Annotated in this window: 54 protein-coding genes, 3 tRNA genes and 1 other RNA gene (2 of these 58 running past the window's edge); 44 read left to right on the top strand and 14 right to left on the bottom strand. The window is 43.0% G+C overall.

Annotated features, from left to right (window positions below; all coding sequences use genetic code 11):
- From serS to DL796_RS11175, 3 genes are all read left to right on the top strand, one after another.
- On the top strand, window positions 1-233 hold the final stretch of the coding sequence (gene serS / locus DL796_RS11185) for a serine--tRNA ligase (protein WP_110201775.1). 1,036 nt of this gene lie to the left of the window's left edge; only the last 233 of its 1,269 coding nucleotides appear in the window; its start codon lies off the left edge, out of view; it ends in the stop codon at window positions 231-233.
- Window positions 234-415: 182 nt separating this feature from the next.
- Complete coding sequence (locus DL796_RS11180; RefSeq protein WP_110201774.1) at window positions 416-2,689, top strand: mechanosensitive ion channel domain-containing protein; 2,274 nt, start codon at window positions 416-418, stop codon at window positions 2,687-2,689.
- 44 nt (window positions 2,690-2,733) lie between these two features.
- Window positions 2,734-4,128, top strand: a complete 1,395-nt coding sequence (locus DL796_RS11175) for an amidohydrolase family protein (RefSeq protein WP_170114258.1) — start codon at window positions 2,734-2,736, stop codon at window positions 4,126-4,128.
- 53 nt (window positions 4,129-4,181) lie between these two features.
- On the opposite strand, the gene DL796_RS11170 is transcribed toward DL796_RS11175, so the two are convergent.
- Complete coding sequence (locus tag DL796_RS11170; RefSeq protein WP_320158222.1) at window positions 4,182-5,210, bottom strand: 3-deoxy-7-phosphoheptulonate synthase; 1,029 nt, start codon at window positions 5,208-5,210, stop codon at window positions 4,182-4,184.
- Window positions 5,211-5,218: 8 nt separating this feature from the next.
- On the bottom strand, window positions 5,219-6,481 hold the full coding sequence (pheA, locus tag DL796_RS11165; protein ID WP_227593068.1) for a prephenate dehydratase: 1,263 nt from the start codon (window positions 6,479-6,481) through the stop codon (window positions 5,219-5,221).
- 232 nt (window positions 6,482-6,713) lie between these two features.
- Here pheA and DL796_RS11160 point away from each other — a divergent pair, with 232 nt between their 5' ends.
- The gene (locus DL796_RS11160) at window positions 6,714-7,259 is read left to right on the top strand and encodes a DUF2489 domain-containing protein (protein ID WP_227593067.1); all 546 of its coding nucleotides are present in this window, start codon (window positions 6,714-6,716) and stop codon (window positions 7,257-7,259) included.
- Between the two features lie 8 nt (window positions 7,260-7,267).
- Here DL796_RS11160 and DL796_RS11155 read toward each other — a convergent pair.
- From DL796_RS11155 to cmoA, 4 genes are all read right to left on the bottom strand, one after another.
- A tRNA-Arg gene (locus tag DL796_RS11155) sits at window positions 7,268-7,344 on the bottom strand.
- Between the two features lie 382 nt (window positions 7,345-7,726).
- The gene (locus DL796_RS11150; RefSeq protein WP_110201771.1) at window positions 7,727-8,401 is read right to left on the bottom strand and encodes a pseudouridine synthase; all 675 of its coding nucleotides are present in this window, start codon (window positions 8,399-8,401) and stop codon (window positions 7,727-7,729) included.
- 1 nt (window position 8,402) lies between these two features.
- Window positions 8,403-9,395: a tRNA 5-methoxyuridine(34)/uridine 5-oxyacetic acid(34) synthase CmoB gene (gene cmoB / locus DL796_RS11145; RefSeq protein WP_110201770.1), complete on the bottom strand. Its 993-nt coding sequence runs from the start codon at window positions 9,393-9,395 to the stop codon at window positions 8,403-8,405.
- Window positions 9,396-9,407: 12 nt separating this feature from the next.
- Window positions 9,408-10,136, bottom strand: coding sequence for a carboxy-S-adenosyl-L-methionine synthase CmoA (gene cmoA, locus DL796_RS11140; protein ID WP_110201769.1), 729 nt, complete (start codon window positions 10,134-10,136; stop codon window positions 9,408-9,410).
- Window positions 10,137-10,232: 96 nt separating this feature from the next.
- Between cmoA and DL796_RS11135 the strand changes: the two genes are divergently transcribed.
- The 3 genes from DL796_RS11135 to DL796_RS11125 all read left to right on the top strand — a co-directional run bounded on the left by DL796_RS11135 (window position 10,233) and on the right by DL796_RS11125 (window position 13,356).
- A complete protein-coding gene (locus tag DL796_RS11135) occupies window positions 10,233-10,496 on the top strand; it encodes a chorismate mutase (RefSeq protein WP_170114256.1) in 264 nt (87 codons plus the stop codon).
- A 281-nt stretch (window positions 10,497-10,777) separates the two neighbouring features.
- Entirely contained in the window at window positions 10,778-12,835 is a 2,058-nt protein-coding gene (locus DL796_RS11130; RefSeq protein WP_110201767.1) for a S9 family peptidase, read from the top strand.
- Between the two features lie 128 nt (window positions 12,836-12,963).
- Window positions 12,964-13,356, top strand: a complete 393-nt coding sequence (locus DL796_RS11125; protein ID WP_110201766.1) for an ACT domain-containing protein — start codon at window positions 12,964-12,966, stop codon at window positions 13,354-13,356.
- Window positions 13,357-13,416: 60 nt separating this feature from the next.
- Here the strand turns inward: DL796_RS11125 and DL796_RS11120 are convergent, their stop codons facing one another.
- On the bottom strand, window positions 13,417-14,076 hold the full coding sequence (locus DL796_RS11120) for an esterase/lipase family protein (protein WP_227593066.1): 660 nt from the start codon (window positions 14,074-14,076) through the stop codon (window positions 13,417-13,419).
- Between the two features lie 181 nt (window positions 14,077-14,257).
- Here DL796_RS11120 and DL796_RS11115 point away from each other — a divergent pair, with 181 nt between their 5' ends.
- Window positions 14,258-14,740, top strand: coding sequence for an Lrp/AsnC family transcriptional regulator (locus DL796_RS11115; protein WP_110201765.1), 483 nt, complete (start codon window positions 14,258-14,260; stop codon window positions 14,738-14,740).
- Between the two features lie 33 nt (window positions 14,741-14,773).
- On the top strand, window positions 14,774-15,982 hold the full coding sequence (gene megL / locus DL796_RS11110; RefSeq protein WP_110201764.1) for a methionine gamma-lyase: 1,209 nt from the start codon (window positions 14,774-14,776) through the stop codon (window positions 15,980-15,982).
- 108 nt (window positions 15,983-16,090) lie between these two features.
- On the opposite strand, the gene DL796_RS11105 is transcribed toward megL, so the two are convergent.
- Window positions 16,091-17,848 (bottom strand): hypothetical protein, encoded by a 1,758-nt coding sequence (locus tag DL796_RS11105; RefSeq protein ID WP_110201763.1) that lies wholly within the window; start codon window positions 17,846-17,848, stop codon window positions 16,091-16,093.
- Window positions 17,849-18,053: 205 nt separating this feature from the next.
- On the opposite strand from DL796_RS11105, the gene DL796_RS11100 reads away from it, so the two are divergent.
- The 6 genes from DL796_RS11100 (at window position 18,054) to arsJ (ending at window position 25,123) form a co-directional block, all read left to right on the top strand.
- Entirely contained in the window at window positions 18,054-18,338 is a 285-nt protein-coding gene (locus DL796_RS11100; RefSeq protein WP_170114254.1) for a DUF4404 family protein, read from the top strand.
- Window positions 18,339-18,503: 165 nt separating this feature from the next.
- Entirely contained in the window at window positions 18,504-19,292 is a 789-nt protein-coding gene (locus DL796_RS11095; protein ID WP_110201761.1) for a DUF2884 family protein, read from the top strand.
- An 881-nt stretch (window positions 19,293-20,173) separates the two neighbouring features.
- Window positions 20,174-22,342, top strand: a complete 2,169-nt coding sequence (locus DL796_RS11090; protein ID WP_110201759.1) for an amidohydrolase family protein — start codon at window positions 20,174-20,176, stop codon at window positions 22,340-22,342.
- A gap of 160 nt (window positions 22,343-22,502) precedes the next feature.
- On the top strand, window positions 22,503-22,841 hold the full coding sequence (locus DL796_RS11085) for a metalloregulator ArsR/SmtB family transcription factor (protein WP_110201758.1): 339 nt from the start codon (window positions 22,503-22,505) through the stop codon (window positions 22,839-22,841).
- A gap of 23 nt (window positions 22,842-22,864) precedes the next feature.
- Window positions 22,865-23,875, top strand: coding sequence for an ArsJ-associated glyceraldehyde-3-phosphate dehydrogenase (locus DL796_RS11080; protein ID WP_110201757.1), 1,011 nt, complete (start codon window positions 22,865-22,867; stop codon window positions 23,873-23,875).
- Between the two features lie 3 nt (window positions 23,876-23,878).
- Window positions 23,879-25,123: an organoarsenical effux MFS transporter ArsJ gene (arsJ, locus tag DL796_RS11075; RefSeq protein ID WP_110201756.1), complete on the top strand. Its 1,245-nt coding sequence runs from the start codon at window positions 23,879-23,881 to the stop codon at window positions 25,121-25,123.
- Window positions 25,124-25,189: 66 nt separating this feature from the next.
- Here arsJ and fdxA read toward each other — a convergent pair whose 3' ends face one another.
- Together fdxA and mutS are read right to left on the bottom strand one after the other, a co-directional pair.
- On the bottom strand, window positions 25,190-25,513 hold the full coding sequence (gene fdxA, locus DL796_RS11070; protein ID WP_110201755.1) for a ferredoxin FdxA: 324 nt from the start codon (window positions 25,511-25,513) through the stop codon (window positions 25,190-25,192).
- A 60-nt stretch (window positions 25,514-25,573) separates the two neighbouring features.
- Window positions 25,574-28,183, bottom strand: coding sequence for a DNA mismatch repair protein MutS (gene mutS, locus DL796_RS11065; RefSeq protein ID WP_110201754.1), 2,610 nt, complete (start codon window positions 28,181-28,183; stop codon window positions 25,574-25,576).
- Between the two features lie 294 nt (window positions 28,184-28,477).
- Between mutS and DL796_RS11060 the strand changes: the two genes are divergently transcribed.
- Together DL796_RS11060 and DL796_RS11055 are read left to right on the top strand one after the other, a co-directional pair.
- A complete protein-coding gene (locus DL796_RS11060) occupies window positions 28,478-28,993 on the top strand; it encodes a CinA family protein (RefSeq protein WP_110201753.1) in 516 nt (171 codons plus the stop codon).
- Window positions 28,994-29,106: 113 nt separating this feature from the next.
- A complete protein-coding gene (locus DL796_RS11055) occupies window positions 29,107-29,553 on the top strand; it encodes a hypothetical protein (RefSeq protein WP_110201752.1) in 447 nt (148 codons plus the stop codon).
- A gap of 114 nt (window positions 29,554-29,667) precedes the next feature.
- Here DL796_RS11055 and DL796_RS11050 read toward each other — a convergent pair whose 3' ends face one another.
- Window positions 29,668-30,051, bottom strand: coding sequence for a MerR family transcriptional regulator (locus tag DL796_RS11050; protein WP_110201751.1), 384 nt, complete (start codon window positions 30,049-30,051; stop codon window positions 29,668-29,670).
- Between the two features lie 157 nt (window positions 30,052-30,208).
- Between DL796_RS11050 and DL796_RS11045 the strand changes: the two genes are divergently transcribed.
- The 12 genes from DL796_RS11045 to DL796_RS10990 all read left to right on the top strand — a co-directional run bounded on the left by DL796_RS11045 (window position 30,209) and on the right by DL796_RS10990 (window position 40,295).
- Entirely contained in the window at window positions 30,209-30,961 is a 753-nt protein-coding gene (locus DL796_RS11045; protein ID WP_110201750.1) for a glutaredoxin family protein, read from the top strand.
- A 119-nt stretch (window positions 30,962-31,080) separates the two neighbouring features.
- Window positions 31,081-31,680 (top strand): YhgN family NAAT transporter, encoded by a 600-nt coding sequence (locus tag DL796_RS11040; protein ID WP_110201749.1) that lies wholly within the window; start codon window positions 31,081-31,083, stop codon window positions 31,678-31,680.
- A gap of 83 nt (window positions 31,681-31,763) precedes the next feature.
- Window positions 31,764-32,123: a VOC family protein gene (locus DL796_RS11035; protein WP_227593065.1), complete on the top strand. Its 360-nt coding sequence runs from the start codon at window positions 31,764-31,766 to the stop codon at window positions 32,121-32,123.
- A 184-nt stretch (window positions 32,124-32,307) separates the two neighbouring features.
- Entirely contained in the window at window positions 32,308-33,342 is a 1,035-nt protein-coding gene (gene recA / locus DL796_RS11030) for a recombinase RecA (protein WP_110201747.1), read from the top strand.
- 34 nt (window positions 33,343-33,376) lie between these two features.
- Complete coding sequence (gene recX / locus DL796_RS11025; RefSeq protein ID WP_110201746.1) at window positions 33,377-33,880, top strand: recombination regulator RecX; 504 nt, start codon at window positions 33,377-33,379, stop codon at window positions 33,878-33,880.
- Between the two features lie 80 nt (window positions 33,881-33,960).
- A complete protein-coding gene (gene alaS / locus DL796_RS11020) occupies window positions 33,961-36,579 on the top strand; it encodes an alanine--tRNA ligase (protein WP_110201745.1) in 2,619 nt (872 codons plus the stop codon).
- Window positions 36,580-36,864: 285 nt separating this feature from the next.
- Window positions 36,865-37,092 (top strand): carbon storage regulator CsrA, encoded by a 228-nt coding sequence (gene csrA, locus DL796_RS11015; protein WP_046561223.1) that lies wholly within the window; start codon window positions 36,865-36,867, stop codon window positions 37,090-37,092.
- A gap of 63 nt (window positions 37,093-37,155) precedes the next feature.
- Window positions 37,156-37,246, top strand: a tRNA-Ser gene (locus DL796_RS11010).
- A gap of 67 nt (window positions 37,247-37,313) precedes the next feature.
- A non-coding RNA gene (locus DL796_RS11005) (RtT sRNA) lies at window positions 37,314-37,448 on the top strand.
- A 416-nt stretch (window positions 37,449-37,864) separates the two neighbouring features.
- Complete coding sequence (locus DL796_RS11000) at window positions 37,865-39,211, top strand: diguanylate cyclase domain-containing protein (protein WP_110201744.1); 1,347 nt, start codon at window positions 37,865-37,867, stop codon at window positions 39,209-39,211.
- A 195-nt stretch (window positions 39,212-39,406) separates the two neighbouring features.
- Window positions 39,407-39,483 (top strand) — tRNA-Arg (locus DL796_RS10995).
- A 335-nt stretch (window positions 39,484-39,818) separates the two neighbouring features.
- Complete coding sequence (locus DL796_RS10990) at window positions 39,819-40,295, top strand: hypothetical protein (RefSeq protein WP_196598002.1); 477 nt, start codon at window positions 39,819-39,821, stop codon at window positions 40,293-40,295.
- A gap of 127 nt (window positions 40,296-40,422) precedes the next feature.
- On the opposite strand, the gene DL796_RS10985 is transcribed toward DL796_RS10990, so the two are convergent.
- The gene (locus DL796_RS10985; protein WP_110201828.1) at window positions 40,423-40,851 is read right to left on the bottom strand and encodes an organic hydroperoxide resistance protein; all 429 of its coding nucleotides are present in this window, start codon (window positions 40,849-40,851) and stop codon (window positions 40,423-40,425) included.
- A gap of 17 nt (window positions 40,852-40,868) precedes the next feature.
- Complete coding sequence (locus DL796_RS10980; RefSeq protein ID WP_110201742.1) at window positions 40,869-41,909, bottom strand: NAD(P)-dependent alcohol dehydrogenase; 1,041 nt, start codon at window positions 41,907-41,909, stop codon at window positions 40,869-40,871.
- A 310-nt stretch (window positions 41,910-42,219) separates the two neighbouring features.
- Between DL796_RS10980 and DL796_RS10975 the strand changes: the two genes are divergently transcribed.
- The 3 genes from DL796_RS10975 to astE are packed head-to-tail and all read left to right on the top strand — an operon-like array spanning window position 42,220 to window position 45,522.
- Complete coding sequence (locus DL796_RS10975; RefSeq protein WP_110201741.1) at window positions 42,220-43,635, top strand: DNA recombination protein RmuC; 1,416 nt, start codon at window positions 42,220-42,222, stop codon at window positions 43,633-43,635.
- A gap of 17 nt (window positions 43,636-43,652) precedes the next feature.
- The gene (locus DL796_RS10970; RefSeq protein WP_110201740.1) at window positions 43,653-44,483 is read left to right on the top strand and encodes a M23 family metallopeptidase; all 831 of its coding nucleotides are present in this window, start codon (window positions 43,653-43,655) and stop codon (window positions 44,481-44,483) included.
- A gap of 13 nt (window positions 44,484-44,496) precedes the next feature.
- Window positions 44,497-45,522 carry a succinylglutamate desuccinylase gene (gene astE, locus DL796_RS10965; protein ID WP_110201739.1) on the top strand — a complete coding sequence of 342 codons (1,026 nt, stop codon included), beginning with the start codon at window positions 44,497-44,499 and terminating at the stop codon, window positions 45,520-45,522.
- Window positions 45,523-45,850: 328 nt separating this feature from the next.
- Here the strand turns inward: astE and ppsR are convergent, their stop codons facing one another.
- The gene (gene ppsR / locus DL796_RS10960; protein ID WP_110201827.1) at window positions 45,851-46,672 is read right to left on the bottom strand and encodes a posphoenolpyruvate synthetase regulatory kinase/phosphorylase PpsR; all 822 of its coding nucleotides are present in this window, start codon (window positions 46,670-46,672) and stop codon (window positions 45,851-45,853) included.
- Between the two features lie 142 nt (window positions 46,673-46,814).
- Here ppsR and ppsA point away from each other — a divergent pair, with 142 nt between their 5' ends.
- The 12 genes from ppsA to dinB all read left to right on the top strand — a co-directional run.
- On the top strand, window positions 46,815-49,187 hold the full coding sequence (gene ppsA, locus DL796_RS10955) for a phosphoenolpyruvate synthase (RefSeq protein WP_110201738.1): 2,373 nt from the start codon (window positions 46,815-46,817) through the stop codon (window positions 49,185-49,187).
- Window positions 49,188-49,446: 259 nt separating this feature from the next.
- The gene (locus DL796_RS10950; protein WP_110201737.1) at window positions 49,447-49,854 is read left to right on the top strand and encodes a hypothetical protein; all 408 of its coding nucleotides are present in this window, start codon (window positions 49,447-49,449) and stop codon (window positions 49,852-49,854) included.
- Between the two features lie 75 nt (window positions 49,855-49,929).
- Entirely contained in the window at window positions 49,930-50,376 is a 447-nt protein-coding gene (locus DL796_RS10945; protein WP_110201736.1) for a GNAT family N-acetyltransferase, read from the top strand.
- Window positions 50,377-50,415: 39 nt separating this feature from the next.
- The gene (locus tag DL796_RS10940; RefSeq protein ID WP_110201735.1) at window positions 50,416-52,071 is read left to right on the top strand and encodes an AMP-binding protein; all 1,656 of its coding nucleotides are present in this window, start codon (window positions 50,416-50,418) and stop codon (window positions 52,069-52,071) included.
- 128 nt (window positions 52,072-52,199) lie between these two features.
- On the top strand, window positions 52,200-52,454 hold the full coding sequence (locus DL796_RS10935) for a GlsB/YeaQ/YmgE family stress response membrane protein (RefSeq protein ID WP_110201734.1): 255 nt from the start codon (window positions 52,200-52,202) through the stop codon (window positions 52,452-52,454).
- Window positions 52,455-52,565: 111 nt separating this feature from the next.
- Window positions 52,566-53,108: a glycine zipper 2TM domain-containing protein gene (locus DL796_RS10930; protein WP_110201733.1), complete on the top strand. Its 543-nt coding sequence runs from the start codon at window positions 52,566-52,568 to the stop codon at window positions 53,106-53,108.
- 50 nt (window positions 53,109-53,158) lie between these two features.
- Complete coding sequence (locus tag DL796_RS10925) at window positions 53,159-53,452, top strand: PepSY domain-containing protein (RefSeq protein WP_110201732.1); 294 nt, start codon at window positions 53,159-53,161, stop codon at window positions 53,450-53,452.
- Between the two features lie 58 nt (window positions 53,453-53,510).
- Window positions 53,511-54,194 carry a response regulator transcription factor gene (locus DL796_RS10920; RefSeq protein WP_110201731.1) on the top strand — a complete coding sequence of 228 codons (684 nt, stop codon included), beginning with the start codon at window positions 53,511-53,513 and terminating at the stop codon, window positions 54,192-54,194.
- Between the two features lie 19 nt (window positions 54,195-54,213).
- Window positions 54,214-55,599, top strand: coding sequence for an ATP-binding protein (locus DL796_RS10915; protein WP_227593064.1), 1,386 nt, complete (start codon window positions 54,214-54,216; stop codon window positions 55,597-55,599).
- Between the two features lie 140 nt (window positions 55,600-55,739).
- The gene (locus DL796_RS10910; protein WP_110201730.1) at window positions 55,740-56,720 is read left to right on the top strand and encodes a hypothetical protein; all 981 of its coding nucleotides are present in this window, start codon (window positions 55,740-55,742) and stop codon (window positions 56,718-56,720) included.
- Window positions 56,721-56,832: 112 nt separating this feature from the next.
- Entirely contained in the window at window positions 56,833-57,363 is a 531-nt protein-coding gene (locus DL796_RS10905; protein WP_110201729.1) for a cytochrome b, read from the top strand.
- 81 nt (window positions 57,364-57,444) lie between these two features.
- Window positions 57,445-57,671, top strand: the start of a protein-coding gene (dinB, locus tag DL796_RS10900) for a DNA polymerase IV (protein WP_110201728.1). 892 nt of this gene lie beyond the right edge of the window; the window shows 227 of its 1,119 coding nt (coding positions 1-227); the start codon lies at window positions 57,445-57,447; its stop codon lies beyond the right edge, outside the window.

The following is a 57,671-nucleotide window of genomic DNA, read 5'->3' as shown; positions in this document are numbered from 1 at the left end:
CAAGCCAGAATACTTACCGTGAGATATCTTCATGCAGTAATACTGGAGACTTCCAAGCAAGACGTATGCAAGCTCGTTGGAGAAACCCAGAAACTGGCAAGCCAGAACTTCTGCATACACTAAATGGCTCTGGTCTAGCGGTTGGTAGAACATTAGTAGCCGTGTTAGAGAATTACCAGAAAGAAGATGGCTCTATTGATATTCCTGAGGTTCTAAAGCCATACTTAGATTAAAAATAAAAAAGCTGCCTTGTGCAGCTTTTTTTATGACTGTTTATCGTTCCGATATCGCATGGATTTACAAAGTTTTTCGTATTGAGGGAATACTTGTTTAAGACTAGTGGTAGACTGTTTGTATCAAAAAGTTTTTAATAAGACTGTATCGCTGACATTTCACCTTTATAGAATAAGGAATAATGAATACTTTCAACATAGTGTTTCAAAGACTAAGTGCTATTCTAGCTCTGCTGCTTTCCCTTGTTATTGCAGTACCCAACTCTCATGCCGCAAGCTCAAACGATCCTCTGAATTTATTAAACCAACAAAAGAATAGTGAAGAAGAATCTGTTCCTAGCTTCAAAGATATGAGCAACCGTTGGTGGAACCAATATCAGGAGCTAGAAGAAGCGAAGACTTTTGAAAACGAATTTAAACAATTTGTTGATAAGCTAGAAAAAGCCGCTAAAGAAGTTGAGGGAGAAAAACGGGGCGAGTTACTAGAAAGAGTCGCTATCATTCGAAACTTGGCTCAAGAATACAAAAAACTCCGTTATCAAAAGAAAGAAAGTTCGGATATTCCTGGAGAACTGGTTTTAAAAGAATCTTACTCCGTGCAAGAGTATTTAGAGATAAACCAGCTAATCCAGCAGGTGGATTACTTATTAAGCCAGACTCAGGATGAAATCGCTCGTGTCAAAGAAAGTATTGGGCAAACCTCAGAAACGATCGATGTTTTAAAAGTTTCTTATCTAAACAGCGATACTGGAGGTCTTGAGCAACTCGGGATTGTCTTGAACTGGGTCAACAGTCAATTAAGTAAAGTTATTGAAGAAGAGCTGCTAAAAAACCTCGAAGCGAGAGAAGATAAACTTAATAACGAGTTGTTGAGTCTAGAGGAGACGCTAGAGTCTGCTAAACAGAGACTTACGATAGAGCCGTACCCAGAGGATGCTCGTAAAAAGCTAATAGCTGAAAAAGATGAGTTGGACGATGACCTCAAGCAGTTAAACCTAAAGCTCAGTCGTGATATTTCAGAAACCAGTATTGGCTTTACCAGTTATGAAATTCTGAAACTTGATTTAGCTTTGACTCTGCTCGCTTATCATGAGGTCTTGCTTAAACTAGAACGTGCAAATGATCAGGATAAGCTTGCCGAAATTGCAATTTTAGAGTCTCCTGAAGATGCGGATCTTGATGAAGTGAAATTGGCTATTGCTGATTCGGAAGAAGCGGTTCGTTTAGCAGAGGCAGAAGTGGTTAAAGCTGAGACCTTAGCTAGGGATACCTTATTATCGTCTGACATTGCATTGCGTCAGCAGTCCACTAAGGATGTTAAGAAACTACAAAAACTGTCAGATCAAAGACGACAAAAAGCTCAACATATATTACGAGCTATTTCCGATGTTCGTGCAACCATTAGCGATAATCAGTTAATACTAGCAATGCTGACTGATATTGAAGATAAACAGCAGACTGGGCTCAATAAGACATGGGATTCAGTAAAAGAATTTACTGTTGACGCATGGGATGCCACGGTACAGTTTGCCAACAAGCCACTATTTAGTATTAACGAGCGTCCAATCACTTTACTGCCCTTAATCCAATTATTTTTTATCGTTCTTGTTGGTTACTTAGTATCTAAGCTCGTTAGTTTTATTATTCATCGTTTTGAGAAGCGCCATAAGATTAAAAATAGCTCAGGACTGTATTTGCTTCATCGTTTAATCCATTACTTGATTATTTTTATTGCCGCCGTGGCTGGTTTTAGTGCCCTAGGATTAAACTTGAGTAATTTAACACTGATTGCTGGTGCATTATCAGTTGGTATCGGTTTTGGTTTGCAGAACTTAGTAAGTAACTTTGTTTCTGGTTTAACCATCATGTTTGAAAAAACATTAAAGGTTGGTGATTATATCGAGCTAGAAGACGGTACTACTGGACAAGTTAAAGAAATCAAGACACGAAGCACACGAATTAACACCAATGACAATATTGATGTCATTATTCCAAACTCTTACATGGTCACCAATATTGTTACCAACTGGACCTTAAAAGAGTCTACTAGACGCGTAAAAATACCTTTTGGTGTTGCTTATGGAACGGACAAAGATATCGTCAAAAAGGCAGCCATGGAAGCCGCCACTAACGTCCAGTACACCTTACGAAATGTTCCAGGTAAGGAGCCTGAAGTATGGCTTACCGAATTTGGTGATAATAGTATCAACTTCTTGCTATTAGTTTGGGTAGCTCATTTTGGCGTTCGCAGACCGACACGCATTAAAAGTATTTATATGTGGGAACTGGATACCGCTCTTAAAAAATACGGTATTGATATCCCTTTCCCACAACGCGATGTGCACCTAAATATAGTAAAAGATGGCGACAAAGATTCCAGTTCATTGCCGCTACAATCTATTACTGGTGAATCACTACCTACTAAAAATGATAACAACAAAAGTAAAGACGACTAACAACAATTATAACCACTACAAAAGAGCCATAATATGAGGTCATCATGCGTATAAAAATATTATTCCCATTAATTCTAATGCTATTAATGACGTCAGCGTCCAGCGGGGAAGAGCTTAAAGCCTTTGTTGGTGGGATGCTGGTTGATGGTACAGGCGGGAAGGTTATTCATGACAGCGTTATTTTGGTTAAAGGCGAACGTATTGTAGCTGTCGGCACTGAAAAAGAGCTGCCAGTACCGGAAGGTTACCAAACTATTTCGACAGAAGGGATGACTGTTTTACCGGGCTTGTGGGATATGCATGTGCACCTGATGATCAATGGGCACTCCGATTATAAATACTGGGATAAAGCCTATATTAACAAGCTTGGTAACGAAATTATGCCAGCTTCCGCTGAGCAGTTATTGCTAGCGGGGGTAACTAGCGCACGCGATTTAGGTGCGCCCCTTAAAGAGTCGCAACAGATTAAAGAAGCGATTAACAATGGCGAGTTAAGTGGTCCAAGAATGTTTATGTCTGGACCATTCTTACAACACAAGCCATACCCTGGTAAAGAAGCATTCCGCTGGGGCATTTCTAGCGAGCGTGATGCTAGGAACAAAGTTCGTAAACTTAAAGATGCTGGCATGGATGTGGTAAAACTTATTGACCATGATGTTATGTCTTTGTCGCATGCTAAAGCCGTTGTGGATGAAGCGCATAAGTTGGGTATGAAGGTTGTCGGACACTCTCATAAACCTGATGAAATTAGGGTTGGTTTAAAAATTGGGGTCGATAACTTTGAGCATACTGGGCTTACCACGGCTCCAGAGTACCCAGATGATATTATGACAATGCTTAAAGAAAGGACAGCGAAGGGGCGCATCAGTGGTGGGCCTTTGTTCTGGACGCCTACGGTTGAAGGCTTGTGGAATTACGAATATGTAAGAGAGAACTCAGAAGAGCTTGATAATCGATGTTGGACGAGAGGGTTAAGCAAAGAAACAGTTGATGATATTAAGCAATCAATTCTACACCCCGAGCGGCTTAGCTATATGCAGCTAACGCCTAAAAGAAAACCAACCCTAAAGAAAAAATTTAACCAGTTGCGCAACAGTGGAGCTATTTTGTTAGTGGGCACAGACAGTGGTATCCCTATGAAGTTTCATTGTCAGTCCACCTGGCACGAGCTACAGGTTTGGGTAGACGAGTTTAACGTTCCGGTAATGGAGGCAATTCAGGCTGCGACCTATTGGCCTGCGAAGTTCATGGGCGTAGAGCAAGACTTGGGAACAGTTGTTCCAGGTAAGTATGCAGACATTATTGCTGTAAAGGGGGACGCGTTGAAGTATATTAATCTATTGCAACACGTTGACTTAGTCGTGAAGGGCGGGACTATTTATAAAGAAAAGGGGATGCCTAAGGAGGAAAATCTAACTCTAAAATACCCTGATGCATGAGATGAATATTAATACAGCCGGTTAAATACCGGCTTTAACTTTTATGAAGCTAATTATAAGGACCTCAATAAGCACTCCGTTTCCTGCCAGCCAATACAGCTATCGGTAATTGATTGCCCATAAGTTAGATTTTCGGAGAGAGACTGATTCCCTTCGACTAAGTGACCTTCTAACATTATGCCTTTGATTGCTTGATTACCGTTTGAAATTTGCTCCATCACACTCTTGGCTACCATAGGTTGTTTCTTAAAGTCTTTACTAGAGTTACCGTGACTAGCATCAATAATAATGCGTGGAGGAAGATTGGCTTGCTTCAGTTGTTTAATACAAGCTTCTACACTGGCTGAGTCATAGTTCGGCTTTTTGCCACCACGAAGAATAATGTGTGAATAAGGATTACCGGTGGTGTGCAAAAGGGCGGTGTTGCCACCATTATCAATACCAATAAAAGTGTGAGGCGATTGCGCGCTAATAATAGCGTTTACTGCGGCTGATAAAGAACCGTCGGTACTATTTTTAAAGCCAACGGGCATGGATAAGCCAGATGCCATTTCTCGGTGTGTATGAGATTCGGTTGTTCGAGCACCAACAGCTGACCAGCTAATCAAGTCAGCAATATACTGTGGCGTTACTGGATCTAGAGCCTCGGTTGCTGTCGGCAAACCTAATTCCGCAATCCAAGCAAGTAGTTCACGAGCCTTGTATAAACCTAGATTCATATCGTTGCTGCCATCTAAATTTGGATCATTGATTAACCCTTTCCAGCCTACGCTTGTTCTAGGTTTCTCGAAGTAAGCCCTCATCACGATAAACAGCTTGTCTGATAACTCATCGTGAAGCTTTTTCAAGCGATGAGCATATTCCTTAGCGCTGTCTATATCGTGAATGGAGCAAGGGCCAGCGATAATCAAGGTACGTTCGTCTTTACCGTCTAATATCCGCTGGATTGTATTGCGGCCTTGAATGACTGTCTTGGCAGACTTCTCAGTTAATGGGACTTTAATTTTTAATGCTTCTGGAGTTGTCAGCAAATCAAGCCTATGAATATTTTTATTATGAATAGTATTGTTAGGTGTCATCATAAACCCCTCTATAGTTTATTAAGTTGGTTGCTAAGGGCGTGGTGATCAAGCTTAGTCGCTAAAATGTCATGCAGTGGATAAGTACCTAGGACGGTAACCTCCGTAGCAACTGTTTTGAGTTCGCTAATCGCTGTTTTAATATTGATTTCATTAGCATTGCCTTCAAAATCAATATAAAACAATTCTTGCCAGGGCTTTGTAGGAATAGGGCGAGACTCTAGTTTAGTCATATTAATGCCATGACTTTTAAAAACTTGTAGGCAGTCGAGTAAGGCGCCTGGCTGTTGCGATGTTTGTAGCGTCAAAGTAGTCTTTGCGGGTACTGCGTTCGGAACATTAACTTCCTGATTAGCGATTAATAAAAAGCGAGTATAGTTTTCTTGGTAGTTATTAATTGCATAACTCAGTACTTCAAGGCCCGAACTTTCTGCTGCTTGCTCACTGGCTATAGCGGCAATACTTGGATTCTGATATTCAGCAACTAACTTCAGAGCGGAACTAGTGCTACTCCTGAAGTGGCTATTAATGTGAGGGTGCTGATTGAAAAAAGCTTTACACTGAGCAATAGCCTGAGGATGGGAATACACATCCTTAATAGTTTCTAGGCTCGCACCTTTGGGTGCTACTAGGCAGTGTTTTACTTTGAGCTTTTCTTCCCCAACAATTTTGAGCTGGTATTGCAGAAGCAGATCGTACACTTCCGTGATATTGCCTGCCGTTGTATTTTCGATGGGGACTATCCCGATGTCTGCTCTTTTAGCGTCTATCGATTTAAAAATTGATAGGAAATTAGGGCAGAACTCAGGTGTGAAGCGTCGCTTCTTTGTTGCAAAATGTTGTTGCGCTGCTATATGACTGTATGAGTCAGGCTCTCCCAATACAGCAAGTGTTAGGGGCTCAAGCGACTCTTGGGCGCAGTTTTCAAGAAAAAAATCATACTGACTTCTCACAGAGTCTTCTATGATGTTATGAAAAAGGCTTAGCGTCACGCTCGGCTCAATCCCAAGTGCCTGGCCCTTTTTCGTTAGATTGCTGAGAAGATTCTTTTCTTGTGCCTGATCGCGGACTTTTTTTCCCGTGGCTAATTTATTGTTGGCTACTTTTAAGCTGAGCTTTCTTCTTTCGGCAAAGATTCTTAATAAGTCCTCGTCTAACTGACCGATTGATTGACGTAAATCGTTAAGTTGCTCGTAGTAATTATTTGAGTTTTTTTGCGCCTCTTTCATAGTCTGTCCTGTAATCTTTATTGCACCAGTAATTTGTTTAAGCAAAAAAAAAACCTCCCAGTTGGGAGGTTTTTAGCATGACGGTTATCTTTTACTTTCTAGCAGATGAACGCAGCTCCTCCCAAGGGTTTGGAGTAAAAAAGTAAAAGTAATATTGCTTCGCTGTGTTTTTCATGATTTTCATAGTAACCCCAGTAATTAATATAAATCAACATATATATGCAGATATCCTCATAAAAGGACCTATTAATTTTCTAGGGCTGTAAATGGTTAGCGAATGGATGTATCCTTAGCGCATATTGATATCGGCACACATACGCCTGGTGAAACTATGATTTATTTCTATTACATTGCTTCTTTTATTACACTGGTGCTAGCTATTTACGCTTGTTACTTGTTGATAAAGCTTAAGAAACAAAAAGCGTCGTTAGCATCTAGTAAAAGTGATTTTGAGCTGAAGGAGCATGATAAAGTCGCTTCAGTTGTCGATAGCATCAGCTCTATTTCTAAAGCCATGCAACAAGAGCAATGTCCAACGATTGAGGGTTGTATTCGTCTAAAAGTCTTAATTGATCAGTTAAGGTTAGATGATCTTAGTCGCAAGCCTTTTGAAGTTTTCTACACGGTTTATGATAAAACGTCGCATATCCCGACCCATGAAGCATGGGGTAAATTAGAGAAACGTCAAAAAATGGCATATACGCTTGAAATGAATAAGATCGAAGTAGAACACCAGGAAGAGATTAAAAAGGCGGTTGATACAACCGTTGAAAAGTTTTCAAAAGCCAAAGAGCCGTTGTATACAAATATTGGCTCTTCTTAAATAAGAAATGGCGCACCCGACAGGAGTCGAACCTGTGGCCTTCGCCTCCGGAGGGCGACGCTCTATCCAACTGAGCTACGGGTGCGTTTTTTTACTCTATCTAACTATTTAATTTAATACTTGCTTATGGACTCTTGGAGCTTCGCTCCAATCCAACTGTACCCTATCTCCTGCGGAGAAGGGGCAGACCCAGCTACGGGTGCAAAATTGTAATACTATTCTAACTATTTGAGCTACTACTTGCTGGGGAATCCTGGAGCTTAGCTCCAATCCAACTGTACCCTATCTCCTTCAGAGAAGGGGCAGACCCAGCTACGGGTGCTAAATTGTAATACTATTCTAACTATTTCAGCTACGGGTACGTGTTTTAAACCTTACCTGTAACCTGTAATAAGCTTGCTGTGATAGTCTATTATCGCAATTGCTCAAAGCGCGGTATTTTGACAAGTCTTTCTTTCTTAATCAAGCTAAAAAGCGCAGGGTGCCTTTGCTGTTACAGCTTGCCCAGTCTTGGGATCTTTTATGGTTAATGATTCAGCATGCAGTAACAACCGTGGGGCTTTGCTTTCGGAGCCATCTTTCGAATATAAATTACAACCAAGAATAGGATGTCCAAGCTCTAGGCAGTGTAAACGGAGCTGGTGGCTTCGGCCTGTAATTGGCGTTAACTTGAGCTTAGTTTGGTTTTTTTCGACATTTCTTTCAAGAACTTCCCATTCGGTCACTGCTTTTTTACCAACCTCGAAGTCTATTTTTTGCTTCGGTCGGTTTGGCCAATCGGCAATCATCGGTTTATCAATGATGCCGTTGTCCTCGGCTACGATACCGTCTACTACCGCGATGTAATGTTTCTGCGTTTCACGATGTTCGAATTGTCTGCTGATTTCACGGTGAGCCATTTTGCTTAATGCCACAACCATGATGCCCGAAGTTGCCATGTCGAGTCTATGCACCACAGTAGCTGTGTTTGACTTAGGATGTTGCTGTAACCGTGTAATGAGGCAGTCTTTATTTTCTTCATGGCGGCCAGGGATGGTCAATAAACCAGCAGGTTTTGCCACGAATAGAAAGTTTTTATTAGGCTTGATGATCCGAACTGGCGCCGCGCAAAAAGGGACAATATGGTAGTCTTTGTTGGACATGTTATGCCTTTTTCTGCAATGGCTTTCGCGCAACCATGAAGGCGCGCTTTGGAGCTGGATAGCCTTCGATAGTTAAGTTTTTGTCTTGTGGATCGAGATAGTGTTCTAAGGACTGAAAAGTCATCCAATCCGTAGCACGCTGCTCTTCAGTACTGGTAGTGGAGACATTTGCTACTTGAACGTCTTCTAGGCCACATTTCCTCATCCAGTTTTTCAACATTCCAGTAGTTGGAATAAACCACACATTATTCATCTGTGCGTAGCGATCTCGTGGGATTAAACACTGATCATCCTCACCATCAACCACTAGGGTTTCTAGTACTAGCTCGCCACCCGGTTTCAACAGGTTTTTGAGGTGCAAAATATGATCGATAGGGGAGCGTCTGTGGTATAACACGCCCATCGAGAAAATCGTATCAAAGCCTTGTCTATCAAGGTTTTGAGGCATGTACTCTAGGCCAATCGGTAAATAATGCACCGGGTAGTCGGAAAGGTATTTTTGCATGATGGCAAACTGCATTAAGAACAGTTGCGAAGGGTCAATGCCAAGCACCAGTTTCGGGTTTTGGGCCGCCATACGCCAACAGTGATAACCATTACCGCAGCCTACGTCTAATACGATTTTGTCGTCTAGAGGACTAATATGGTTTTTGATGCGATCCCACTTCCAGTCCGAACGCCATTCGGTGTCGATATGCTGGCCGAATAAATGATAGGGACCTTTTCTCCAAGGGTGGAATTGTTTTAGCAAATGCTCTAGCTGTTCAAACTCCGTATCCGACAACTGCGAACGACTACCTATCGAAACCTTATTCGTAATGTCGATTTGATCAGGAGTAATATCAGGCAGCTTCTTTATAAGCTCTATCCACTGGGAAATATTGCCGTGGGTATAGTCAGCCATACGTTTGTGAACGGCTTTTTTAAAACCTTCAACCCAAGGGTGTAGGCGTGTATTGGCTATGGCATCGTAAGTATCATTAAAACTAAACATAAGGGCTCAAATCTATTTTACGGCTATAAAGGAAGCGAAGTTATAATGTTGAAACCAAGTATCGTATTGGCTAAATCCAGACTTTTGGAAACGCGTGTAATGTTGCTCGCGCGTGTCAGGAATTAGAACATTTTCTAAAGCAGCACGCTTTTGGGCAATCTCCATGTCGCTGTAGCCATTTTGCTTCTTAAAATCATGATGAATATCAATAATATGGGCATCCAACTCATCAGAACTCATGGTGAGCTTTTCTGACAATACCAAAACACCGTTTTTGTTGAGCCCTTGGTGGATCTTTTGCAGAAGTTGTAAGCGTTGGCCTCGAGGCAGAAACTGTAAGGTGAAGTTCAGCACAACCAAACTCGCGTTCTCGAATGTGAGATCATTAATGTCAGCCTCAATCACATCTACCCGCATATCAAAGTTATAGCCAGACTGTATCAGTCGGCAACGCTCAATCATGGCGCTGGAGTTATCGACGGCAATTACCTTACAGCTGGAGTCGTTCACTGACTGGCGAATGGCTAATGTCGCTGCCCCTAAGGAGCAGCCGAGATCATAAATATTAGTATTTGGATGGACATATTTTTTGGCGATTTGGCCGATACCATCAATAATAGCAGTATATCCAGGTACCGAGCGCTTTATCATGTCCGGAAAGACTTCGACTACCTTGTGATCAAAGCTAAAAGAACTTACTTCTTCAAGCGGAGTTGCATAGATATTGTCTGATTTACTCATATTCGTCAGCTAGTTGCTTAGTTGCTCTACACCAAAAACGTAATTCTACTATAATAAGAACTAGTTACCATGATTTATTCGAAAGTAAGGCCCACTATGGATTCTATTGAAGCCGTGAGAAAGAAGATCGACCATCTTGATGAGCAAATTGTTCAGCTAATTGAGCAAAGAGCCGATTTAGTCAATTCTTTAATAAAGCTAAAACAGGAGCAGGGCGTAGCCGTTCGGGTTCCGGAACGAGAAAGAGAAGTTGTGGCTCAGTTACACCAACGTCATGGCGACCATTTTACGCTAGAAGAGTTGCAGTCGATTTATCAGCCGATATTCGATGCTTGTGTCCGTATACAGCTAACTGATTGATATACGTAGATAAGATATAAAAAAGCCCCCTAAAAAAGGGGGCTAAAAATTGCGTCTCAAAATGAGAAGGAGATATTTTGAGATGCGAACATACGGTTAGGGGGTAGTTAACCGTTATGCTCATGCGTACTTTAAATCAGGCGAATTTTTTTTGCTAGATGCCAATTGTAACGGTTTGTAACAATCGTGACGTACATTTACCAAATTGATGGATTATCCTAACTAGACCTAAGTCACAATTTTTACTATCCTAGCTTAAATTTTTAACTCAGAGTAATTGTATGAAAAATATACTGTTTTTCATGGGTTTGGCTTTGTTTGCATCAGTTGGGGCTGGCACCAGTCACGCTGCTGAAAACAAAGGTTTAACTCTTGAAGATATTGCAAAGATTGAATCTGTAACTTCGGCCCAAGTTTCACCTGATGGCAAGTGGATTGCTTATACACAAAGTAAAAAGCGTAAGCCCTATGTTGATGATGATGGGCCAGCTTGGTCAGAGTTGTATGTAAAGCCTGTTGGCAAAGAAGCTAAGCCATTTATCGTAGGCGAAGTGAATATTGGATCGGTTCGTTGGTCGAGTGACAGTAGCCATATTTATTACATCGCTATGCGAAATGCGGATACATTTGCTGGTGTTTACAGTATTCCAGTCGATGGTGGTGAGTCGCAAAAGGTTGTTAGCATTAAAAGTAACATCATGAGCTACACCCTAAACAAAGACGGCGACAAGTTAGTATTCATCGCCCGTGATGCAGCTCCAGAACACACTGAAAAGCTCGTTCAAAAAGGCTTCCAAGCGAAAGTATACGAAGAAGATGTTGCTGATGTTAAAGCTTGGTTAGTCAATCTTAATGACAAAGATGCTGAGCCTAAGAAGCTTGATATTGATGGGGCAGTTATTAGTGCAAAGTTTAGTCCAGTCAATGATCAGCTTTTAGTTCAAACGTCACCATCACCGCGTATCGATGATGTTTACATGAAGAAGTCGCTTCAAGTTGTTGATCTAAAAGGTAATGTGGTTGCTAAATTCAAAACTGAAGGTAAGCAAGGCAAAGCCATCTGGTCAACGGATGGTCAGCACATTGCTTTCCTTGGCGCGAATGACTACAACGACCCAACAGCTGGTGCTTTATACGTCGCAAGCGTTAAAGATAAGACTGTTTCTAAGCGCGTGAGTAATGATGAAAGCCACGTCATGGATCTTGCTTGGCACAATGACGATATTATTTATATCGAACACAAAGGCCTAGAAAGTCGTGTGGTTAAAGCAGCGTTCATGCGTCGCATTGCATCGATGCCATTAGTTGATTATGGCAATGGAATTCAGCGCAGCTTGTCGGTAGCAAACAATGGCGCTGTATATGTTTTAGTTGATACAGCGAAGCATCCGCGTGAATTGTTCGCGATTACAGGCGCTGGTATGCAGCGTTTAACAAACACCAATCCTTGGTTAGACGATGTTCAGTTAGCTAAGCAAGAAGGTTTTGAGTACGAAGCTCGTGATGGCCTAAAAATTCAAGGTGTTCTCGTTTACCCATTGAATTATAAAAAAGGTAAGCGTTATCCAATGATTGCCTTTGTTCATGGTGGCCCTGAGTCACACCGCTCAAACGGTTGGAACACGCGCTATGCCGATCCAATTCAAGCTGTTGCGGCTAAAGGCTATTTCGCCTTTATCCCTAACTATCGTGGCAGCACAGGTCGCGGCGACGAATTTGCTCGTCTAGATCAGCACGCTTATGCAGATCCAGAGTTCACAGACATCCTAGACGGTAAACTGGCCTTAGTAGAAAAAGGCATGGTTGATGGCGATAAAGTTGGTATCACGGGCGGTTCATACGGTGGCTATGCTACGGCATGGTCTGCGACTAAGCTTTCTGAGCACTATGCAGCAGGCGTTATGTTCGTTGGTATCTCAAACCAACTGTCTAAGTTTGGTACGACAGACATTCCTAACGAAATGCACGCCGTACACGCTCGCGCATGGCCTTGGGACGATTATCAGTGGATGTTGGAAACAAGCCCGATTTATCACGTGAAAAATGCTAAAACGCCATTATTGATTATGCACGGTGACTCGGATACGCGTGTTCATCCGTCACAATCAATGGAGCTTTACCGTTATATTAAAACTTTAGGTCAAGCGCCGGTTCGCTTAGTTTTATACCCAGGCGAAGGTCACGGTAACCGTAAAGCGGCGGCGCAATACGATTATTCGCTTCGACTCGTTCGTTGGATGGATCATTACTTAAAAGGTGATGGGGGTGAGCCGCCTGCGTATGACTTAAAGCATGAGAAAAAGCTTAAAGAAGAGTCTGAGAAAGAAACTGAGAAGTAAGACATAAGATTTATGTGGCTAATTATTACTAGCCACCTGTCTTAAAGTGTTAATAAACTCCGCAATAGTGTCGTTATGATAGTATTGTGGAGTTTTTTATTGGGCAAATAAAACATGAGCATAGAACTATGGCAATTACGGATTTAAGCACTTTGTTGGAAAACTTGCAGCCAATTTTGGATGAGCAGGACTATGTTTTTTGCACGGTGACTGTTGTTTCAGATGGCCTTAAGCCTCTAGCAACGTTTAGAGAAGGCGAAGGCATCAGTTTAATTTGTCAGAAAGAAGAGGTTGAAGCATCGGGGCTGCCATACGACGGTATTTTTAAAAAGATAACGCTATCAGTGTACTCGAGCCTAGAAGCGGTCGGGCTAACAGCGGCTGTGTCTACAGCTTTAACCGAAGCTAACATTAGCGCCAATGTGGTCGCTGCCTACCATCATGATCATCTGTTTGTTCCTGCCGATAAAGCAGCAGAAGCGATGGGTATTCTTAAAGGGCTGGGTGATAAATCAGCTTAATGCTGATTATAGAGACTTCGATATTCAGAATGATAACCGCTGTCTATTGAGTGGACTTAATTAGACGGCCTTCTTTTGTCGATAGAAGTTGCCGCTGGTTAAAAAGTTTAAAATATATTGCTTAACCTTTCTTTTGTTCATAATAAATGTATGGCCATGGTTCACTGTGATTAGATCCTTCATCTCAGGCAGCTTCGTATTTTCTACAGAAACCTTGCCATCGTGGTCAGACTTAAAAACGTGATTAAACCAAGGATCGGAGGAGCTGGTGCCTGCAATAACACCGACCTCAACAGGTATGGGCTTCAAATTTTCGAGTAGGGGATTGTTGGTTTTATGCAACTGCTGCCCCGGCACTCCTGTTATCCACTTATACCAAAAATGCTCACGATACTTTTCAGCGACGTCTGAACCTTGGTTCGGTGGCGCTAGCATGACAATTCTGCCGAGTTTATTGATAGTATGCCTCGAAAGATAATAACGAACCAGAATTCCGCCTAGACTGTGAGTGACGAAGTGAACCTCCGATACTGAATGAGGGATATTGGCAAGCGCGGAATTGATGTAATGAATTGAAGAGCGTTCGACCTGAGAAACTGTTGATGGGTAGCTTTGGTTATATGTGAAGTAACCTTCAGCCTTGAGAAAACGCTCAAGACTTTTCATCGAGCGACTGCTTCGCCCCATGCCATGAATCAGTATAACCGCTTCTTTTTCCAATAGTTTCAGTCCCTTATCAATACATCTGGTCAGACGTCAGTGTATCAGCTTGGTTTTATTCGTCAAAGCGATAGTAAATCCAATTAAATGTTAACAATATTAATTATATCTCTCTAGTTTCGCCAAAATATTCGTATTCATGCTATTATCGCTGAATATCGTTCAGCTATTAGGTATTTAAATGCTAAAATCATCACCAGATAAGCTAGATGCTATGGATAAAAAAATTCTTAACTTGTTGCAGCAAGAGGGCCGTTTAAGTAACTCCGAGTTAGCTAAGCGGGTTAATCTTTCGCCACCGGCGAGCCATGCGCGAGTTAAGAGATTGGAGCAAGAAGGGTTCATTAGGCAATATGCCGCCTTGGTTGACCGCGAGCGTTTAGGCTTCGACAACCTCTGTTTTGTTGAGTTTAGCCTACAACTGCACAGCTCTGAACAAATCCAAGCCATCTTAGCCACAGTAAAATCTTGGCCTGAGGTACTCGAGTGTCACAACGTTACAGGTGAGTATGACTATCTGTTAAAAGTGGCGGTCGAAAACACTAGGGCTTTAGAAAGTTTTGTTTCGCAGAAGATGATTCCGTTAGAAGGGATCGCTAGGGTTCACACTAGCTTGGTCTTGAAGGAAGTCAAAAATACCAGCGCCATCATTCTCGCGGAATAGCTTTATAAATTACTCTAAGAGGTTTATGAGTCTATGAAGTCGTCGAATAAACAGTTTAAGCATTTAGAAACCCGCGCCATCCACTCTGGACGTGTGGGCGATCCTAGTTTCGGTTCTTTAGCTACGCCTATCCACCAAACATCAACTTTTATATTTGATAATGTTGAGCAGGGTGCGAACCGTTTTGCTGGAGAAGAGCAGGGCTATATCTATAGCCGTTTAGGGAATCCTACGGTAAGAGAGCTTGAGCAAAAAATGGCAGCGCTCGAAAATACCGAGGACGCGGCTGCATTCGGCTCTGGCATGGGGGCGGTTTCAGCGACTTTACTAGCGAATTTAAAGCAAGGAGATCACCTTGTCGCTTCTTCAGCGCTATATGGCTGTAGCTTCGCGCTAATCAATCACAAGTTCCCAGACTTTGGTATTGAGGTAACTTTTGTTGATATCACCGACGAGCAGGAAGTTGAGCAAGCGATCCAAGAAAATACAAAACTGATTTACTTTGAAACACCAATCAACCCAAATTTAGTTTGTGTTGATATGGCCAAAATCAGTGCTATCGCGAAACGTCATAACCTACTTACGATTATGGACAATACCTTTATGTCGCCTGTATTACAGCAACCTAGCGACTTCGGCATGGATTTAATTATTCATAGTGCGACCAAATATTTAAACGGTCATGGTGATGTTATTGGCGGTATTGTTTGTGGTAGCGAAGAGCAGATTGGCCATATAAAAATGACGACTCAAAAAGACATGGGAGCGACAATGAGCCCTAACGATGCTTGGTTGATTACTCGTGGCTTAAAAACCTTGTCGGTTCGTGTAGAGCGTCATTGTGATAACGCCGAGAAGGTTGCCGATTATCTAGCGTCACACTCTGATATCGAACAAGTTTATTACCCAGGCCTTAAAGACCACCCAGCAAATTACTTAATTGGCACTCAGATGAAACGTGCTGGTGGCGTTATTGCGTTTGAAGTTAAGGGCGGTTTTGATGATGCAGTGCGTTTCATGAATCAACTAGATTTGTGTCATATTGCGGTGAGTTTGGGTGACGCAGAAACCTTAATTCAACACCCAGCTTCGATGACACACTCGACTTATACGCCAGAAGAAAGGGCAGACGCTGGTATTAGCGAGACTTTGATCAGAATCTCTGTAGGCCTTGAGCATCCTGAGGATATCATTGCAGATCTTGAGCAGGCGCTCAAAAGAATGAAGATTAAAGCTGCTTAGAGATTTAATATTTATAAAAGCATTGAGCCTTTTACAAAAAATATTGAATAATAAAAAAAGCCCAGCATCAGCTGGGCTTTTTTGTACGTTTTATCTAGCGTTACAAGCTTATTTTGCTTGGAAACTACTGTCGATAACAACGCCTTCGTTATTAATGTCGAAGCTGCTTTTGATTACGCCATCAACATTTTTCATCTCTGAGAAAAGCTCTTTTTGTTGCTCAAGCATTTCTTTCTCACTACCGTAAGAATTATCAGCAGCTGAAGCCATCATTTGCTCAAGTAAGCCCATGTACTTTTTGAAGTCCATAGTGAATGACATGATGCCATTTTTCTCTAGGCTACCGTTGCTTTCAACGTTATCGATTAAACCATCAGTATTACCCATTAGCATTACTAGGTCGTTACCGCGAAGAGCAATTTTAGCGTCAGCGCCCATGCCTGATTGGATTGACTGTGGCTCACCACCGTCTTCAAGCTGTAACTGAGCTAGTTCTGGAGCATACATCCCCATAGACTTAAGCAAGTTCTGTGGCTTTTCAGCAGTAACCGTAATTAACATTTGGCTATCCTGCATAAATGCCATTGGGTTACGATCCATGTTCGCTAAAGCATCTTCTTTCATGTCAACGATGCTGAAACCAACACCTTTGATGCCAGCAAACATACCTGACATCATGCCAAGCATCATTGGGTTAGACTGACGTAAGCCCGCTTGCATTTCTACTAGTGGAGGACAAGTGAAGTCTTCTTTAGTTAAGCTTTCCCAAACAGTAGTGATTGTTGGAACTAGCTGATCCATATCTAGACCAATACCAAAGCTCATCACATAGTCATCTTTAGAAACGTTGTCAGAAATGTGGCCACGCATTTGACCTAATGTGTCTAAAAGATCTGCGTTAGCACCTTTAAGAACCATTTTGTAGCTAGCGTTGCTGCTATCGAACTTAGTATAGCCAGCAGAAAGGATAGGCCAGTTACCAGTTAAAGCTGTGAACTCAGCATTACAAGCTGGAGTCTGGATGTCCTGCATTTCGTTGCCAGCGCCATAAGCTACTTGAAGATCTTGTAAACTTTTACCAAAAGCGTTTGCGCTTGGGTTAGTAAGACCATCAACAATCGCAAGGTTGTCCATCATGAAGATTGAATAACCTAAGTAACCGTTATCAGAAGCTAGCTCATTCAATGCGCCGCCTTCTAAGATATTGGTAGCAGGCTTTTCGCTAAGAGTAACTTGTAAGTCTTTAGCATCTTCTAGCGCAGTGTTAACTGTAATGACGGCTTGGTTGTCGTTAATAGCGATAACCATTGTAGGAACTTGCTCGTCATGGTTGTCGAAGTTGTACTCACGATATTCAACACCATTAACAGTGTTCACTTTAGCGTTTACTGAGTGCTCTTTTTCAAGTGATGAAAGAAGGTTCGCAAAAGTATCAGAACCGTCTAGTTCCATACGCGCAACTGGAAGTACGCCTACAGTGTAGATAGCCATGTTAACTTCGTTGCGAAGGCCAAGCTCTTTCAACGATTTTGTTTTAACCGCAGTTAGGTACTTGTCGTATAGGCCAACCATGATGCGTGCTGCATCAGGAGCATCGCCAAGATCTGCTTTCAGTTCATTGATACCAGAACCCATCATTGCAGAAGTATCAAAGCCCATTTTGCTGCTCATTTCTAATGTTTTAGCAAAATCTAATGGCTCTACGCTCCCTGCAAAGAAAACAGTGTCAGCTGGTACATATTCCAAAACGGCATTTTCGCTAGGTAAAGAATTGCCACCCAGTAGATCGACTTTTCCTCCCTTAAAGAAATATACCCCGGCTGCAATAGCAACGGCTATTACAATAATAATTAGTAGTTTTTTCATGCTAATCCTTCTATGTAGTTGTGTTGGTGGCCTGTTAAAGCTTTGCGATTCGTTCTACCGGTATCAAATTCGACTTGCCACCAAAAGTAAATGGCAAAGCCCATCAGACCAGTGCAAATTATATGCTATGGAGAGTAATTGACCAATGAATTTTATGTGTCTATCACTTAGAATGGGTAATAAAATGTTTCAAAGGTATCAATTTATGAGCAATTCAGAACTTACTAAGACGCAAATTGTTGAAAAAGCGAACGATTTACTCTTACTTATTGAAAATCAAAAGGAATTTACTAAAGAAGAAACGCTAACTTTAGCCAAGCTTGAGTTGATTATAGAGTCTCGATTGTTCCAACAAGATGCCGAAGAGAAGCCAGAAGAGTATCTGATCGAGCGTTTTCAGGAGCGTTTGTATAACTTTGAGCGCGAATATCCGTCTTTAAGCAGCTTTATTCGTCGTATTTCAAACAGTTTAAGTAATATCGGTATCTAATTGATTTTATAAGAAATAGTATGGTTCGCGTTGTTAGAAACAGTGCGAGCCATTTACAATTTGTTACCCTAAAGCGCCTTTTTTCAGATTAATTCGCTAAACCTTTTCACTACTTTGCCTCATCTTAAATAGTGTACGAACCACTTAATTGATGAGGAATTCAGCATGAAACACCTATTAACAACGAGCCTAGTTGGCATTATGTTAACTCTCGGCAGTGCTAGCGGCATGGCACACTCTAATGATTTAGTTTGTGATGCCGACCTTGCTTATAACATTGATGTTAAAAATAACGAGCTAAGTTTTTCCACTCAGGGACAACAGAAGGTTTTAATCTTGGGGAAAGGGTCAACTCCTGCACAAGAACTGTATCTGGATGGTAATAAACAAGCCCTTAACGCCGAGCAGCAAACTTTGCTAAAAGAGTACAACCAACAAATTCGACAACTCTTACCTCAGGCTGCTGCAGTAGCCAACGAGGCAAGCGCGATTGCTGTGGATGCTGTGGCTAGCGTGACCTCGGCTTTGCTACATGACAACCCTGATAAAGCTAAAGAATTCACGGTTAAAGTCGAAAAGCTTTCAGCTGGTTTAAGTCAGCACATTAGCCAGAACCACCTTCGTCCTGAGGGTATTGTGGAATATATTGAAAGCTCAAACTTCGAAGCTGAGTTCGAAGCGCTAGTTGAAAGTGCCGTGGCTGACTTTATGGAAAACAATGTGGGCGAGATTGTTGCGGCAGCTTTAAGTGGTAACGAAGACAAGGTTAAAGCCTTCGAGCAGCGCATGGAGAAGTTTGGTCAGGAAATGGAACAGCAGTTTGAAGCTCGTGGCGAAGCGCTCGAAAAGCAAGCTGAGAAGTTGTGTCAGTTGGTACAAAGCATCGATCTTACGGAAGGTGAGCTAGTCAAAGCATTTGCTAAGTTTGACGAGTATCAGTTAATCACCGAATAACTGATTTCAAGTTTGCTCATTGAAGAGCGAGATCGCCACAGTCGCTATCGCTCCTTCGCGAAGACGAGGTTGGTTATTAGTTCGTCATTGAGAGGTCACGAAGTGGCCGTGGCAATCTCCTGAGATACTTACGAATATAGCTATCGCTACTGAATTGATTTGCGATGACGTGGGAGGGGTAATCACTGTGTAATTGATTGAGGTGGTTTATTGAAGAGCGAGATCGCCGCAGTCGCTATTGCTCCTTGGCGAAGACGAGGGGGATTATTACTTCGTCATTGCGAGGCCACGAAGTGGCCGTGGCAATCACCTGAGTCACATACGAGTTAGCTTTCACGACTGAGTTGTTTTGCGATGACGTAGGAGGGGTTAACCACTGTGTAATTGATTGAGGTGGTTTATTGAAGAGCGAGATCGCCGCAGTCGCTATTGCTCCTTCGCAAAGACGAGGGTTGGTTATTACTTCGTCATTGCGAGGCCACGAAGTGGCCGTGGCAATCTCCTGAGTCACATACGAGTTAGCTTTCACGACTGAGTTGTTTTGCGATGACGTAGGAGGGGTTAACCACTGTGTAATTGATTGAGGTGGTTTATTGAAGAACGAGATCGCCATAGTTGCTATTGGTCCTTCGCGAAGACGAGGGTTAGTTATTACTTCGTCATTGCGAGGCCCGAAGTGGCCGTGGCAATCTCTGTTAGGGGGCTGTGCTAGCACAAAGGACAAGAAGAGCAGGGAAGTTCAATTATCTACTAAAACTCATTATTCAGATAAAGTGCCAGCCAATAGGTTATGTTTAATCGTTAAAAAGATTGATTGAAATATAGACAGCTCATAAAAGCAGTTATAAGCTGTCTACAAACAAAATGACAAGGATTTACTTATGACCTTTATAACGAGCTCTCTTTCTGGGGTAGCGCTGTGTGTTGCTTTGGCGCTTACGGGCTGTGATTCTTCTGATAAAAACGAAGAGGTAAACGGAAGCCCTGTCGTAGAGCAGTCGCAAGCTCAAAGTTCTAGCCAAACTAGCGCGGATGTTTCTGAGGCAAGCAAAGAGCAAACCAATAGCGAGCAAAACGATGCCGTCGTAGAGCCACCTTTAGTCTTTAATATTTATAACAAAGAAGACACAGCGGGAACCTTAACCGTGGAGCAGGAAGGTCAAACCGTTAAGTCTAATCTTGAACTAGGTTGGAATAACAGGCGCGTTAACATTAACGAAACTGTGGTCGTTGGCGAAGATGGCTATGTCATCAGTCAAAATATAGAAGGCATCTCCGCTTTTGGTGCGCCGATCGATGAGAGCTTTACTCTAAAAGATGGTAAAGCCGAGTGGAAAAGCCTTAACGAGCAGGGCAGTGCACAAATTAAAGAGAGTAAATTTTATATTCCAAGTGACGGCACAGGCGTATCCTCAAACTTCTTAGTAAAAGCTTTACTCAATGACGAAGATAATAAAATTGAGCTGTTACCAAGCGGCACTGCGTCGCTAATTGAATTAGACACAGTCACGCTAACCAAAGGCGAAGAGCAAAAGACTGTGCGCTTAATTGGCGTTGTGGGGCTCGGTTTAACGCCTGACTTTGCTTGGTACGATGAAGACAATAACTTCTTTGCCTCCGATGATGGTGGCTGGTTTGGCGTTATCGCAAAAGGCTGGGGACGAAAGAACCTCGAAAAGCTTCAGGCAAGACAAAAAGAAGCTGATAATCAATATCTTAGAGACTTATCCCAGAAACTTACTCATGTTTCAGAAAAACCGATTCTAGTTACCAACGCTAATTATGTTGACGTGGAAAGCGGCACTTTGGTCGAGAATAAAGCCATTGTCGTGGTTGATGGCAAGATCGATAAAATTGTTGAGTCTTATGTGATAAAGCCGAGTGATGAATACACCGTCATTAACGCAACCGGCAAAACATTAATTCCAGGCTTATGGGATATGCACGGTCACTTGAGTAAGGGCGACGGCTTACTAAACATTCCAGCCGGTGTTACCAATGTTCGCGATATGGGCAATACTCATGACAATATTGTGGCCGTTGAGGAGTTAGCCGAAAGCGCAGTAATTATCGGTGGCGATGTTTATCGAGCTGGCTTTATGGATCGCGAAAGTCCTTACGCCATGAAGATGGGAAAAACAGTTTCCTCATTAGAAGAAGCGAAAAAAGCAGTCGATTGGTACGCTGAGCGCGGCTATATTCAGATAAAAACCTACAGCTCTATGGAGCCAGAGTGGGTTAAGCCATTGGCTGAGCATGTTCACAGCAAGGGAATGCGTTTGAGTGGTCACATTCCTGCCTTTATGACGGCGGAAGAAGCGGTCGATGCGGGCTTTGATGAAATCCAACATATCAACATGCTGTTTTTAAACTTCTTAGGTAAAGGTGTCGATACTCGTAAGCGACTACGCTTCTCGATGGTGGGCGAAAAAGCTCATGAGCTGGACCTTGAAAGTAAAGAGGTGAACGACTTTTTAGCCAAGCTTAAAGAAAAAGGCGTCGAAGTCGATCCAACCGTGTCGACTTTTAACAGCCTTTTTAGAAAAGGTGGCGTCATTGATCCTGAGATTGAAGCTGTCTATGAGCACCTACCGGCCAATATCGCGCGTCAGTTTACAAAACCCGTGATGGATATTAGCGCCGAGCAGCGCCCAGCTTACGATGCGTCGATGGAGGCGATGTCAGCAATGGTCAAGAAGCTACACGATAGCGGTGTGACAGTTGTTCCTGGAACTGATGCTATAGCTGGGTTCACGTTGCACCGTGAGCTGGAGCTCTATGCAGATGCAGGCATCTCTAATGCTGATGTTTTAAAACTCGCAACCCTTGGCTCCGCTGAAGTGGTCGGAAACGCTGAGAATGTGGGCTCTATCAAAGAGGGTAAGCAGGCAGACTTGGTGTTTGTCGATGGTAACCCTTTAGAAGATATCAGTAATCTGCGTAATATTTCTTTAGTCATTAAGGTACAGCGAATTTATAAGCCTGATGATATTTATGAAGCGATAGGTATTAAGCCGTTTGCCGATTCGATTGATTTCGAGCTTAACTAGTTACATCTGTTATATATTCAAACACCGGCATTCGCCGGTGTTTTTGTATGTGCGAACTGTGACAATTTTATGAAAGCTATTTACATCAATATGATTCTTATATACGATCATCCATATATTCAAATATAGCGATATTTTAAATCGTTGTTGGTACCAAATTATGATTAAGTCAACTGAGTTGTTTAAATGCCTGTCTGACGAAACGCGCCTAAAGACGTTACTGCTTATACGTCATGAAAAAGAGCTGTGTGTATGTGAGCTGACCGAGGCGCTGCAAGAGTCTCAGCCTAAAGTTTCGCGTCATTTAGCGCAACTGAAAAACCTAGGAGTAGTCGCTACTCGCAGGCAACGTCAATGGATTTATTACCGGCTCAATGAAGAGCTGTCTGACTGGGCATTGTCGGTATTGGACGTGACACTGACTGCTCAGGAAAACATGATTCAAACCTATTTAGACAACTTGGCGGCGATGGAAAATCGTCCCAGTTGTTGTGATTAACCGATTTTTGCGAGGAAAATGAGATGCCAATTAAAGTAGGTATTAATGGCTTTGGCCGTATGGGGCGCTTAACCCTGCGTGCGCTTTGGGGCTCACCAAACATTGATGTTTGCCTCATTAATGATCCGGCAGGAGGTGCTCATACCTTTGCCCACTTGCTCAATTTTGATTCAGTTCATGGTCGCTGGGAATATGAAGCGGAAGAGTCTGAGGGTGATATTGTTATCGGTGACTCTAAGATTGGATTTAGCCAAAACCGCTCGATACAGCAAACCGATTGGTCAACTTGTGATTTAGTGATAGAGGCTTCGGGGAAGTTTAAATCTCAAGAATCATTACAAGAGTATTTAACCCAAGGTGTTAAACGTGTCGTGGTCACGGCACCAGTTAAAGAAGAGGGCGTGCTGAATGTGGTTATGGGGGTTAATGATGACTTATATGACAAGTCAAAATACCCGATTGTTACAGCCGCTTCTTGTACCACAAACTGCTTAGCGCCAGCGGTAAAGGTAATCCATGAAAATCTTGGCATAAAACATGGCAGCATGACCACCATTCATGACATTACCAATACACAAACGATTCTCGATGCGGCGCATAAAGACTTACGTCGTGCGCGAGCCTGCGGTATGAACCTGATTCCGACTACGACAGGCTCAGCCACGGCGATTACGCATATCTTCCCTGAATTGAAAGGGAAGCTAAATGGCCATGCTGTGCGTGTTCCTTTAGCAAACGCATCGATTACAGACTGTGTGTTTGAGGTGGAAAAAGAAACGAGCGCCGAAGAAGTTAACGCCTTATTTAAAAAAGCAGCCGAGGGCGAGTTAAAAGATATTTTAGGTTATGAAGAGCGCCCATTGGTGTCGGTCGACTATAAAACTGATCCACGTTCGAGCATTGTCGATGCGCTGTCGACTATGGTGGTTAACGGTACTCAGGTAAAACTTTACTTGTGGTATGACAACGAGTGGGGCTACGCCAACCGTACGGCTGAGTTAGTAAATTTGGTTATAGAGAAGGGCGTGGCTTAATCGATGAGAACCTTAACCGGTCTGCTACAAAACTTATCGCCACAAGTTCGACAGTACATGGTGATTACTGGTAACTACTGGGCTTTTACCTTAACCGATGGTGCTTTGCGTATGCTGGTGGTGCTACATTTTCACCAGCTAGGTTATAGTCCTCTTCAAATCGCCATGTTGTTTTTGTTGTACGAATTTTTTGGTGTGGTGACAAACTTAATTGGTGGTTGGTTGGGCGCCCGAATTGGTTTGAACAAAACCATGAATATTGGCTTAGGACTGCAAATTTTAGCCCTAGGGTTATTGCTGATTCCTAGTGCCATGCTCACAGTTCCATGGGTTATGACGGCCCAAGCGATTTCCGGAGTCGCCAAAGATCTGAATAAGATGAGCGCTAAAAGTGCTATCAAAACCTTGGTCGCCAAAGATCAAAACAATCAGTTATACCGTTGGGTAGCGTTATTAACCGGCTCTAAAAACACCTTAAAGGGTGTGGGCTTTTTCCTAGGAGGTTTATTGCTGGCGCTAGTGGGCTTTAAAGGCGCCATTTTGGCCATGGTTTTGATGTTATTAACGGTCTGGACTTTCAGCCTAATTAAACTAAAGCAAGACTTGGGACGCAGTAAAGCAAAACCTAAGTTTTCACACATCTTCTCAAAAAGCTCGGCTATAAATTACTTATCAGCAGCGCGACTGTTTTTATTTGGCGCTCGTGATGTTTGGTTCGTGGTCGCTTTGCCAGTGTATTTAACGAGCCAGTTCGACTGGTCACACACTTATGTCGGCGCCTTTCTAGCGCTTTGGATAATCGGCTATGGCGTTATTCAAACCTTGGCACCGAAGATTACATCCCGCCAATCATCCGCGCCACCAACGGGGATGACAGCTTTCAATTGGGCATTAATTTTAGCGGTGACGCCATTATTCATTGCTGCCGCTTTGTATTTCAACTTATCGCCACAACTAGCATTGGTTATCGGCTTACTAATCTTCGGCATCATTTTTGCCATTAATTCATCACTTCACAGCTTTCTCATCGTCCAGATGGCGCGTGAGGACGGTGTATCGCTCGATGTCGGCTTTTATTACATGGCGAACGCCATGGGAAGATTGCTAGGAACGGTTTTATCAGGCTGGATTTATCAAGCGTACGGATTGATTTCATGCCTTATCGTCTCGGCGGCGTTTATTGTAGTGGCCGCCTTGTTGTCGCTACTTATTCCAAAACAATCATCTAACGAGCTTTCTAGCGCTTAAGCAGATAATAGTTGAGACGATCAAAAAAGCCCTCAAGTCGAGGGCTTTTGAATAGTGTCTTGAGGCTTACTTTTCTAGGTATTGAAGCTTGCCTTTTTTACCATCCCACTCTGCGGCATCAGGGAATGGATCTTTTTGTTCAGTAATATTTGGCCACTCTTCAGAGAGTTCAGCGTTTAGCTCGATGAAGTTTTCCATGCCTGCTGGAACATCATCTTCTTCAAAAATCGCTTCGGCAGGACACTCAGGTTCGCATAATGCACAGTCAATACACTCGTCTGGATTAATCACCAAAAAGTTTGGCCCTTCATAAAAACAGTCCACAGGACATACTTCCACGCAGTCGGTGTATTTACATTTAATGCAGTTTTCGGTAACTACGAACGCCATGAGTCTCTCCTAAATTGCGATTCTTGCTGATAACTCGATATCAGAATACCAGTAGCAGCGTTATTTTAGCGATTCTTTTAACTTATACAATAGTTCCAACGCTTCGCGAGGCGATAAATCGTCGGGAGTTATTGATTCTAACAATTCTAGTGCTTCGTTAGAGGCTGGTTCTGGCTCTTCTACATCCAGTAAATCAAGCTGTGGCATAACATCATTGTTTATTGAGCTTGAGGTTTCATGAGTACCGTTTTGCTCAAAATAACTTAGTAGAGCTTTTGCATTATGGATAACCGCTTTAGGTAATCCCGCAAGCTGTGCCACCTGAATACCATAGCTTTGGCTGGCTGGCCCTTCGGCGACTTGGTGTGAGAACACCAGTTTGGTAGCGCCAGTTTGTTTAGATTCGAACTCGCTTGCACCAAAATGCACATTGGCGCAGTCAGCCCATTCTTGGATCTGTTGTGTTAGCTCAAAGTAGTGAGTCGCGAATAATGTCAGCGAATTAAGCTTTTCATGAATATAGCGCATGGTAGCCGAGGCGAGGGCAAGGCCATCGAAGGTGCTAGTGCCACGACCAATTTCGTCGAGCAAAACTAAACTGTTGGCGGTAGCGTTATTCAGAATATTAGCCGTTTCCGACATCTCCACCATAAAGGTCGAGCGACCGCTAGCCAGATCATCCGACGCCCCGATTCGTGTAAAAATCCGATCGATAGGCCCTAGCTCAGCTGATTCTGCTGGCACGAAAGCGCCAGTATAAGCGAGCAGAGTAATTAATGCGGCTTGGCGCATATAGGTTGATTTACCGCCCATGTTCGGGCCCGTAATAATTAACGAGCGACGTTGTGGCGATAATTCTAAGCTATTCGGAATAAACGGCTCTTTGCTGTGGTATTCGACCACAGGGTGTCTACCAGCTGTAATTTTAATACCTGGCTTGTCGCTAAAAGTCGGGCGCGCTAGATTTAAGTTCTCAGCACGTTCGGCGAAACAGGCAAGCACATCGAGCTCGGCAATGGCGGTCGCTGTGTTTTGAATACTCGGCACGAACTCTTGTAACTGCTGAACCAACTCTTCATAAAGACGTTTTTCTAACGTTAGCGCACGCGTTTTACTGCTCAGCACCTTTTCTTCGTACTCTTTAAGCTCTGGTGTAATAAAGCGTTCGGCGTTTTTTAAGGTCTGACGACGAATGTATTCCGCAGGCGCCATATCGCTTTGTGCGCGTGAGATTTCAATATAAAAGCCATGCACACGGTTGTAGCCAACTTTAAGTGTATTAATACCACTGCGTTCTTTTTCACGCTGCTCAAGCTGGAGCATAAAGTCGCTAGCGTCATTGGCGAGATTTCTGAGTTCGTCGAGCTCTTGATGATAACCTTCGGCGATAACACCACCATCACGAATCACCATTGGCGGTTGTTCGATAATGGCTTTGTTCAGTAACTGTTGCACTTCTGGTAAAGGTTCAATCGAGTCGACCAACGACAAAGATACGTTTTGCTGACTTAAATAGTCTTTAATTTCTGCAGATTTGCCGAGTCCAATCTGAAGACGCTTCAAATCGCGAGGATTCGCGCTACCCAGCGCTAAGCGAGTAACGATACGCTCGATATCGGCAATTTCACTAAGGCTTGTTTGCAGTTCGCTATAAATTAAATCTGTTTTTAGCGCGGAAACTGCTTCCTGTCGCTTCTCAACAGAGACGTTTTTACTTAGCGGACTGTGCAACCAGCGCTTTAGTAAACGACCGCCCATCACCGTCTTGGTGCTATTCATGACTTCGAACAGGGTATTGTGCTGTTGGCCTTGGATATTTTCAGTGAGTTCAAGGTTTTTGCGAGTTGCAGGATCGAGTACCAAGTGATCGGTGTCGGAAAGACGCTGCAACATACGAATATGAGGCAGGGCGTTAAGCTGGGTTTTCTTGGCATAATCCAATACCACGCCAGCGGCAGAAACGGCCAAACGGTAATCTTCGCAACCGAATGAGGCTAAGCTTTTAACCTTAAAGTGTTCGAGGAGCTTGGTTAGATTCTGCTCGTAGTCAAACTCCCAGTCGGGTTGCCACTGAATCGAGCTTTTCACTAAATGGCTAAGGTTTTGCTGATTATCCGCTAATAACAGTTCCGCTGGTTTGACGCGATGTAGCTCGGCTTGTAACCCCAGTTCATCTTCAAACTCCGATAGCCAGAAGCGACCACTCGCCATGTCTAAGCAGGCGAGGCCAAAATGATTATTCTTCTTATAAACAGAGGCAAGTATGTTTTCCGATAGCGCGTCCAAAAGGTTTTCATCGTAGAGCGTACCTGGCGTCACAATTCGAACCACTTTACGCTCGACAGGCCCTTTGCTAGTCGCCGGATCGCCTACTTGCTCACAAATCGCCACCGACTCGCCAAGCTTTACGATTCGAGCCAAATAGGAGTCCACTGCATGAAAGGGCACGCCAGCCATAGGGATCGGCTCGCCCGCAGACGAACCACGCTTAGTTAGCGTAATGTCTAATAATTCCGCAGCGCGCTTGGCATCGTCATAAAACAGCTCATAAAAATCGCCCATGCGGTAAAACAACATGTATTCTTTATGATCCTGCTTTAAACGCCAATATTGGCGCATCATTGGGGTGTGGTGTTCGAGGTTCTGTGGTGCGGCTTCTTGTTTTGTCATGCTTGTAAGTTACATCTAAATTCTTATCAAAAGAAGTTGTTGGACTCTATGTGTCACAGCCGCTTTTTGCATAACCCTATATTTGTCATCCCGTGGCTTGACCACGGGATCCAGCGACTCTATTTTTTATTCTTAGAGGCTCTGGATTCCTCGGTCCCCCTAAAGGGATTCTCTTTGATCAAGCCGAGGAATGACGTATATTTATATTAAAGGATGCGTTGGTTTAGGCTGAACAATAAAGTAGTATATTAGCCCATAGCTTAACGGATTTGAGTCAAAAGAGGTAGACGAAGATTGCCTGAATTACAAAAAGAAATACACACATCAGAACTAGAAAGCTTATTAAAAGAACTCTCTAACCTATTAATAAAAAAGGATTTAATGCTCGTAACTGCTGAATCTTGCACTGGTGGACTCATCGCCGCAGCCTGCACAGATATTCCTGGTAGCTCGCAGTGGTTCGATCGCGCTTACATCACTTACAGCAACCAAGCGAAGCACGATATGGTCGATGTGCCAATGAAGCTTATCGAGCAACACGGCGCGGTTTCAAAAGAAGTCGTCGAAGCCATGGCGAGCGGTGCACATAACAAAGCAGGTGGTATAAATCGAATCGCCATATCCGTCAGCGGTATCGCCGGCCCCGACGGCGGAACACCAGGTAATCCCGTCGGCACCGTCTGGATGGGTTATGCCGATGACAAAGGCGTAAACAGTAAATTACTACAGCTTAAGGGATCTAGAGCCGAAATTCGCCACGAAACAGTAAAGCAATCAGTAGGTTTGGCCTTGACCTACCTCAAACGATAAATAGATAAATAATCCGTCATTGCGAGGAGCAGTATTACTGCGACGCGGCAATCTCATAAAGGTTAAGGCAAATTTATCTAGTTACTGTGCGTCACGATAAGGGAGGAAAATATATGACTACATTAATAATTATAGGAATGATTATTCTTTTAATAGCTGTTGTTCGAGCTAAGAACTCAAGTATCTCCAGGCGGCCTAATGCTCATTTGAAAGGGCCTGGAGCTTACGAGTTTGATATTGTAGGAGAGTCAAATTACCAGTCAGAACTTGAAGCGATTTGTGGTGGACGTAAAGAAGAAAGTGCTGAAGAGTATAGGGACGCTGTTTTAGTATTAGAAGATGACAACCCTTTTGACAATAAAGCAGTTCGGGTTGATATTGATGGCGTTACGGTTGGTTATCTCTCTAGAAAGGATGCTAGGTCTTATCGAAAGCAACTATCAGAAAAGGGGGCTACCAATTACATATGTAGCTGTAATGCCTTAATAGCTGGGGGGTGGGCTCGCTCGAAACAAGATCAAGGTCGGTTCGGAGTAAAACTAGACTTGCCAGTGGAATAATTTAGCCCGTCATTGCGAGGAGCTGTATCGCTGCGACGCGGCAATCTCTTTGAGAGATTACTTCGTCGCTTTGCTCCTCGTAATGACGGCTTTTTCTGCTCATTCACAAAACTTCTAAACCTCAAAAGCCTTTAAAATCACGCAGGGTTTATGGGCTCCTCCCGACTCACATTGATGAAACAAGGTCTTGAGACGGTCGCGGGCTTGTTGCATTTCTTCGATTTTTTCATCGAGTTCTTTAATTCTGGCGCTGGCGAGTTGTTGGGCACGTTCGTGATCGTGGCTGGTGTCGAGTGCTAAAAGCTCTTTGATTTCGTTAAGCGTGAAACCTGCTTTTTGGGCTTCTTTGATGAATTTTAGTCGTCGTAAGTCATCTTCGCTGTATTTTCTAAAGCCTTCAGTGTTGTTTGGAACCTTGATTAAGCCTTTGCGCTGATAATAGCGGACGGTTTCGACGCCAATATTCACTTCTCTGGCTAATTTTCCGATTGTTAACATGATTAAGCTCTAAGTTTTACTTAAGTTTAAGCTTTTTATTAAGCTGTATTTGAAACAGAGCGCTTGACTCCGTACCATGGTACAGAGTTTATAATGCGCTTATTGTTTAAATCAAGCTATACGCACAATTCATATTGAATGAAGGAGTACTTAGTTCATGAGTGCCAACGATAAGAAAACTGCAAAACTGTACCGTATGTCGACGGATAAACACACTTGTCCTTTCGGATTAAAATCAAAAGATCTGTTGAAGCGTGAGGGTTTTGAGGTTGAGGACCATATTCTAGCGGATCGTGAACAAACCGATGCTTTTAAAGCTAAGCATGACGTAGAAACTACGCCGCAGACCTTTATTGGTGGTGAGCGCGTTGGTGGTTATGAAGATCTTCGCCGCCATTTGGGAAAGAAGGTGAAAGATCCGAATAAGAAAACTTATCGGCCAGTTATTGTTTTATTCATTATGGCTGCTTTGACGGCGTTAGCGATGAGTTTTGCGAGTTTAGGCGATGCATTTACGATTAAAACAGCTGAATGGTTTGTGAGCTTTGCTATGGTTTTACTGGCGATGTTGAAGCTACAAGACGTCGAAAAGTTCTCCACTATGTTCTTGAACTATGACTTACTGGCCAAGCGCTGGGTGCCTTATGGTTATATTTATCCCTTTGCTGAAGGGGGCGCTGGTGTCTTGATGGTGGCAGGCACCTTAACTTGGTTATCTGCACCAGTAGCCTTGTTTATTGGTACTATCGGTGCGGTGTCAGTGTTTAAGGCTGTTTATATCGACAAGCGCGAGTTGAAGTGTGCTTGTGTTGGTGGTGGTAATAATGTGCCGCTGGGTTTTATCTCCTTGACTGAAAACTTGATGATGATCGCCATGTCGATTTATATGGGCATTAAATACCTCGCTTAAAGTTCCATAAACCGTCGTTAACGCCATGTTTTTATGGGTGTTTACTGAGTCAATGTGTTGCAGGATAGTTCCTTTAAAATTACTATGTAGCACATTGATTTTGTTTTTGGTGGGGAATTATGAATTGGGGTGATATAGCGACCGCTGCGGTTACGCTGTTTTTAATTATGGATCCGTTGGGAAATGTACCGATTTTCAACGCGATCTTGTCAAATATTGAGCCAAAGCGCCGTTCTAAGATCGTCGCCAGAGAATTAGTCATTGCACTAGTTATCTTGTTAGGCTTTCTGTTCGCAGGTAATTCGATCTTATCATTTTTGGGTCTGACTCAATCATCGCTAAATATAGCCGGTGGTGTTCTCTTATTCATTATTTCACTGCGCATGATTTTCCCTGGCCGTCGAGGTTCTGTGGACGATGTGGAAGAAGAAGAGCCGTTTATCGTGCCTCTCGCCATGCCGATGATTGCTGGCCCTTCGACAATTGCGGTGCTTTTGCTCCTGAGTTCAAATCAGCCAGACCAAATTACCGAGTGGAGCATTGCATTATTCCTTTCATGGGTTGTAACCACTATTTTATTAGTGCTATCACCGAGAATCCTGAGTGTTATTGGGCAGAGAGGCTCGCGAGCTCTTGAACGCTTGATGGGTATGATATTGATTATTCTGTCAACCCAGATGTTGCTTAATGGAATTCGTGACTTCATACAGAGTTTATAGCTTCGTCATCATATGAGCATGTAAGCTCAGTTATTAATAGTGGTTTTGACAAGTATCTAAAACATTTAACAAGTGAGTGCTCATTGAAAATAGGACAGATCGCGATAACAGTGGCAAACGTAGAGTCGTCATTGGTTTTTTACCGAGATATTCTTGGATTAGAGTTTTTATTTGCACCAAGTGAAGAACTAGCTTTTCTTCAGTCTGAAGATATAAGGATTATGTTGAGCACACCTCAAGGTGTAGGTGAAGTAGGTAAGAATTCAATTTTGTACTTTAAAGTGAGCGATATCGAAGAGCGATATAAGCAATTAGTTGCTAAAGGTGCAAAAACCGAACGACAGCCTCAACTTGCAGCCCAAATGCCAGATCATGAGCTTTGGATCGGTTTTGTCAAAGATCCTGATGGCAACCTGGTTGGTCTCATGGAAGAAAAGCGTTAGCCTTGATAGCTACACGTTTGTACAAATATTAGCCAGGCATTTCGGATCATCAATAGCTTACCGCTATAAGGGCTATTATCTTAAAGGAGATCGGGAAATCACTGGTTACTTTTCAGGGCCTTTTGTGGAATAATCAGACTAATTTTTACATTCTTATAAACATTTCAGTCAGTAGGTATTTTTGATGGATGACAACAAAAAGAAGGCGCTCGGCGCTGCTTTAGGTCAAATCGAGCGTCAATTCGGTAAAGGTTCAATTATGCGTCTTGGCGACGGTTCTGCCGCCAGAGGTATTGAAGCTATTTCAACCGGTTCATTAGGTTTAGACATTGCGCTTGGTATTGGTGGTTTGCCAAAAGGGCGTATCGCTGAAATCTATGGTCCTGAGTCATCTGGTAAAACAACGTTGGCTTTACAGGCTATCGCAAGCTGCCAAGCTGCCGGCGGTACCGCTGCCTTTGTTGATGCGGAGCACGCATTAGATCCAATTTACGCTGAAAAGCTAGGCGTCAACTTAGACGACCTCATCGTTTCTCAGCCAGACACGGGTGAGCAAGCATTAGAAATTACCGATATGTTAGTGCGCTCTGGCGCGGTCGATATCTTGGTAGTTGACTCAGTTGCGGCTCTAACGCCTAAAGCTGAGATTGAAGGCGAGATGGGTGATTCACACATGGGTCTTCAAGCTCGTTTGATGTCACAAGCGTTGCGTAAGCTAACCGCTAACATCAAGCGCTCGAACACCTTGTGTATCTTCATTAACCAAATCCGTATGAAAATCGGTGTTATGTTTGGTTCGCCAGAAACGACTACTGGTGGTAACGCACTTAAGTTCTACGCATCAGTACGTCTAGATATTCGTAGAATTGGCCAAATCAAGCAGGGCGACGAGATTGTTGGTAACGAAACTCGCGTTAAGGTTGTTAAAAACAAAGTAGCGCCACCGTTCAAACAAGCAGAATTCCAAATCCTTTATGGTGAAGGTTCTTCTTTAGAAGGCGAGATTCTAGATTGGGGCGTAAAAGAAGGTTTAGTTGAAAAGTCGGGTGCTTGGTACTCGTACAACGGCAACAAGATTGGTCAGGGTAAACAGAACGTCATTAAGTTCTTAAAAGAAAACCTTGAAATCAAAGAAGAGATCGAAAGTACTTTACGTAGCAAGTTACTAGTAACGGCTAAACCGGCAGATGACGAAGAAGAAGCTCCTGAAGAGGCTTAATTCTTTAGTCGGTTTATCAATAACGGATTAATCTATGGGCTTTAAAAAGCCGCCACGCGACTATAAAATAATTGCGATGGATTTATTAGCACGCCGGGAACATTCCCGGCGTGAACTTATTGATAAATTAAAACTTCGAGAGTTTGAAGGCGAAGAGGTCGAAGAGTACTTAGATCGCTTAGCCGAACGAGGTCTGCAAAGCGACCAACGATTTGCTGAAAGCTTTATTAGACAACGTTCAACTAATGGTTATGGCCCTTTACGCGTTCGCCAAGAATTACGCAAAAAAGGGATTGAAGATTCGGCCATTAGTCACCATTTCGAAACAATGGGCATTGATTGGTTTCAAGTCGCCGTCAGCGCGTGGCGTAAAAAATACAATCAAGCACCGGGTTCAGACATGAAGCTCAGAGCAAAACAAACCCGATTCTTACAGTATCGAGGGTTTGATTTCGACATGATCAATCATGCAATTGAAACTGGTCCTTTATCGCAAAACGATGATTATAATTTTGACGATGACTTTGGTTTGTCTTAAAAAAATCATTGTTTAACAATGAATTAAACATGAATAGTAAAGTAAAAGGTTAATTAAAAGTGAGCACGACATCTAACCCAATGACGACAAACGACATACGCAAAACCTTTTTAGAGTTCTTCGAACAGAAGGGCCACAAAATAGTGGATAGTGCGCCATTAATTCCGGCCAACGATCCGACTTTATTATTCACTAACGCAGGAATGGTGCCATTTAAAGACTGCTTTTTAGGCATCGATAAGCGTTCTTATACACGCGCCACAAGCTCACAAACCTGCGTCCGTGCCGGTGGTAAACATAACGATTTAGAAAATGTCGGTTATACCGCGCGTCATCATACTTTCTTCGAAATGTTGGGTAATTTCAGCTTCGGCGATTACTTCAAAAAAGAAGCCATTGGCTATTGTTGGGAGCTTCTAACCGAAGTATTCGAGCTACCGAAGGAAAAGCTTTGGGTTACGGTTTACGCAGAAGACGATGAAGCTTATGACATCTGGGCTAAAGACATTGGTTTCCCAGAAGATCGCATTAGTCGTATTGGCGACAATAAAGGCGAACGTTATGCCTCAGATAACTTCTGGGCGATGGGCGACACGGGGCCATGTGGGCCTTGTTCTGAAGTATTCTACGATCACGGTGAGCATATCTGGGGTGGCCCTCCGGGAACGCCAGAAGAAGATGGCGATCGTTTTATCGAAATCTGGAACTTAGTTTTCATGCAATATAACCGTCACAAAGACGGCACTATGGAGCCATTACCGAAGCCATCTGTTGATACGGGCATGGGCTTAGAGCGTATTTCTGCAATATTACAAGGCGTTCACAGTAACTACGAAATCGACACGTTCCAATACCTAATTAAACAAGCCGCTGACTTACTAAAGGTTAAAGATTTAGACAATAAGTCGTTGCGTGTTATCGCTGACCATATCCGCTCGTGCAGTTTCTTAATCCTTGACGGCATAGTGCCAAGCAATGAAGGTCGCGGTTACGTGCTACGCCGTATTACCCGTCGTGCTATTCGTCACGGCCACCAACTTGGTGCCAAGGGAGAGTTCTTCTCAAAGCTGGTTCAAGCCTTGGTGGACACCATGGGCGATGCTTATCCTGCGCTCAAAGCACAGCAGTCTATTATTGAAGGCGTGTTAGCTAAAGAAGAGGCAGCTTTTGCTAAAACTTTAGATAAAGGTATGCAGATCTTAGAAGCTGATATGGCGAATGTTAAAGATAAGACTATTTCGGGTGAAACAGTCTTTAAACTTTACGATACCTACGGCTTCCCGCAGGATTTAACCGCGGATATTGCTCGTGAAAAAGACTTAGAGATTGACTGGGAAGGCTTCGAGAAAGCGATGGAAGAGCAGCGTCAGCGTGCGCGCGCATCGAGCAACTTTGGCGTGGATTACAACGACTCGCTGACACTCGAAGAAGTGTCTAAGTTCACAGGTTATGACTACTTAAGCCAACAGGTTAAAGTGATTAAATTACTTAAAGGCGACCAGGCCGTAGACACTCTGGAAGAAGGCGACAAGGGTATTGTCATCCTTGAGAAGACACCATTCTATGCAGAGTCTGGTGGTCAGGTTGGTGATAAAGGTTATTTATACGGCTGCGGTGCCAACTTTGTGGTCGAAGACACGCAGAATATTGGTGATGCCATCGCGCATATCGGCTATATGGATAAAGGTAGCATCAGCAGTGACTCTGAGTTAAATGCAAATGTGGATGGCGGTTTACGTCAAAGCACCATGAGGAACCACTCTGCGACGCACTTGCTTCATGCAGCACTTCGTGAGGTTTTAGGCTCGCACGTCCAACAGAAGGGCTCTTTGAATGATCCTGAGCGACTTCGCTTTGACTTCTCGAACCCTGAAGCGGTTTCACGAGAAGAATTAGCCACTGTCGAGCGCATGGTAAACGAAAAGATTTTTGAGAATCATCCAGTCGAAGCGGCAGTGATGTCGATGGATGAAGCTAAAGAGCAGGGTGCAATGGCGCTGTTTGGCGAGAAGTATGGTGATGAAGTTCGCGTACTTACCATGTCGCCGTTTTCAGTTGAGCTGTGTGGCGGTACTCACGTTAAACGCACTGGTGACATAGGTCCTTTTAAAATTGTTTCTGAGACAGGCATTGCGGCCGGTATTCGACGCATCGAAGCAATAACGGGTGAACGTGCTGTAGCTTGGATGCAGCAATCAGAAGAAAAGCTGCATAACTTAGGTAAGCTTTTAAAGAGTGAGCCTTCGCAGTCGGTCGAGAAAGTTGAGCAGCTGCTTGATAAGTCAAAGCAACTGGAAAAGCAGATTCAGCAATTACAGAGCAAGCTGGCGTCGAGTCAAGGCAGTGATTTAGCTTCAAACGCAGAAGATATCAATGGTGTGAAACTGTTGGTATCTAAACTCGAAGGAGTAGAGCCGAAAGCTCTGCGCGACTTGCAAGATCAGCTTAAGAATAAGCTCGGCTCTAGTATTGTGGTTCTGGGCATCGCTAGTGACGATAAAGTTAGCTTGATCGCTGGCGTGAGCAAAGACCTAACCTCTAAAGTTAGAGCTGGTGACCTGATTAAAATGGTCGCGGAGCAGGTTGGCGGCAAGGGCGGTGGACGTCCCGATATGGCCCAAGCGGGTGGTAAGGATGCGGACGCACTTCCAAGTGCGTTAAACTCAGTAAAACCATGGGTACTAGAGAAACTTTCTTAAGAAAGTGCGATATACTTATGAAATTGAACAGAGTATTCTTGTAACAGAAAGTATTTTTGTGACAGGAAACACAAAAGTATAGTTTTGGATACAATTTATTGTTAAAATCCGCGACTTCCGATGTAAGTGCCGGCTTTTTATACATGATGTTCATGTTAAATTTGTAGTTAGTATTTGTAGTTTGTAGATTAAATTTGTAGTTAGTAGATTAAATTTGTAGTTAGTAGATAGTTGAGAGCGACTTGGATATAGTCAGGAATGCTCTCCAGGATTGAGGAGATTGGAATGTTAATTTTAACGAGACGTGTCGGCGAAACGCTGATGATTGGTGATGAAATCACTGTTACTGTATTAGGTGTTAAAGGAAATCAGGTTCGCATTGGTATCAATGCACCGAAAGAAGTCGCTGTTCACCGTGAAGAAATCTATTTGCGAATCCAACATGAGAAGCAAATGGAGAATTATCAACCAAATCAACCAGGTAATAATTCAGACGACGATTATAATTATTAAAAAAAAAATGGATTGGAGTGTTGCAATTTATCCTGAATAAGGTAACATTCCGTCCGCGTCAACGGTGAGGTGGCCGAGCGGCTGAAGGCGCTCCCCTGCTAAGGGAGTATACCCTAATCCGGTATCGAGGGTTCGAATCCCTCCCTCACCGCCATTATTCTTTTTTTAGAGAAAGTTGGCGCTAAATTTTAAAACCTGCTTCTAGCAGGTTTTTTTATGCCTGTGTGAAATGTAAGGGGGGGGTGAGAATCCTCGGGTTCGAGCCGAGCAGCTTTAGCTGCGAGACAACATCGGAGCGAAGTGACGATGGCCCAAAGGGCAAGCGCGTAGCGCGCGTAATCCCTCCCTCACCGCCATTATTCTTTTTTTAGAGAAAGTTGGCGCTAAATTTTAAAACCTGCTTCTAGCAGGTTTTTTTATGCCTGTGTGAAATGTAAGGGGAGGGTGAGAAGCCTCGGGTTCGAGCCCAGCAACTTTTGCTTCGAGACAAGCGCCTTGAGCTAGGGGTTAACGATTTTCAGATGATTAATCGAAAAAAGCTTCAGCAGCCCTTATACCATTTTTTTATTCTACCGCTTTCTATATTTCAGAGGGCATAGACTAAGTCTCTAATTTTTTATCTTTTCTTCACAAATGACTCTTTATTATACGCATTAAACAATTTTGAAAGTGGCTTAACCGTGTATAACTAAATGATTTGCTTACACAAAGTTGATTGCAATTAAACCTTCTTTAGGTAATTATAATCGTACAAGCCTAGTCGCGGGGTTCGATGAAAAGTAACTGGAACATCAAAAATACATTTATTTTACTTTGTCTTTTATATGTCGCTATCTGTATCTATATTACTGAAATCTTAGTTGATGCAGTGACATCAGAGCGAAGTGAAGAAGCCAGGTCTGAGCTCTTAAATGAAGCCTCACTGGTGCGGGCTAATATTGAGTCCTCAATTTATTCTGACGTTTATATCGCTAATAGTTTGGCGACAGTTCTTACCGCCGACCAAACCTTGGGCGTTTCTAGATTCGGTTCTATAGCCAGCACCTTAAAATCGAAAGCAAATTACGTTAGAAATATTGCTGTCGCAAAGGACTATACTATTATTTTAGTCTACCCTTATGCCGGCAACGAAAAAGCGAAGGGGTTTGATTACAGAACGTCGCCGTCACAATTCCAAACAGTAGAGCAAGCTCGTGTTGAGCAGGAAGTTGTTTTAGCAGGTCCCTTACCTTTAGTTCAAGGTGGAAATGGGCTTATCGCGCGTTATCCAATTTTTACTGATTACCCAAGTAATGAAGACTACTGGGGGCTCATTAGTGTCGTTTTTGATGTTGACGAACTCTTCAAAGACTCAGGCCTTATCGAATTAAGTGAGCGTTATGATATTGCTATAAAAAGCTCAGCTATTATTAATGATGATGGTGGTTTGTTTTTTGGAGAACCCAGTTTTTTTGAGCAGCCAGATGTTGAATTCTCCTTCGATATTCTTGCGGGTACTTGGCGCTTAGCGGGGAAGTTAAAAGAAAGTAGTGATGCACCTTTATTAACCATACCGGTAGTTATCAGGATTGTTTGCTATCTGACGTCCCTTGCGCTCCTTATATCAGTTGTTTTGCTCTTTAGGGCATATAGAGTGGCTACAAAGATTTCTTATAGAGATGAATTAACAGGCTTAGCAAATAGACGCTATGCTATGGAGATTATTGAAAAATTCATCCATCGGAGAGACCAAGCCCGCTTTAGTTTAGTTTCTGTTGACTTGAACCGGTTTAAATATATTAATGATAATCATGGTCACGAAGCCGGTGACTATGTGTTGCAAGAAATATCGAAAACATTAGTCTCTTGTGTGAGAGGCTCTGATTTTGTCTTTAGGCTGGGAGGGGATGAGTTTTTGATACTTCTTGCAGGACAATACAAAACTGAAAATCTTGATAAAATTATAAAGAAGTTGAAAAACTCTATTGATAGTCGAGTGTTCCATTATAAAGGGCATGACTTAGATGTTAGTTTAAGTGCAGGTTATGCTCGGTTCCCAGCGGACTCAAAAGACTTAGATGAATTGTTAAGCATCTCTGATGTGGCCATGTTTGAAGATAAGAAAGGTCATCAGCGATAAAGAGTCTTTTGTTGTGTATTCTAGCTTAAGCACCAATGAATTTATAAGTTCAAAAAGCGCACTACACGTTCAATCTTTAAGCAACATCTGTATAAATAACAGCCACTTAGAAGTTTTTTTAATAAAATTGATAAAAAATTAAAAAAGGGCGTTGACATATCAGAGTCTGGTGGCATAATACGCCCCACTTATGAAGCGCGTGTAGCTCAGTTGGATAGAGTACCTGGCTACGAACCAGGCGGTCGGAGGTTCGAATCCTTCCACGCGCGCCATTATTCGAAAAAAAGGCTTCCAAGAAATTGGAAGCCTTTTTTTCGTTGTGTGATAGAAAAGACGAGCATCGCTGAGGAGGCTCGTGCGTGCAGCTTTGTCCTGCGACATCATTGGTTTGTTCTGTTAAGAGCCTGCATATGACTAAAGTGCTAGGAACAAAGAGATGCAGTTATACTACTCTAGAGTTTGCTTCTTTCAATTTTGTACTTCCCCAGTTGTGGTGTCATGCAGTGCTGTTATTAAAATTTTGTTTCTTGGCGTTTGCTGAGTTTGAAGCAAATTGATAGTACGTTCCTTCTTAACTATAGTTAAGAGACAAACATAGATACTGTTTGTGCTTTATAAACTTGGAACTACAGTAGGTTATTATATGGACCCCCTCAATTTTTATGACAAACTATATCAAAGCAAAGAGTTTTGTGAGCAGTTAGGTCGTATCCTTCTCGGCTTTAATAAGTTAGAGGTATTCCTAAAAGACTTTTTAAGAAGTAAGTCTTTTCAGGTATCAGAAATGGAAACTTTTGGGCAGCTAATCGGAAAACTAGAAGGTGGTAGGTTTTTGAGTGAGAGCGGGCAAATTCATTTTCAGCAACTACTTAGAGTAAGGAACTACTTAACACACAACTTCTATGCGGGCTTCTGTGGGCAACTTGATAACAAGAAGAAATTATTAGAATCTGATGATTTGAGTGATATGGACGCTGAGGTTTTCGAAAGTAAACTCAAACAGGAAGAAGAGAATATTGAAAGTTATATTGTAGCAGTTAAAAGAGCTCTATTTGATCCGGAAAATTCACTTAAGTTATTATAAATGAGAGATCATTTTTTTGGTCGTCATCCCGCGGCTTGACCGCGGGATCCAGTGACTTACAAATAGATTCTGGATTCCCCAGTTGAACTGGGGAATGACCGAGCTTAGTTACTCTTAGAGTAATTAACTAAACAACTTTGAGCTTGACATCAACACCACCACGGGTTGCGTTTGAATACGGGCAGACCTGGTGGGCTTTATTGACAAGGTCTTCGGCGTCAGCTTTATCCATGCCTGGAATTGAAACCTGTAACTCTACGTCAATGGCGAAGCCGCCGTCAGTAGGGCCGATACCAACAACACCCGTTACTGTTGTGTCTTCTGGCAACTTTACTTTTTGCTGACCAGCAACGTGCTGCATAGCGCCAATAAAGCAGGCTGAGTAGCCGGCAGCAAACATTTGCTCAGGGTTAGTTCCTTCGCCACCAGCGCCGCCGAGTTCTTTTGGCGTTGATAGTTTTACATCAAGCTTTCCATCATCAGATTTAGCTGAGCCTGCACGGCCGCCTGTCGCTGTGGCTTTTGCAGTGTAAGCAATTTCATTTGGCTTTTTCATCATTCGTTCTCCTTTTCCTATAGTGACGTCATATCAATAACGAATCGGTACTTCACGTCGGAGTCCATGACTCGCTTGTACGCTGTGTTAATATCTTTCATGTCTATCATTTCGACATCAGAGACGATGTCGTGTTCCGCACAGAAATCGAGCATCTCTTGTGTCTCGGCGATACCGCCAATAAGTGAGCCTGCGATTCGTTTACGACCTAGAATCAAACCTGCACCGTTTAAGTCCGGTAATGGGTTTAGTGCGCCGACAAGAACCATAGTGGCATCGCGTTTTAGCAGGCTTACATAAGGGTTTAAGTCATGAGAGACAGGGACAGTGTTTAAAATAAAATCAAAGCTACCAGCTTGTGCCTTCATTGCATCTTCGTCTTTAGAGATTAATACTTCACTTGCGCCAAGGCGCTTTGCATCTGCTCCTTTTTCAGGGGAGGTTGTAATCATAACTACTTCAGCGCCCATAGCATTAGCAAGCTTTACGCCCATGTGGCCTAGGCCGCCTAGTCCAACTACGCCGACCTTATCGCCTTTCTTAACGTTCCATTGGCGTAGAGGGGAGTAGGTCGTAATACCGGCGCAAAGCAATGGTGCAACAGCTTTCGTGTCTAGCTTTTCAGAAACAATAAGGACAAATTTTTGATCGACGACTATTAAGTTAGAGTAGCCACCATGAGTGCGACCACCTGAAATTGGGTCGTCGCTACCATAGGTCATGACTGCGCCTTTCTCACAGTATTGCTCTAAATCATCATCGCAAGCACTACAAGACTGACAGGAATCAACCATACAGCCAACGCCGACGAGCTGACCTTCTTTGAATTTTGAAACGTTCGAACCGACCTGAGTAACGCGGCCCACGATTTCGTGACCCGGTACCACTGGGTAAACGGTTCCACCCCAGTCATTGTGAGCGGTATGGATGTCGCTATGACAAACCCCGCAGTATTCGATTGCGATTTGTACGTCGTTCGCTTGGACATCGCGACGCTCGATTTCAATCGGCCCTAAATCGGAGTCTGCGGATTGTGCTGCGTATGCTGCTGTTTTCATTACTGCTCCTTATTGTTTGGAATACAGAGGTAAAAGATTTTTAGTGCTTTGAGGATAACCTTTACAGGGTGAATATGCTGTAAATGGCCACGCAACTTGACTAAATTTTAAATTTGTTGGGGTAGTTCAAAGTAGCAAGCTCTTTGCTATGTGGTCAAACTTTAAAGATTTAAACTTATTATGATTCAGTAGTATTTCGCTATGTTTCTGATTTAACAGTGATTTGTACAATAATCATCCAAAAAATGGCTCTGCTATTTTAGGTAGAGTTTGATAAACTAGGGGCCATAAGCGACTAAAGATAAATTCAATGGATTTCGCCAACTTTTTTCCCAACAACTTGCCACTCCTTGTGATTTTAGGGGTTATCCTAATTCTAGCAATAGTGCTGGTGGTTTTTGTTTTACGCCAGAATAAAGCGATTAGAGCAATAGCTGATACTCATACTGGCGCTCTCGACGCTATTAAAGCGCTAGAGCAAAAGCAGACCATGGCATTTGAGTATGCAAAGTCTGATTTGCACCGAATGACGGAGTTGAGCCAGCGTTCTTCTGAAAACTTTATTGAAAAGCTACAGGGCAACCAAATCAAACTTGGTGAATCATTCCAATCTTTCCAAAGCCAACTACAAAAAGATCTTTCAGGTTTTAAAGACAACCTACAAAAGGATATTTTTAAGCTCAAAGAGCAGATTGAACTCAACCAAAAGGAATCACAGGCGCAGCTTCATGAGCAGTTTAGACGTGGAATCAAAGATGTGCGTGAAGAACTGACACAAAACCTCAAACAGCATGGCGAGACTTTTGAAAAGAACATGAAGGGACTGACTCAGTCTACTGATGATCGATTGAAAGAGATCAGTGGCCAGGTTGAAAAACGTTTGGCTGATGGCTTTGAGAAAACTACCAAGACCTTCCAAGACGTGTTAAAGCGTTTAGCACTAATAGACGATGCTCAGAAGAAAATTACGGAACTATCGAGTAACGTAGTCAGTCTACAGGAAATACTGTCGGACAAACGTTCGCGCGGTGCTTTTGGTGAAGTGCAGTTGGAATCGTTAGTGTCTAACGTGATGCCGACCAGTCACTACAAATTCCAGCATACGTTTAACAATGGCAAGATCGTGGATTGCGCCTTGTTCTTACCAGAGCCGACTGGTGTGATAGGGGTAGATGCTAAATTCCCGCTAGAAAACTACCAGAAGATGGTGGACGTGGAATTGTCGAAGCCAGAGCGTGACGCCTCGCATCGAGCTTTTGTTCAGGATATTAAAAAACACGTTAAAGATATTGCTGGTAAGTACATTATTGATGGTGAAACCGCCACGGGCGCTGTGATGTTTATTCCAGCTGAGGCTGTGTTTGCGGAAATTCATGCGCATCACCCGGAGTTGGTAGAGTTTGCTCAGCAGAACAAAGTTTGGATGGTATCTCCAACCACAATGATGGCGCTTTTAACTACGGCAAGCGCGGTCTTAAAAGATGAAGCGACTCGTAAGCAGGTGCACATTATTCAGGAGCACTTAGGTAAGCTATCAGTTGAATTCGGTCGCTTTAAAGATCGCTGGGGCAAGCTTAATACGCATATTGATCGCCTGACTAAGAGTGCTAAAGACATAGATACGACTGCCGATAAGATCACACGCCGTTTTGATCAAATCGAGCAGGTCGAATTACAAGATGAAGATGATGACGATGATCCAATTGGTATTGGTCATCAATCTTAATAGATTAGGAATTATTGATGTTTAGAAATACTGTTATAGCTTTATTATTAAGTGTTTTTAGCTTGGCGCCTAAAGCCCAAGAGCCGTTATTGCTATCGCTTAAAGGCGACTTAACACAAGGTGGTTTAGTGATTGGTCAAGCTGTAAAAGGCTCTGAAGTGACCTTTGAAGACAAGCAATTAGAACTGACGCCTAATGGCTATTTTGTGTTCGGCTTTCATAGGGATATGCCTGAAACTGCAACCTTAACGGTGCAGAAAGACGATCAAAAAGAAGTCCAGAAACTGTTTGTACGCAAGCGTGACTATAATATTGAGCGTATCGATGGCTTGCCACCTTCAAAAGTGAACCCGATGAAGCCTGAGACCTTAAAGCGTATTCGTAAAGAGGGCGCTTTAGTGTCAAAGGCGCGCGCAAAAACTAGCAAAGACGAATTCTTTATGCAGGACTTTATCTGGCCTGCCAAAGGCCGCTTGAGTGGTTTTTACGGAAGCCAGCGCGTATTAAATGGCGAACCCAAGCGTCCACATTATGGTGTTGATGTTGCAGCACCAACTGGCACAGAAGTCGTAGCGCCAGCTGATGGTATCGTGCGCCTTGCTTATGATGATATGTTTTACTCAGGCGGTACCTTAATCGTTGATCACGGTTATGGCGTATCATCGACATTTATTCATTTGCACTCTATTGATGTGGAAGAAGGTCAGAAAGTTAAGCAGGGACAAAAGATTGCCACTATTGGGGCGACAGGTCGCGCCACAGGACCACATTTGGATTGGCGCATTAACTGGTTTGATTCGCGTTTAGATCCGCAGCTATTAGTTCCTCCATTCGAGCAAGATAATTAAGACAATTGGACCTATGAACACACAAGAATTTTGTAAGACTTTTAATTTATTGGACTTTGTCCGTGAACATTTAGACGGTCACCAGCCTTTCACTATGGCGCTTGAAGACTTCGTGGTGACTTTTCATGATGTCGGCATTTTAGAATTTAAGCCAAAAGCAGAGTCGCAACAATACTTAGTGCTATCGGCAGGTGTGCATGGTAACGAGACTGCTCCGATGGAAATAGTGTCAGATATGGTGCATGACTTGTTAAACGGCAAGCTTGACCTACGTTGTCACTTGCTGGTCTTAATCGGTCATCCAAAAGCCATGCTTGAGGAAAATCGTTTCATCGATTTTAACCTAAACCGTATGTTTAACGGCGAATGGAAAAAGTACTGGGAGCGACGCGACGAAATCTGTGAAGTTGAGCGCGCCAAGCGCTTGGAAGAGGCAGTTAAAGACTTCTTTTCGCAAAGTTGCGCTAATGACACGCGCACTCATTTGGACTTACATACCGCAATTCGCGCTTCTAAATACGAAAAGTTTGCCATTTACCCGTACCTAGATAGTCGTGAGCATAACCCAGCGGTATTCAATGTGATGCAAGACTGCGGTGTTAACACTATTTTGCTCTACCACAAACCCAGTACGGTATTTTCATACCATTCTAGTCATAACTTCAAAGCAGATAGCATTACCGTTGAACTGGGTAAAGTTAAACCTTTTGGTGAAAACAACCGCGAAGATTTTGCCGCCGCCGAGAAAACGCTCCGTCAGCTGGTCGAAGCAAGCTATAACTTTGACCATACCACACGCTATAAAGCGAATGGCCAGCGTTTGTTTAAGGTAAAACGTGAGTTATTACGTGTCAGCGATGATTCGCACCTAAATGTTGACGATGGTCTTGCTAACTTTTCAAGTTTCGAGAAAGGCTTTGAGCTTTTAAGCGATCCAGAAGAGCCGTATATCGTTGAGAACGATGGCGAAGCCATTGTATTCCCTAATAATAATGTACCTATTGGGCAACGTATGGCGTTGGTGGTAGAAGAGGTTTAGAGGCTTTATTTCTTAGCTCCACATAAACCCCATAAAAGTTAGCCTCTCAAGGCAAAATTATAGTGTGAATTGGGCAAGGAGAGCCCAATTCAGCAAAGACGAAACATGGATGTTTCGTTTTGCGACACGTTAAATCATTTTGTTTTGAGAGGGAAGCGCAAAGCGCCTAACTTTTGGGGCGAGTTTTTTGGTTCGTTTTTTGCTCGCCAAAAAATGAACGTATTAAGAATATATCAATATAGGTGATTATAAATCATTGCTATTGGTAACTTAGAGGCTTGACTAGAAGTACTGGATCCCGCGGTTAAACCGCGGGATGACAAAAAAACTAAAAAATCCTTCTCTCTATCCCTGTATCATTCATGATTTTTACCGCTAATTCTTCGACCGAGCGCGAAGTGGTGTTAATAAAGGGTATCTTTTCTTTTCTGTAAAGTGATTCAACTTCACGAGCTTCATACATACATTGCTGGAATGATGAGTATTTGCTGTCTGGACGACGGCCTGTGCGAATTTCATGCAGTCGCATAGGGTCGATGCTGAGGCCATAAAGCTTATGTTTATTTTTGGCTAACCCTTCGTTTAATTTAATATTGGGTAGGTCTTCGTCGGTGAAGGGGTAGTTGGCGGCGAAAATGCCGAATTGCATCGCTAAATAAAGCGACGTTGGTGTTTTACCACAGCGCGATGGGCCAACAAGGATGATATCCGCTTTGTCGTATTGCTTGGTGGTTGCTCCATCGTCGTTATTTAGCGCAAAGTTCACCGCGCTCATACGGGTATCATAGGCTTGCAAGTCGTCTGTCGAGTGCGATTTACCAACACTAAATGAGCTTTTTACTCCTAGCTCTTTTTCTAGAGGGCCAATGTAAGTATGGAAAAAGTCGAGCAGGATTGCTTCTGAACCGAGAATAATTTGACGAATCTCAGGGCGTACAATTGTTTCGAAAACCAAAGGCGCAACACCGTCTCGAATGGCGGTTTGATTGATTCTGGCGACTGCCGCTAGGGCTTTATCTTCATCGTCTACGAAGGGGATGGTGTGGTACATAAATTCCACATCATCTTCGAACTGTGCGGTCAAGGACTGCCCTAATAGCTCTGCGGTAATACCTGTTCGATCTGAAATAAAGAAGACTGTACGTTTCATATTTGTGCAATAACCAGTAAAATGGCGACCTTTAATGACCAATGAGTGTGTGAATTTAAGCATTTACGCCTGTTTTCAGCAAGTAGCCGCTGGGATAGAGGGCGATTTTCTTTAATTTGCAGACCACAACGGGAGAAATACTTTGGATAAGTACGTACTTTGGTATGAAGAGTTAGGCATGGGCGACGTCGAGCGCGTTGGTGGTAAAAACGCGTCTTTAGGCGAGATGATTAGTAACCTAAGCAATATGGGTGTTAGTGTACCTGGCGGCTTCGCCACTACAGCTGATGCTTTTAGAGCTTTCCTTGAGCAAAGCGGCCTAAACGAAAAGATTAATAACGAGCTAGATGGTTTAGACGTTGATGACGTTGAAAAACTGGCTGAAGTTGGTGCGAAGATTCGTGGCTGGATCATGGATACGCCGTTTATCCCAGAAATGGAAATGGCCATCACCGACGCTTATAACAAACTAAAAGGCGATTCGAACGAAGAATTTGCTGTTGCTGTACGCTCTTCAGCTACTGCTGAAGACCTACCTGACGCTTCTTTCGCGGGTCAACAAGAAACGTTCCTAAACGTTCGCGGTTTAGACAATGTGATGAAGGCGCTGAAAGAAGTATTTGCGTCTTTATTTAATGACCGCGCGATTTCGTACCGCGTCCACCAAGGTTTTGAGCACAAGTTAGTGGCTTTGTCTGCCGGCGTTCAGAAAATGGTACGCAGTGACATCGCTTCTAGCGGTGTTATGTTCACTATGGATACGGAGTCTGGTTTTGAAGACGTTGTCTTCATCACAGGAGCTTACGGTCTTGGTGAAACAGTGGTGCAAGGTGCTGTAAACCCTGATGAATTCTATGTTTATAAACCGACCTTAGAGCAGGGACGTCAAGCTATCGTGCGTAAAACATTGGGCGGAAAAGCCATCAAGATGGTTTATACCGATAACAATGAGCATGATAAGAGCATTGAAACGGTTAGCGTTGAGCACAACGAGCGCATGAATTTCTGTATTAACAACGCAGAAGTACAAGAGTTAGCTAAACAAGCCATGATCATCGAGAAGCACTATAAGCGTCCAATGGACATCGAGTGGGCTAAAGATGGTGCGGATGGCAAGTTATATATTGTTCAGGCTCGTCCTGAAACCGTTAAAAGCCGCGCCGATAAAAACGTTATCGAGCGTTATCAGTTAAAGAATAAGTCTGAGCTTGTAGCGACAGGTCGCGCAATCGGCCAGCGTATCGGTAAAGGTAAAGCGCGTGTTGTAAATTCGATTGATGACATGAAAAGCGTGCAAAAAGGTGACGTTCTAGTAACGGATATGACGGATCCAGATTGGGAGCCAGTCATGAAACGCGCAGCAGCTATCGTCACTAACCGTGGTGGCCGTACTTGTCACGCAGCAATTATTGCGCGTGAGCTGGGTATTCCAGCTGTTGTGGGATGTGGTGATGCTACTGATCGCATTAAAGACGGTGTAGAAGTGACTGTCAGTTGTTCAGAAGGCGATACGGGTAATATCTATCAAGGTTTGCTAGATTTTGAAGTCAACAAAAGCTCGGTAAAAGATATGCCTGAGCTTCCGTTCAAAATCATGATGAACGTGGGCAACCCAGATCGTGCTTTCGATTTTGGTCAGTTACCAAACGCAGGCGTGGGTTTAGCGCGTTTAGAATTCATTATTAATCGCATGATTGGTGTGCACCCGAAAGCGTTGTTGAATTATGACAAGCTTGAAGATGATAACCTAAAAAAGACGATTGCGATGCAAATGTCTGGTTACGCTAATCCGAAAGAGTTTTATATCAGTAAGCTCGTCGAAGGTATTTCGACCATTGCTTGTGCTTTTGCACCAGAGAAAGTGATTGTTCGTATGTCTGACTTTAAGTCGAATGAATATGCAAACTTGATTGGTGGTAGTCTTTACGAGCCTCACGAAGAGAACCCAATGATTGGTTTCCGTGGTGCCGCGCGTTATATTTCTGAAGATTTCCGTGACTGCTTTGAGCTAGAGTGTGAAGCAATTAAGCGTGTTCGCAACAAAATGGGCTTCAATAACGTTGAAATCATGATCCCATTCGTGCGTACTCTAGGTGAAGCGAAACGCGTCATTGAGCTGCTTGAAGAAAACGGTCTTAAGCGTGGTGACAATGGTTTACGCGTTATTATGATGTGTGAACTTCCTTCTAACGCGGTGCTTGCGCAAGAGTTCTTGAAGTACTTCGATGGTTTCTCTATCGGCTCTAACGATTTAACACAGCTTTCATTAGGCTTAGATCGTGACTCGGGGATTATTTCGCACTTGTTTGATGAGCGTGACCCAACGGTGAAAGTATTGTTAGCCAACGCTATCAAGGCGTGTAAGAAAGCGAATAAGTATATCGGTATTTGTGGTCAAGGGCCTTCTGATCACCCTGATTTCGCAAAATGGCTTATGGAGCAGGGCATCGACAGTGTTTCATTGAATCCGGATACTGTCTTAGAAACCTGGCTCTTCTTAGGTCAAAAACAGTAATCAATTAAAGCGGTGTTAAATACACCGCTTTTTTTATTCCCTAAACTTTAGCTTCTATGGAGTTAATACCCAGTCTAGAGTTTTACATTTTATTAACTATTTCTCATTCAAATTCCATCTAATGCTTCTATAATTAGCGCTTGGAACATCAATTCCCTAATTCACACTTTAAGGAATTTTACTTTGTGATTATGTAACCGCGTGGCATACTTACAGGCGTGTTACAGGAAAAATCTAAACAAATGAGGAGGTTAGCCCGATGAAAAAATTAGCTATCGCACTTTTGGCTTCGACTTTAATGGTTGCATGTAGTGATGAGAGTCAAGAAGACGTTAAAGAAGAAACCAATGAAGCAGTTGAGTCGGTTAAAGATGCAAGCAGTGAAGCTTGGGAAGAGACGAAAGAAGCCACTGCAACTGCAGTTGATAAAACTAAAGAGTTAGCGTCTGACGCTGCTGATGCTACAGAAGAAGCTGCGCAGGACGTCAAAGAAGCAACAGTTGATGCTTATGACGCAACTAAAGAAGAAGCTCAGGAGTTACTTGATGATGCTGAGCAATCTTTAGAAGAAGCAAAAGCCGAATCTGAAGCAGCACTTGCCGATGCGGAAAAAGAGCTTGAAGAAGCTAAGCAAGAGCTTGAAGAAAAAGTCGAAGACGATCAATAATCGTTAACTGAGGTAACTCGGAAGCCACTTGTTAACCCAAGTGGCTTTTTTTATGTCTGAGTCGGGTGAATTATTATGGGGATTAGAATTCGTTTAGCAGAAGTTGAAGAGGTATTCCCTCTGAGAAACGAGGTGTTAAGGCCTGGACAACCAATCTCATCCTGCCACTATCTAGAAGATGACTTTGATGGCGTATTCCATCTAGTAGCCGAGAAAGATGGAGAAATTGTTGGTATTGCATCATTTTACCCTGAGAAATGTGCTGGCGTAGAGTCTGAACTTAGTTACAGGCTGAGGGGGATGGCTACAGCCACATCGGTTCGTGGGCAAGGTTTTGGACGTATTTTGTTGCAAGAGGGTATAAATCAATGCCGTCAGCGTGGAGCTCAAATATTATGGTGTAACGCACGAACTAGTGCCGTACCATTTTATCGTAAGCTCAATTTTGATATAAAAGGAGAAGAGTTTATGATTGATGGTATCGGACCACACTTTGTGATGTTATACCGATATGCATCGTAACAAGACTAATATTTAAAATAAGAACTAGGAAATATATACATGAGTCAGTCGTTGGATACACCGTTACAATTAGAAAATACCTTAGCTGCCTTTTATCGTTGGGAAAAAGCGAAGTCTGAGCAAGCTTTTTTGCGTCAGCCGTATGGAAATGACTGGCAAGAATACAGCTGGAAAGAAGTAGGGCAGCAGGTACGCAAAATGGCGACTTACCTTAAGCGGGAACTGCCTGCTAATAGTAAGGTTGCCATCTTCTCCTACAATTGTGCCCACTGGGTAATGGCTGACTTAGCGATTATGTTGGCGGGGCACGTTAGTGTGCCTATTTACCCAAGCGCGGGCTCTGATACGGTTACGACGATTCTTGAGCATAGCGAATCAAAGCTTGTGTTTGTCGGCAAACTTCCTGACTGGGGTAAAAAGTCTGACGCCATACCAGAGGGCATCAAAGTGTTGGGCTGTCATCAAGAACATGAAGGCCTAAAGGACTGGAATGAAATTATTGCTTCAGAAGAGCCATACCCAGACTCACCTGTCCCTAGCTTTGATGAATTAGCGACGATTGTTTATACCTCAGGCACAACCGGTATACCCAAGGGTGTCTTAATCAACCATCGTGTTTTATCTAACGGTGCGGCAGCAGCAGCGGCTTTTATTGATTTAGAAGAAGAGCGTTGTTTTTCATATTTACCATTAGCGCACTGCGCAGAAAGAGAGCTTACAGAAATTATTAGTATCCACACTGGTAGTTGTATCTCTTTCACCGAGTCTCTCGATCGATTCCAAGACAACATTCAGTGTGTAAGGCCTACGATTTTCTTTGGTGTACCGCGAATTTGGTTAAAGTTTCAACAAGGCATTGAAGAGAAGGTGGGCAAAACTAAACTTAAGGTTTTACTTAAGATACCATTTGTTAACCGATTGATAAAAAAGAAAATTTTGACTGGTCTTGGACTCGACAAAGCTAAAATTTGCTTATCAGGTGCGGCAGCCTTGCCTAGTGCCACTTCTAAGTTTTTTAAATCTATAGGGCTGCCTATTTGTGAAGCCTATGGGCTCACTGAAACTATGGCATTCTCTCACGCATCGTCGCCTGAGTATTGGAAATTAGGTTCGGTTGGCGTCGCTATGCCAACTGCTGAGGCTAAGATTGCAGAGTCCGGCGAAGTGTTGCTTCGTAGTCCCTGCTTGATGCAAGGCTATTACAAAGAGCCGCTTAAAACCCAAGAAGTGATAGACGTGGAAGGCTTTTTCCATACGGGGGATCTGGGTCGAATTGATGAGGATGGTTTCTTATTCATTACTGGCCGTGTGAAAGATATCTTTAAGACCTCTAAGGGTAAATACGTCACTCCAGTCCCAATCGAGGCAACCTTGGAGCCTGAGCTAGGTGTTGAGCACTTGTGTGTGATAGGAGATGGATTACCAGCACCAATTGCTGTGGCATCGGTTTACAATAAGGAATTTCAGGACAAAGAGGGCTACCGTGCCGAAGCGGAGCAGTTACTGTTAAAGGTTAATAATAACTTAGAAGCCCATGAAAAGCTGGCGAAGTTAATATTGGTTAACGAGGAGTGGAGTCCTGAAAATGGCTTGATTACGCCAACATTAAAAATTCGTCGACAAAGTATAGAAGCTCATTACAAGCCAAAACTGGATAAATACATGAAGTCAGAGAGTATGGTGGTTTGGGGCTAGGAAAGTGTGAGCTAATTGGCTGAAAACCCTTGAAAGTTAACAGTATTTTACGTTCATTTTCTTAATTCTAAAGTTCGATATGGCATACTAGAGATGGTCAATAATCAACTTGATTAAGGAGAAATGACATGGGTATTTTAACTTGGATTGTAGTTGGCTTAGTAGCAGGAGCGCTAGCAAAACTTATTATGCCAGGGCCTGACGGTGGCGGTTGGATTCTAACAATCGTGCTCGGCATTGTCGGTGCATTTGTTGGTGGCTTTGTCGGTGGCTTACTAGGCTTAGGTGGTGAAGCTACAGGCTTTAACATTCCTACTCTGTTAACCGCTACTGGTGGCGCGATTATTATCTTGCTACTCTACAGAACTTTCAGAAAGCCATAATCTCAATGACCATTCCTCGGTTCATCTTTTATTCAGTTGAATCGCAGTAAACTGTCTCCTGAAACTAGCCACCGCTTATAAGAAGCTTGGATTGGCATCAGGAGACAGATTATGAAAATTACAAAACCTCTTATTCTTTCGACTTTAGCGTTCACAGCGCTTTTATTACCTTTAACTGTTAGTGCGGATCACCGTGACTACAGACACTCCCATTACGATGATCGACACAGCTACCGTTATGTTAAAGCTAAGGTAGTTGACGTTGAGCCTATTTTTGAAAGAGGCCGTCGTTACCAGGAGCCAATCAGAACTTGTTATTCAGAAAGATCGCGTTATGATGCAAATGACCGTCGTGGAAAAGCTTTATTAGGAAGCGTCATCGGCGGAGTTATCGGCTATCAAGTCGGTGATAAACCTCGCCATAAGCGCATTGGTGCTGTAGTGGGGGCGGTGATTGGTGCTTCTGTAGCAAAAAACAGTTCACGTGACAGAGATGTTCACTGCGAGACTCGTTACGAAACACGCTATGAAGATCGCCGTTTAGTCGGTTATGATGTGGAATATAAGTATAAAGGTCGATATTACAACACCTTTACTGAATATCGACCAGGCCGCTGGATTGAAGTTCCTCGACCAAGAAAGCATCGCCGTTAAGATCACATTTAATAGTAGCAACTAATAGTAATAACCTGTAAGAGATTTGAATGATCAAGAAAACTACTCTTCTAGCTTTGTTGGTGGCAACCGTTTTATTCGCACCTAACTCGCACGGTGCAACAAAGCAAAAGCTGTTGCCAACTCCCGAGCTTCGAGAAAAATCAGCCTGCACACCTATTGGTAAAGGAGCAGCTATGAGTATCGCTGCACGCAGAGCAGATGGCAAAGTCTTATCAGCTAGCCTCAATATGCGTGCGCGACCTCCTGTATATCGCGTCAAAATTCTAACTAAGTCAGGTCGAGTTCGTCATATCTACGTGAATGCTTGTACTGGACGATGATTATTGTGAGTTGTTGTTTAAGGCAATAACGTAAAATTTTATTTAGGGGTTAATAACAATGAAAATACTCTTGATGGAAGATGACGATGCTTTGCGTCAACAGCTAATAACTGCTTTAGAGAAACAAAGCTACGTTGTTGAGCAGGCCCCTAATGGAGAAGAGGGTTTGTATCTTGGCCGTGAATTTTCCTTTGACTTAGGCATTTTTGATTTAGGCTTGCCAGATATTTCTGGTATTGAGGTTATTGAAACTTTACGAGCCGAAGATGTCGACTTTCCGGTATTAATTTTAACCGCACGCGGTCACTGGCAAGACAAAGTCGATGGGTTAGCTGCTGGTGCTGATGATTATTTGGTTAAACCCTTCCAAATTGAAGAGTTACTGGCTCGAGTGAATGCTTTATTAAGGCGGGCTTCGGGTTATGCTAAACCTGAAATTGAGAAAGGGCCTATTAGTCTTAATAGCCTTAAACAAGAAGTTAAAGTTCATGGCGAAACCATGGACTTAACGGCTTATGAGTACAAGGTTCTTGAATACTTAATGCTGAATCCCGACAAGGTAGTTTCGAAAACTGAATTGACTGAGCATCTCTATGCGCAGGACTATGATCGTGATTCAAACGTACTCGAAGTGTTTGTTGGGCGATTGCGTAAGAAAATAGATCCTGACGGAAGCATGAAGCCGATTGAAACCCTAAGAGGCCGTGGCTATCGCTTAAACAGTGATTTGGATAAGTCATAAATAATTGTTAGGAAATGACGTGGCTGAAAAGTCTGTAAGTAAGTCCAATATCGACAAATCGCATTATTCGCTACAGCGACGATTGCTATTAAATACCAGTATTGTGCTGGTATTTTTTATTGCTGCGATGAGTTTTGTGTTGTTGGACTCGTATAAGACAGGTATTAGACAAGCCACTTTTGAACGTCTATACGCCCAGTTTTATAGTTTGCTATCTTACGCTGAAGAGATTGAAGCTGGCGATCTTTTTATTCCCGAAGAAATTCCAAGCGACAAACGCTTTAACCAATACAACAGCGGGCTTTCGGCGCTGGTTTATGACGAAACGGAAAGCCTTCTATGGAAGTCTCTATCTGCACGCTATGATCAAGAGCAACACAAGGTTCCACTTCCGTTAAGTTTGCCAGGCGAAGGGACCTTGGCTGAAATTACTATGGATGAGACTGAGTACTTCCGATTCCATTACATCGCAGAGTGGGAGTCTCCCGAAGGTGCTGTCTCTTTATACCACTTTGTCATCCTTGAGAATAAAAGACCCTTCGATCAAGTAATTTCAGCTTATCGTACCCAACTTTGGTTTTGGTTATCGATTATGGCGTTATCACTGCTAGTGATACTGTTTGCGGTTATGCGCTGGACGTTAAGGCCTATTCGTCGAGCTGTTAAAGAGTTGCGCCAAATCGAAAGAGGGTTATTAAACACGCTATCTGAACGATATCCCCAAGAGTTACAGACCTTAACCGAGAGTATTAACCGCTTTATTCATAACGAACGCCACCAAAGTAAGCGCTATAAAGAAACGTTAGGGAATCTTGCCCATAGTCTAAAAACGCCACTCGCCGTAATGCACACGGCTCTGCAAAATAAAAGCCATGATGCAGAAGAGCTTTCTAATATTTGCTCCGAACAAATCTCGAGAATGGATCAGATTGTAGCTTATCAATTACAAAGAGCTACTAGTGGTCCACAGGTAATGATGCGCTCAATGGAAGTTGAGCCGGCAATGCAAAAAATCACAACAAGCTTATCGAAGGTCTATCACGAGAAACGTTTAGCTATTGATGTTGAGATAGAACATGGCCTGACCATCGCGCTTGATGAAGGTGATTTTTATGAGGTGTTCGGAAATGTTCTTGATAACGCTTGTAAGTGGACGGAATCAAAAGTTCGCGTACGCGGCGAAAGGGTGAATGGTAAGGTTGTCATTAGTGTTGAAGATGATGGCCCCGGAGTTCCTGAAAAAGTCAGGCTCGCCATCTTATCGCGTGGCAAGCGCCTTGATGAGACCGTTGAAGGGCAGGGGATTGGTATGTCCGTAGTTAAAGAAATTGTTGCTGCTTATAACGGTCAAATTGAGATTGATACTAGCGAGCTAGGCGGCGCTCTTATGCAGTTACGCTTCTGACGATAAATAAAATTTTCCCGTACACATTTCTTTACCAATTCAAGCTTACTTTCTCTATCCTCTAAGTGAGCTTTTAAGCTAAAATCATTTTGTCATCTGCTGTTGCGCTAAAACTGTTAGCGAAAGTATAAGGAGGCAAGGTGAAGTCAATAAAGCAAAAAGTCCCGCTGTTTTTTCTTCTAGTAATTTCTGGCTTTTGGACATATTACTACCAAAGTTCGACCTTTTTGAATGATTTCGGCACTACTAAGCCCGAATGGTTGTTATTGATTGACGGACTGATCGTGTTACCTGTTTTATGCTTCATCTTTATCAAAGACAAAAAAGAAGCCGCATTCAAGGCTGTTGTTTACAGTTGCTTAATTATTCTATTAGGAAGCTTCATCATTCCAGAAAGTTCGAAGTTAATATGGAATTACCTTGAAACGGGACGTTATGTTGCTCTGGCTTTGTTTGTTGTAGCTGAGATAACCACTATTATAACGGTTATCTTTGCTATAAAGGCGTCACTGTCGATACAGCAAGATCCAGATCTAGCCATATCAAAGCCGATTGAAAAAATCATAGGAAAGGGTGTTATTAGCGATATTCTTTCGTTTGAAGCAAGAGTTTGGACTTATGCTTTATTCTCCAAAAAAATTAGACGTAGCAACTTCCTTGGCTGTAAGCACTTTAGTTACCACCTAAAAGATGGCACTCAGAGCAACTTACTCGGTTTTATCATTATTATTTTGTTCGAGCTGCCCATTGTTCACTTATTGCTACACTTCATTTGGTCGCCACTAGCTGCCAACATAGTTACTCTCCTAACCCTTTTAGGGCTTGTGTTCTTCTTTGCCGAGTACAGAGCTGTTGCCATCCGGCCTGTATCGATTACCTCGAACAGTCTTATTATTAGGTATGGGATATATAATCCTCTAACAGTTCCTTTCAACCAGATTGATAGTGTCAGCTATAATTCTGGGTACATCCCTAGAGCAAGCCTTGTTAAGCGCTATAATTTAGCAGGCACTCCCAATATCGAGCTAAAACTCATCTCTGGCAAGTTGATTTATCTGGGGCTTGATTCGCCACAGGCCTTTATACAAGAGTTAGAATCCAGTTTGGAGCAACTACGCTAAACATCTCTTTAAGTCGAGCAGTGTTAATGGGCTTGTTGCCATCTCGGTTCTAGTATTTTAGAAAAGGCTGGTGTAGTATTTTCAACCTTTATAATTTTGGGGTTCTACTACAATGACGATAAAAGACAATAATCAGCGCTACGGTAAAGTAAGCCGTATATTACACTGGGGATTGGCCTTATTGATACTTTGGCAGTTTCTAAGTGCTGCTGCTCGTTTTTTCTTTGAAGATACATCCATTGAGGCTTTTTTCTGGCCAACGCATAAGCCTGTTGGGTTTTTAATTCTTGTGTTGATGGTGTTACGTCTTGTTTGGGCATTGCTGAATGTGAAGAGAAGACCGGAGTCGGTTAACCTTTTAGCAAAGCTAGGCCATGCAAGCATGTATTTGCTATTAATTGCCGTGCCAGTGGTAGCTTTATTCCGCCAATATGGTGCGGGTAGAAGTTTTGAGCCTTTTGGCATTCCTGTATTTTCTGGCTTTGAAGGTGAGAAAATTCGTTGGATGATTGACTTAGGGAGTGACTTCCACAGCACTCTCGGTTGGATTTTACTAGCGCTAGTTGTGGGACATATCATGATGGCGTTTTGGCGACAAAAGAGCGATAAAACAAGTGTTATTCCACGTATGTGGGGTAAGTAATATCTAATAGCCTCGAGTGTTTTCGGGGCTACTATCATTTCATTCCATGACAAGGCTCCAGTTCCGTCATAAAATAAGGCCATGCCTGAACCCTTGTCTGACACCCCAACAAATCGAAAAATTATCCACGTGGATATGGACTGCTTTTATGCAGCCATTGAGATGCGGGATGATCCATTGCTACGCGGTGCTGCCGTGGCTGTTGGTGGATCGCCAGACAAGCGTGGGGTGATCGCTACGTGTAATTATGAAGCTCGAAGCTATGGCGTTCACTCCGCAATGGCTTCGGCCCACGCCAAGCGGTTATG

The sequence above is a fragment of the Kangiella spongicola genome, from assembly GCF_003194565.2.
GTDB lineage: Bacteria > Pseudomonadota > Gammaproteobacteria > Enterobacterales > Kangiellaceae > Kangiella > Kangiella spongicola.
This window is presented reverse-complemented; position numbering and strand designations above follow the sequence as displayed.

Bases quoted from the DNA above. Each gene is read 5' to 3' on its own strand.
- DL796_RS11180 (WP_110201774.1), top strand. From the start codon at position 416: ATGAATACTTTCAACATAGTGTTTCAAAGACTAAGTGCTATTCTAGCT.
- DL796_RS11175 (WP_170114258.1), top strand. From the start codon at position 2,734: ATGCGTATAAAAATATTATTCCCATTAATTCTAATGCTATTAATGACG.
- DL796_RS11170 (WP_320158222.1), bottom strand. From the start codon at position 5,210: ATGATGACACCTAACAATACTATTCATAATAAAAATATTCATAGGCTT.
- DL796_RS11160 (WP_227593067.1), top strand. From the start codon at position 6,714: ATGGATGTATCCTTAGCGCATATTGATATCGGCACACATACGCCTGGT.
- DL796_RS11150 (WP_110201771.1), bottom strand. From the start codon at position 8,401: ATGTCCAACAAAGACTACCATATTGTCCCTTTTTGCGCGGCGCCAGTT.
- cmoB (WP_110201770.1), bottom strand. From the start codon at position 9,395: ATGTTTAGTTTTAATGATACTTACGATGCCATAGCCAATACACGCCTA.
- cmoA (WP_110201769.1), bottom strand. From the start codon at position 10,136: ATGAGTAAATCAGACAATATCTATGCAACTCCGCTTGAAGAAGTAAGT.
- DL796_RS11135 (WP_170114256.1), top strand. From the start codon at position 10,233: ATGGATTCTATTGAAGCCGTGAGAAAGAAGATCGACCATCTTGATGAG.
- DL796_RS11130 (WP_110201767.1), top strand. From the start codon at position 10,778: ATGAAAAATATACTGTTTTTCATGGGTTTGGCTTTGTTTGCATCAGTT.
- DL796_RS11125 (WP_110201766.1), top strand. From the start codon at position 12,964: ATGGCAATTACGGATTTAAGCACTTTGTTGGAAAACTTGCAGCCAATT.
- DL796_RS11115 (WP_110201765.1), top strand. From the start codon at position 14,258: ATGCTAAAATCATCACCAGATAAGCTAGATGCTATGGATAAAAAAATT.
- megL (WP_110201764.1), top strand. From the start codon at position 14,774: ATGAAGTCGTCGAATAAACAGTTTAAGCATTTAGAAACCCGCGCCATC.
- DL796_RS11105 (WP_110201763.1), bottom strand. From the start codon at position 17,848: ATGAAAAAACTACTAATTATTATTGTAATAGCCGTTGCTATTGCAGCC.
- DL796_RS11100 (WP_170114254.1), top strand. From the start codon at position 18,054: ATGAGCAATTCAGAACTTACTAAGACGCAAATTGTTGAAAAAGCGAAC.
- DL796_RS11095 (WP_110201761.1), top strand. From the start codon at position 18,504: ATGAAACACCTATTAACAACGAGCCTAGTTGGCATTATGTTAACTCTC.
- DL796_RS11090 (WP_110201759.1), top strand. From the start codon at position 20,174: ATGACCTTTATAACGAGCTCTCTTTCTGGGGTAGCGCTGTGTGTTGCT.
- DL796_RS11085 (WP_110201758.1), top strand. From the start codon at position 22,503: ATGATTAAGTCAACTGAGTTGTTTAAATGCCTGTCTGACGAAACGCGC.
- DL796_RS11080 (WP_110201757.1), top strand. From the start codon at position 22,865: ATGCCAATTAAAGTAGGTATTAATGGCTTTGGCCGTATGGGGCGCTTA.
- arsJ (WP_110201756.1), top strand. From the start codon at position 23,879: ATGAGAACCTTAACCGGTCTGCTACAAAACTTATCGCCACAAGTTCGA.
- fdxA (WP_110201755.1), bottom strand. From the start codon at position 25,513: ATGGCGTTCGTAGTTACCGAAAACTGCATTAAATGTAAATACACCGAC.
- mutS (WP_110201754.1), bottom strand. From the start codon at position 28,183: ATGACAAAACAAGAAGCCGCACCACAGAACCTCGAACACCACACCCCA.
- DL796_RS11055 (WP_110201752.1), top strand. From the start codon at position 29,107: ATGACTACATTAATAATTATAGGAATGATTATTCTTTTAATAGCTGTT.
- DL796_RS11050 (WP_110201751.1), bottom strand. From the start codon at position 30,051: ATGTTAACAATCGGAAAATTAGCCAGAGAAGTGAATATTGGCGTCGAA.
- DL796_RS11045 (WP_110201750.1), top strand. From the start codon at position 30,209: ATGAGTGCCAACGATAAGAAAACTGCAAAACTGTACCGTATGTCGACG.
- DL796_RS11040 (WP_110201749.1), top strand. From the start codon at position 31,081: ATGAATTGGGGTGATATAGCGACCGCTGCGGTTACGCTGTTTTTAATT.
- recA (WP_110201747.1), top strand. From the start codon at position 32,308: ATGGATGACAACAAAAAGAAGGCGCTCGGCGCTGCTTTAGGTCAAATC.
- recX (WP_110201746.1), top strand. From the start codon at position 33,377: ATGGGCTTTAAAAAGCCGCCACGCGACTATAAAATAATTGCGATGGAT.
- alaS (WP_110201745.1), top strand. From the start codon at position 33,961: ATGACGACAAACGACATACGCAAAACCTTTTTAGAGTTCTTCGAACAG.
- csrA (WP_046561223.1), top strand. From the start codon at position 36,865: ATGTTAATTTTAACGAGACGTGTCGGCGAAACGCTGATGATTGGTGAT.
- DL796_RS11000 (WP_110201744.1), top strand. From the start codon at position 37,865: ATGAAAAGTAACTGGAACATCAAAAATACATTTATTTTACTTTGTCTT.
- DL796_RS10985 (WP_110201828.1), bottom strand. From the start codon at position 40,851: ATGAAAAAGCCAAATGAAATTGCTTACACTGCAAAAGCCACAGCGACA.
- DL796_RS10980 (WP_110201742.1), bottom strand. From the start codon at position 41,909: ATGAAAACAGCAGCATACGCAGCACAATCCGCAGACTCCGATTTAGGG.
- DL796_RS10975 (WP_110201741.1), top strand. From the start codon at position 42,220: ATGGATTTCGCCAACTTTTTTCCCAACAACTTGCCACTCCTTGTGATT.
- DL796_RS10970 (WP_110201740.1), top strand. From the start codon at position 43,653: ATGTTTAGAAATACTGTTATAGCTTTATTATTAAGTGTTTTTAGCTTG.
- astE (WP_110201739.1), top strand. From the start codon at position 44,497: ATGAACACACAAGAATTTTGTAAGACTTTTAATTTATTGGACTTTGTC.
- ppsR (WP_110201827.1), bottom strand. From the start codon at position 46,672: ATGAAACGTACAGTCTTCTTTATTTCAGATCGAACAGGTATTACCGCA.
- DL796_RS10950 (WP_110201737.1), top strand. From the start codon at position 49,447: ATGAAAAAATTAGCTATCGCACTTTTGGCTTCGACTTTAATGGTTGCA.
- DL796_RS10945 (WP_110201736.1), top strand. From the start codon at position 49,930: ATGGGGATTAGAATTCGTTTAGCAGAAGTTGAAGAGGTATTCCCTCTG.
- DL796_RS10940 (WP_110201735.1), top strand. From the start codon at position 50,416: ATGAGTCAGTCGTTGGATACACCGTTACAATTAGAAAATACCTTAGCT.
- DL796_RS10935 (WP_110201734.1), top strand. From the start codon at position 52,200: ATGGGTATTTTAACTTGGATTGTAGTTGGCTTAGTAGCAGGAGCGCTA.
- DL796_RS10930 (WP_110201733.1), top strand. From the start codon at position 52,566: ATGAAAATTACAAAACCTCTTATTCTTTCGACTTTAGCGTTCACAGCG.
- DL796_RS10925 (WP_110201732.1), top strand. From the start codon at position 53,159: ATGATCAAGAAAACTACTCTTCTAGCTTTGTTGGTGGCAACCGTTTTA.
- DL796_RS10920 (WP_110201731.1), top strand. From the start codon at position 53,511: ATGAAAATACTCTTGATGGAAGATGACGATGCTTTGCGTCAACAGCTA.
- DL796_RS10905 (WP_110201729.1), top strand. From the start codon at position 56,833: ATGACGATAAAAGACAATAATCAGCGCTACGGTAAAGTAAGCCGTATA.